The 57,671-nt window shown below is 65.4% G+C and carries 49 protein-coding genes and 3 tRNA genes (1 of these 52 running past the window's edge); 35 read left to right on the forward strand and 17 right to left on the reverse strand.

Annotation, left to right across the window (positions count from 1 at the left end; translation table 11 throughout):
• Positions 1 to 90: 90 nt before the first annotated feature.
• The gene (locus tag M2432_RS21985; protein ID WP_280829056.1) at positions 91 to 882 is read right to left on the reverse strand and encodes an enoyl-CoA hydratase/isomerase family protein; all 792 of its coding nucleotides are present in this window, start codon (positions 880 to 882) and stop codon (positions 91 to 93) included.
• A 54-nt stretch (positions 883 to 936) separates the two neighbouring features.
• Here M2432_RS21985 and M2432_RS21990 point away from each other — a divergent pair, with 54 nt between their 5' ends.
• From M2432_RS21990 to M2432_RS22015, 6 genes are all read left to right on the forward strand, one after another.
• Positions 937 to 2,559, forward strand: coding sequence for an AMP-binding protein (locus M2432_RS21990; RefSeq protein WP_280828963.1), 1,623 nt, complete (start codon positions 937 to 939; stop codon positions 2,557 to 2,559).
• A gap of 125 nt (positions 2,560 to 2,684) precedes the next feature.
• Positions 2,685 to 3,875, forward strand: coding sequence for an amidohydrolase family protein (locus tag M2432_RS21995; RefSeq protein ID WP_280828964.1), 1,191 nt, complete (start codon positions 2,685 to 2,687; stop codon positions 3,873 to 3,875).
• 2 nt (positions 3,876 to 3,877) lie between these two features.
• Positions 3,878 to 5,329 carry a FadD3 family acyl-CoA ligase gene (locus M2432_RS22000; protein ID WP_280828965.1) on the forward strand — a complete coding sequence of 484 codons (1,452 nt, stop codon included), beginning with the start codon at positions 3,878 to 3,880 and terminating at the stop codon, positions 5,327 to 5,329.
• Positions 5,330 to 5,494: 165 nt separating this feature from the next.
• Entirely contained in the window at positions 5,495 to 6,367 is an 873-nt protein-coding gene (locus M2432_RS22005) for a hypothetical protein (RefSeq protein ID WP_280828966.1), read from the forward strand.
• The gene (locus tag M2432_RS22010) at positions 6,364 to 7,044 is read left to right on the forward strand and encodes a twin-arginine translocation pathway signal (protein WP_280828967.1); all 681 of its coding nucleotides are present in this window, start codon (positions 6,364 to 6,366) and stop codon (positions 7,042 to 7,044) included. The genes M2432_RS22005 and M2432_RS22010 overlap by 4 nt, the downstream gene beginning before the upstream one ends.
• Positions 7,045 to 7,096: 52 nt before the next feature.
• A complete protein-coding gene (locus M2432_RS22015; protein ID WP_280828968.1) occupies positions 7,097 to 7,735 on the forward strand; it encodes a 2-C-methyl-D-erythritol 4-phosphate cytidylyltransferase in 639 nt (212 codons plus the stop codon).
• A 6-nt stretch (positions 7,736 to 7,741) separates the two neighbouring features.
• On the opposite strand, the gene M2432_RS22020 is transcribed toward M2432_RS22015, so the two are convergent.
• Positions 7,742 to 8,452 carry an IspD/TarI family cytidylyltransferase gene (locus M2432_RS22020; RefSeq protein WP_280828969.1) on the reverse strand — a complete coding sequence of 237 codons (711 nt, stop codon included), beginning with the start codon at positions 8,450 to 8,452 and terminating at the stop codon, positions 7,742 to 7,744.
• An 89-nt stretch (positions 8,453 to 8,541) separates the two neighbouring features.
• On the opposite strand from M2432_RS22020, the gene M2432_RS22025 reads away from it, so the two are divergent.
• The 5 genes from M2432_RS22025 (at position 8,542) to M2432_RS22045 (ending at position 22,261) form a co-directional block, all read left to right on the forward strand.
• The gene (locus M2432_RS22025) at positions 8,542 to 9,801 is read left to right on the forward strand and encodes a low temperature requirement protein A (RefSeq protein WP_280828970.1); all 1,260 of its coding nucleotides are present in this window, start codon (positions 8,542 to 8,544) and stop codon (positions 9,799 to 9,801) included.
• Between the two features lie 83 nt (positions 9,802 to 9,884).
• Entirely contained in the window at positions 9,885 to 10,610 is a 726-nt protein-coding gene (locus M2432_RS22030; protein WP_280828971.1) for a DUF1906 domain-containing protein, read from the forward strand.
• A 534-nt stretch (positions 10,611 to 11,144) separates the two neighbouring features.
• Positions 11,145 to 20,408, forward strand: coding sequence for a type I polyketide synthase (locus tag M2432_RS22035; protein WP_280828972.1), 9,264 nt, complete (start codon positions 11,145 to 11,147; stop codon positions 20,406 to 20,408).
• A 43-nt stretch (positions 20,409 to 20,451) separates the two neighbouring features.
• Positions 20,452 to 20,844: a holo-ACP synthase gene (locus tag M2432_RS22040; RefSeq protein ID WP_280828973.1), complete on the forward strand. Its 393-nt coding sequence runs from the start codon at positions 20,452 to 20,454 to the stop codon at positions 20,842 to 20,844.
• An 88-nt stretch (positions 20,845 to 20,932) separates the two neighbouring features.
• A complete protein-coding gene (locus M2432_RS22045; RefSeq protein ID WP_280828974.1) occupies positions 20,933 to 22,261 on the forward strand; it encodes a dipeptidase in 1,329 nt (442 codons plus the stop codon).
• 20 nt (positions 22,262 to 22,281) lie between these two features.
• Here the strand turns inward: M2432_RS22045 and M2432_RS22050 are convergent, their stop codons facing one another.
• Genes M2432_RS22050 through bcp form a run of 4 tightly spaced genes read right to left on the reverse strand, consistent with a single transcriptional unit; the run spans position 22,282 to position 26,425 of the window.
• The gene (locus M2432_RS22050) at positions 22,282 to 23,550 is read right to left on the reverse strand and encodes an amidohydrolase family protein (RefSeq protein ID WP_280828975.1); all 1,269 of its coding nucleotides are present in this window, start codon (positions 23,548 to 23,550) and stop codon (positions 22,282 to 22,284) included.
• 9 nt (positions 23,551 to 23,559) lie between these two features.
• The gene (locus M2432_RS22055; RefSeq protein ID WP_280828976.1) at positions 23,560 to 24,333 is read right to left on the reverse strand and encodes a class II aldolase/adducin family protein; all 774 of its coding nucleotides are present in this window, start codon (positions 24,331 to 24,333) and stop codon (positions 23,560 to 23,562) included.
• Positions 24,320 to 25,912, reverse strand: coding sequence for a class I adenylate-forming enzyme family protein (locus tag M2432_RS22060; RefSeq protein ID WP_280828977.1), 1,593 nt, complete (start codon positions 25,910 to 25,912; stop codon positions 24,320 to 24,322). Before M2432_RS22060 ends, M2432_RS22055 begins: the two co-directional genes overlap by 14 nt.
• A 39-nt stretch (positions 25,913 to 25,951) precedes the next feature.
• Complete coding sequence (gene bcp / locus M2432_RS22065; protein ID WP_280828978.1) at positions 25,952 to 26,425, reverse strand: thioredoxin-dependent thiol peroxidase; 474 nt, start codon at positions 26,423 to 26,425, stop codon at positions 25,952 to 25,954.
• Positions 26,426 to 26,517: 92 nt separating this feature from the next.
• Between bcp and M2432_RS22070 the strand changes: the two genes are divergently transcribed.
• Complete coding sequence (locus tag M2432_RS22070) at positions 26,518 to 26,742, forward strand: DUF3618 domain-containing protein (RefSeq protein WP_280828979.1); 225 nt, start codon at positions 26,518 to 26,520, stop codon at positions 26,740 to 26,742.
• 9 nt (positions 26,743 to 26,751) lie between these two features.
• Here M2432_RS22070 and M2432_RS22075 read toward each other — a convergent pair whose 3' ends face one another.
• Positions 26,752 to 26,907: a hypothetical protein gene (locus M2432_RS22075; RefSeq protein WP_280828980.1), complete on the reverse strand. Its 156-nt coding sequence runs from the start codon at positions 26,905 to 26,907 to the stop codon at positions 26,752 to 26,754.
• Between the two features lie 365 nt (positions 26,908 to 27,272).
• On the opposite strand from M2432_RS22075, the gene M2432_RS22080 reads away from it, so the two are divergent.
• From M2432_RS22080 to M2432_RS22100, 5 genes are all read left to right on the forward strand, one after another.
• A tRNA-Lys gene (locus tag M2432_RS22080) sits at positions 27,273 to 27,345 on the forward strand.
• 121 nt (positions 27,346 to 27,466) lie between these two features.
• On the forward strand, positions 27,467 to 27,694 hold the full coding sequence (locus tag M2432_RS22085) for a type II toxin-antitoxin system Phd/YefM family antitoxin (RefSeq protein WP_280828981.1): 228 nt from the start codon (positions 27,467 to 27,469) through the stop codon (positions 27,692 to 27,694).
• Complete coding sequence (locus M2432_RS22090; protein ID WP_280828982.1) at positions 27,682 to 28,086, forward strand: type II toxin-antitoxin system VapC family toxin; 405 nt, start codon at positions 27,682 to 27,684, stop codon at positions 28,084 to 28,086. The genes M2432_RS22085 and M2432_RS22090 overlap by 13 nt, the downstream gene beginning before the upstream one ends.
• Positions 28,087 to 28,130: 44 nt before the next feature.
• Positions 28,131 to 29,378, forward strand: coding sequence for an APC family permease (locus M2432_RS22095; RefSeq protein ID WP_280828983.1), 1,248 nt, complete (start codon positions 28,131 to 28,133; stop codon positions 29,376 to 29,378).
• A gap of 125 nt (positions 29,379 to 29,503) precedes the next feature.
• Positions 29,504 to 29,857, forward strand: coding sequence for a nuclear transport factor 2 family protein (locus M2432_RS22100; RefSeq protein WP_280828984.1), 354 nt, complete (start codon positions 29,504 to 29,506; stop codon positions 29,855 to 29,857).
• A gap of 227 nt (positions 29,858 to 30,084) precedes the next feature.
• On the opposite strand, the gene M2432_RS22105 is transcribed toward M2432_RS22100, so the two are convergent.
• A complete protein-coding gene (locus M2432_RS22105) occupies positions 30,085 to 30,771 on the reverse strand; it encodes a CHAP domain-containing protein (protein WP_280828985.1) in 687 nt (228 codons plus the stop codon).
• Positions 30,772 to 31,352: 581 nt separating this feature from the next.
• On the opposite strand from M2432_RS22105, the gene M2432_RS22110 reads away from it, so the two are divergent.
• Positions 31,353 to 31,616, forward strand: coding sequence for a hypothetical protein (locus M2432_RS22110; protein ID WP_280828986.1), 264 nt, complete (start codon positions 31,353 to 31,355; stop codon positions 31,614 to 31,616).
• A 619-nt stretch (positions 31,617 to 32,235) separates the two neighbouring features.
• On the opposite strand, the gene M2432_RS22115 is transcribed toward M2432_RS22110, so the two are convergent.
• Positions 32,236 to 32,308: transfer RNA gene (locus M2432_RS22115), tRNA-His, on the reverse strand.
• 46 nt (positions 32,309 to 32,354) lie between these two features.
• A complete protein-coding gene (gene orn, locus M2432_RS22120) occupies positions 32,355 to 32,984 on the reverse strand; it encodes an oligoribonuclease (protein ID WP_280828987.1) in 630 nt (209 codons plus the stop codon).
• 81 nt (positions 32,985 to 33,065) lie between these two features.
• On the opposite strand from orn, the gene M2432_RS22125 reads away from it, so the two are divergent.
• The gene (locus M2432_RS22125) at positions 33,066 to 34,664 is read left to right on the forward strand and encodes a helicase HerA-like domain-containing protein (protein ID WP_280828988.1); all 1,599 of its coding nucleotides are present in this window, start codon (positions 33,066 to 33,068) and stop codon (positions 34,662 to 34,664) included.
• Between the two features lie 155 nt (positions 34,665 to 34,819).
• On the opposite strand, the gene cmrA is transcribed toward M2432_RS22125, so the two are convergent.
• A complete protein-coding gene (gene cmrA, locus M2432_RS22130) occupies positions 34,820 to 35,626 on the reverse strand; it encodes a mycolate reductase (protein ID WP_280828989.1) in 807 nt (268 codons plus the stop codon).
• A gap of 33 nt (positions 35,627 to 35,659) precedes the next feature.
• Between cmrA and M2432_RS22135 the strand changes: the two genes are divergently transcribed.
• Entirely contained in the window at positions 35,660 to 36,991 is a 1,332-nt protein-coding gene (locus tag M2432_RS22135; protein WP_280828990.1) for an MFS transporter, read from the forward strand.
• Here M2432_RS22135 and M2432_RS22140 read toward each other — a convergent pair.
• Positions 36,985 to 37,659, reverse strand: a complete 675-nt coding sequence (locus M2432_RS22140; RefSeq protein WP_280828991.1) for an MmpS family transport accessory protein — start codon at positions 37,657 to 37,659, stop codon at positions 36,985 to 36,987. The genes M2432_RS22135 and M2432_RS22140 overlap by 7 nt on opposite strands.
• A 66-nt stretch (positions 37,660 to 37,725) precedes the next feature.
• A complete protein-coding gene (locus M2432_RS22145; protein WP_280829057.1) occupies positions 37,726 to 38,337 on the reverse strand; it encodes a TetR/AcrR family transcriptional regulator in 612 nt (203 codons plus the stop codon).
• A gap of 110 nt (positions 38,338 to 38,447) precedes the next feature.
• Here M2432_RS22145 and M2432_RS22150 point away from each other — a divergent pair, with 110 nt between their 5' ends.
• The 9 genes from M2432_RS22150 (at position 38,448) to M2432_RS22190 (ending at position 49,303) form a co-directional block, all read left to right on the forward strand.
• A complete protein-coding gene (locus M2432_RS22150; protein ID WP_280828992.1) occupies positions 38,448 to 40,010 on the forward strand; it encodes a carboxyl transferase domain-containing protein in 1,563 nt (520 codons plus the stop codon).
• A 1-nt stretch (position 40,011) separates the two neighbouring features.
• On the forward strand, positions 40,012 to 41,994 hold the full coding sequence (locus M2432_RS22155) for an acetyl/propionyl/methylcrotonyl-CoA carboxylase subunit alpha (protein ID WP_280828993.1): 1,983 nt from the start codon (positions 40,012 to 40,014) through the stop codon (positions 41,992 to 41,994).
• Positions 41,991 to 43,151, forward strand: a complete 1,161-nt coding sequence (locus M2432_RS22160) for an acyl-CoA dehydrogenase family protein (protein ID WP_280828994.1) — start codon at positions 41,991 to 41,993, stop codon at positions 43,149 to 43,151. Before M2432_RS22155 ends, M2432_RS22160 begins: the two co-directional genes overlap by 4 nt.
• On the forward strand, positions 43,148 to 43,657 hold the full coding sequence (locus M2432_RS22165; RefSeq protein ID WP_280828995.1) for a MaoC family dehydratase: 510 nt from the start codon (positions 43,148 to 43,150) through the stop codon (positions 43,655 to 43,657). The genes M2432_RS22160 and M2432_RS22165 overlap by 4 nt, the downstream gene beginning before the upstream one ends.
• Positions 43,657 to 44,463 carry a CoA ester lyase gene (locus tag M2432_RS22170; RefSeq protein WP_280828996.1) on the forward strand — a complete coding sequence of 269 codons (807 nt, stop codon included), beginning with the start codon at positions 43,657 to 43,659 and terminating at the stop codon, positions 44,461 to 44,463. Before M2432_RS22165 ends, M2432_RS22170 begins: the two co-directional genes overlap by 1 nt.
• A gap of 105 nt (positions 44,464 to 44,568) precedes the next feature.
• Entirely contained in the window at positions 44,569 to 45,768 is a 1,200-nt protein-coding gene (locus M2432_RS22175) for an MFS transporter (RefSeq protein WP_280828997.1), read from the forward strand.
• Positions 45,769 to 45,960: 192 nt separating this feature from the next.
• Complete coding sequence (gene pdhA, locus M2432_RS22180) at positions 45,961 to 47,064, forward strand: pyruvate dehydrogenase (acetyl-transferring) E1 component subunit alpha (protein ID WP_280828998.1); 1,104 nt, start codon at positions 45,961 to 45,963, stop codon at positions 47,062 to 47,064.
• Between the two features lie 23 nt (positions 47,065 to 47,087).
• Positions 47,088 to 48,113: an alpha-ketoacid dehydrogenase subunit beta gene (locus M2432_RS22185; RefSeq protein WP_280829058.1), complete on the forward strand. Its 1,026-nt coding sequence runs from the start codon at positions 47,088 to 47,090 to the stop codon at positions 48,111 to 48,113.
• Positions 48,110 to 49,303: a dihydrolipoamide acetyltransferase family protein gene (locus tag M2432_RS22190; protein WP_280828999.1), complete on the forward strand. Its 1,194-nt coding sequence runs from the start codon at positions 48,110 to 48,112 to the stop codon at positions 49,301 to 49,303. Before M2432_RS22185 ends, M2432_RS22190 begins: the two co-directional genes overlap by 4 nt.
• A gap of 8 nt (positions 49,304 to 49,311) precedes the next feature.
• Here M2432_RS22190 and M2432_RS22195 read toward each other — a convergent pair whose 3' ends face one another.
• A complete protein-coding gene (locus M2432_RS22195) occupies positions 49,312 to 50,064 on the reverse strand; it encodes an enoyl-CoA hydratase (protein WP_280829000.1) in 753 nt (250 codons plus the stop codon).
• A 294-nt stretch (positions 50,065 to 50,358) separates the two neighbouring features.
• On the opposite strand from M2432_RS22195, the gene M2432_RS22200 reads away from it, so the two are divergent.
• From M2432_RS22200 to M2432_RS22220, 5 genes are all read left to right on the forward strand, one after another.
• Positions 50,359 to 51,066 carry an MspA family porin gene (locus M2432_RS22200; RefSeq protein ID WP_280829001.1) on the forward strand — a complete coding sequence of 236 codons (708 nt, stop codon included), beginning with the start codon at positions 50,359 to 50,361 and terminating at the stop codon, positions 51,064 to 51,066.
• A 161-nt stretch (positions 51,067 to 51,227) separates the two neighbouring features.
• The gene (locus tag M2432_RS22205) at positions 51,228 to 51,902 is read left to right on the forward strand and encodes a response regulator transcription factor (RefSeq protein ID WP_280829002.1); all 675 of its coding nucleotides are present in this window, start codon (positions 51,228 to 51,230) and stop codon (positions 51,900 to 51,902) included.
• A gap of 2 nt (positions 51,903 to 51,904) precedes the next feature.
• Positions 51,905 to 52,336, forward strand: a complete 432-nt coding sequence (locus tag M2432_RS22210; RefSeq protein ID WP_280829003.1) for a response regulator transcription factor — start codon at positions 51,905 to 51,907, stop codon at positions 52,334 to 52,336.
• The gene (locus M2432_RS22215) at positions 52,318 to 53,616 is read left to right on the forward strand and encodes a histidine kinase (protein WP_280829004.1); all 1,299 of its coding nucleotides are present in this window, start codon (positions 52,318 to 52,320) and stop codon (positions 53,614 to 53,616) included. Before M2432_RS22210 ends, M2432_RS22215 begins: the two co-directional genes overlap by 19 nt.
• A gap of 298 nt (positions 53,617 to 53,914) precedes the next feature.
• Positions 53,915 to 54,286, forward strand: a complete 372-nt coding sequence (locus M2432_RS22220) for a hypothetical protein (RefSeq protein WP_280829005.1) — start codon at positions 53,915 to 53,917, stop codon at positions 54,284 to 54,286.
• 186 nt (positions 54,287 to 54,472) lie between these two features.
• Here M2432_RS22220 and M2432_RS22225 read toward each other — a convergent pair whose 3' ends face one another.
• The 3 genes from M2432_RS22225 to M2432_RS22235 all read right to left on the reverse strand — a co-directional run bounded on the left by M2432_RS22225 (position 54,473) and on the right by M2432_RS22235 (position 56,094).
• Complete coding sequence (locus M2432_RS22225) at positions 54,473 to 54,598, reverse strand: hypothetical protein (RefSeq protein ID WP_280829006.1); 126 nt, start codon at positions 54,596 to 54,598, stop codon at positions 54,473 to 54,475.
• A 51-nt stretch (positions 54,599 to 54,649) separates the two neighbouring features.
• On the reverse strand, positions 54,650 to 55,051 hold the full coding sequence (locus M2432_RS22230; protein WP_280829007.1) for a hypothetical protein: 402 nt from the start codon (positions 55,049 to 55,051) through the stop codon (positions 54,650 to 54,652).
• 967 nt (positions 55,052 to 56,018) lie between these two features.
• Positions 56,019 to 56,094 (reverse strand) — tRNA-Arg (locus tag M2432_RS22235).
• Between the two features lie 283 nt (positions 56,095 to 56,377).
• On the opposite strand from M2432_RS22235, the gene M2432_RS22240 reads away from it, so the two are divergent.
• A protein-coding gene (locus M2432_RS22240) for a wax ester/triacylglycerol synthase family O-acyltransferase (protein WP_280829008.1) crosses the window boundary here: on the forward strand, positions 56,378 to 57,671 show its 5' portion. The gene runs 179 nt beyond the window's last position; the window shows 1,294 of its 1,473 coding nt (coding positions 1-1,294); its start codon is at positions 56,378 to 56,380; its stop codon lies off the right edge, out of view.

Below are 57,671 nucleotides of genomic sequence, written 5' to 3' on the forward strand. Positions count from 1 at the left end.
TCGAGTACTACAACAATCAACGCCGCCACTCAGCCATCGGAGACCAACCTCCGATCAGCCGACTGTCACCAACCTGACCGCCGAGTACAGCTAGCCCTTGCTGACGCGGGCCATCACCTTGTCGGCGGCGGCCCAGTGGTCTTCGTGTACCCACAGCGTGGCGAATGCCGAGATGGCCTCCTCGGGTGTGACGCCCGCGATGACCCGCTTGATCTCGTCAGCGGCGTCGCTGGCGAGTTTGGTTGCCAGCGAACGCCATTCGGCTTCGAACGAGGCGCGTGGCACCACCATGTCGACCAAACCCACCTGTAGCGCCTCGGCGGCCCCCAGGATGGTCCCGCTGCCGGCCAGCATCAGGGCCCGGCCCCGGCCGACCAGTGCGGCCAGGCGCTCGGCACCGCCCCAGGCCGGCATGATCGCCAGCGTCACCTGGTTGAAGCCGATCCGGATGTCGTCGCAGGCCACCCGGATGTCCGCGGCCACCGCGAACTCAGCGCCACCGCCCAGGGCGTGGCCGTTCAGGGCGGCGACCACCGGTCCGGGGAAACCGGCGATGCGGTCGCAGATGCCGCGCATCCGGCGAGCCATGTCGGCGGCCTCGTCTGCGGTGCGCAGCGCGGCCAGTTCTTTGAGATCCCCGCCGGAAACAAAGGCCTTGTCACCGGCGCCGGTGACCACCAGGGCCTTGGCTCCCGATGCGAACACCGTGTCCAACGCGGTATTCAACTGATCCATGGTGCCCAGCGATATCGCGTTGCGAGCCTGCGGGCGGTCAATGGTGATGACGGCGAGCGCACCGTCGGCTTCGTGGGTCACCCGGACGTCGGACAAGGGTGGTTCTCCATCTTCGGTATTGGCATTCTCGCAGCCGGAGAATAGCATCATCGGTCGATAAGTCCGGCGGTCGTCGGCAAGCTCGGAGGTGGTCGGCAGTCCATGCAAAATCCTGGTCCAACCCCACATCTGATGGCACCGGGCGTCGTTGCACCGGTACGCCATGTTCCCGCTGAACTCACCGAACGGTACGTCGCCGAGGGCTGGTGGGTCCCCGAGACACTGGGTCAGTTGCTTGCGCGCGGTCTGGAGGCAGCGCCGGATACCGGATTCTGGGTGCATTCGGAGGTGCGCCCCTACGCGGGCACCTTCGCCGACGTCGAGCTGGTGGCTCGCCGACTGGCCGCCGGACTGCGGGCCCGCGGCGTCGGCGCCGGCGACGTGGTGGCCATGCAACTGCCCAACTGGATGGAGGCCGCGGCCACGTTCTGGGCGGCCGCGTTGCTGGGCGCCATCGTGGTGCCGATCGTGCATTTCTACGGCCGCAAGGAAGTCGGCCACATCCTGAAGGTGGCGGCACCGCGGGTGCTCGTGACCACCGAGCGCTTCGGCCGGATGGAATTCCACCGCGACCTATGTGCGGAGGTCCCGATCGTGGTCTTGGTCGGCGCCGCGGGGGAAGGTCCTGAACTGGACTTCACCGACGTGCTGGCCGATGAACCTATGGCCGGCACGCTGCCCGCCGACCCGGCCGGTCCGGCGCTGATCGCTTTCACTTCCGGTACGACGCGCGACCCCAAGGGCGTCATCCACAGTCACCAGACGCTGACGTTCGAAACCCGCCAGCTGCTGGCCAACTATCCGCCGGGCCGTGGTCGGCAGCTGACTGCCACACCGATCGGCCACTTCATCGGGATGATCGGCGCCTTCCTGATCCCGGTGCTCGAAGGGGCGCCCATCGATCTGGCCGACGTCTTCGACCCCGCCAAGGTGCTGGCGCTGATGGCCTCCGACGGTGTCTCGATCGGTGGCGGCCCGCCGTATTTCGTCACCAGCCTGCTGGACCATCCGGACTGCACCGACAGCCATCGCAAGCTGATCACCACTGCCGGCCTGGGTGGTTCGACGGTGCCCGTTGCTGTGACCCGCCGACTGAACGACATGGGCGTGTTCGTCTTCCGCTCGTACGGCAGCACCGAACACCCGTCGATCACCGGATCGGGACCCACCGCGCCCGAATCCAAACGGCTCTACACCGACGGCAATGCGCGTACGGGTGTGGAGATCAAACTGACCGAGGACGGCGAGATCCTGTCCCGAGGACCCGACTTGTGTCTCGGCTACACCGATCCGGCGTTGACGGCCAAGGCTTTTGACGACGAGGGCTGGTACCACACCGGCGATATCGGGGTGCTGGACGCCGACGGCTACCTGACCATTACCGACCGCACCACCGACCTGATCATCCGGGGCGGCGAGAACGTCAGCGCGCTGGAGGTCGAGGAAGTTCTACTGGCCATGCCCGAGGTGGCCGAGGCGGTGGTGGTGGCTGCACCCGACGACCGGCTCGGCGAGCGGGTGGCGGCGGTGCTTCGGGTGAGGGCGGGGGAGACGATGCCGACGTTGCAGCGGGTGCGCGAGCATTTCGAGCAGGTCGGGGCGGCGCGGCAGAAGTGGCCGGAGGAACTTCGCGAGGTTCCGGAGGGCCAGGACTACCCGCGCACCGCCAGCGGCAAAGTGCAGAAATTCAAAGTACGACAGGAATTCGCCGCAAATCCGGCCTGAACCTGCGGTAATGCTCGTACCAACTGGGTGAAAACACGGTCGAAATAGCCGTAAAACGGGACCCGGCGTGTTGCCACTACACCCGAATGAGAATATGATTCTCACGAACCGAAAAGGAGCATCTCATGGGTCAACTGTCACACCGGGTCGACATTCCATTCCCGCTGTTCGACGCGGACAACCACCTGTACGAGCCGCCGGAGGCGCTGCTGACCTACCTGCCCAAGGAGTACAAGGACGTCGTCCAGTACGTCGAGGTCAACGGCCGCACCAAGATCGCCATCCGCGGTCAGATCAGCAACTACATCCCGAACCCCACCTTCTCGGTTGTCGCCAAGCCTGGCGCCTGGGAGGAGTACTTCAAGTTCGGTAACCCCGACGGCAAGAGCAAGCGTGAGCTGTTCGGTGAGCCCATGAAGTCCATCCCCGCCTTCTTCGAGCCCGGCCCGCGCCTGGAGCTGATGAACGAGCTGGGCATCGACCGCACCCTGATGTTCCCGACCCTGGCCAGCCTCATCGAGGAGCGGCTGCGCGACGATCCGGTCACCATCCACGTCCTGATCCACTCGCTGAACCAGTGGCTGGACGACGTCTGGGGCTTCAACTACCAGAACCGCATCTTCACCACCCCGGTCATCACCCTGCCGATCGTCGACAAGGCCATCGAAGAACTGGAGTGGGCCGTCAAGCGTGGCGCCCGCGCCATCCTGGTCCGTCCGGCACCGGTGCCCGGCTTCCGCGGCCCGCGCTCGTTCGCGCTGCCCGAGTTCGACCCCTTCTGGGAGCGCTGCGTACATCACGACGTCTTTGTCGGCATGCACTCCTCGGACAGCGGCTACTCCCGTTACACGTCGGAGTGGGACGGCTCGGTGGAAGAGATGCTGCCGTTCCAGACCAACGCCATGGGCATCCTCAACGAGTGGCGCCCCATCCAGGACGCAGTGGCCTCGTGGGTCATCCACGGTGCGCTGTTCCGGCACCCGAAGCTGAAGGTCGGTGTCGTCGAGGCCGGTTCCAAGTGGATGTTCCCGCTGCTGGACTCCATGTCCGAGGTCTACAAGAAGGCGCCCGAGGCGTTCTTGGGCAACCCGATGGAGGAGATCAAGAACCGCATCTACGTCAGCCCGTTCTACGAGGAGGGCATCGACGACCTGATCAATCTGATCGGCGTCGACCAGGTGCTGTACGGCTCTGACTGGCCGCACCCGGAGGGCTTGGCCGAGCCGACCCACTACATCACCGCGCTTGAGCACCTCGCCATCGAGGACCAGGCCAAGATCATGGGTGGCAACCTGGGCCGCCTGGTCACCGTCTAAGGGTGTCGTTGCAACAAACCTGGCAGACCATCCCTGAGATGGTCTTGAGCGCGGCGGATCGGTTCGGTGACGCTGAAGCTGTAGTCGACGGTCCGCTGCGCTTGTCTTTCAATCAACTCGCCGAACGCGTCCGCCTCGCAGCGGGCGCGTTCGCCGGGTTGGGCATCGAGAAGGGCGACCGGGTCGCGCTATGGGCGCCCAACTCGGCTGAATGGATCATTGCCGCGTTCGGCATCATGACCGCAGGCGGCGTGCTGGTGCCGGTGAACACCCGATTCAAGGCCGACGAGGCCGCTGATGTGGTGTCTCGCAGCGGCGCGAAAGCACTCCTGGTGCAAAAGGGCTTCCTGGGTACCGATTACGAGCTTCCGGGCGTGCCCACCATCGACCTGAAGTCGGGCTTCCTGACCAGTGCGGCACCCTTCGACCAGGAGCCCGCGGAGTGGTTGAGCACCGACGACATCTCGGATGTCATCTACACCTCGGGTACCACCGGCCGCCCCAAGGGCGCCATGATGAACCACGGCCAGACCCTGCGGATGTATGAGGAATGGGCGACGCTGGCGGACCTGCGCCAGGGTGACCGGTACCTGATGATCAATCCGTACTTCCACACCTTCGGGCTGAAGGCGGGTTTGGTGGCTTCGCTGCTACGCGGTGCCACGATGCTGCCGGTCGCGGTTTTCGACATCGATCAGGTCGTGAATCTCATTGAGGCCGAACGTATTACGATGCTTCCCGGCCCGCCGACGCTGTATCACTCGCTGCTGACGGTGGCTGACAAGTCCCGACTGGCCTCCTTGCGGGCGGGCGTCACCGGTGCCGCCGATATTCCGGTGGAACTGGTCCGCCGGATCCACGATGAGCTGCCGTTCCAGACTTTGATGACCGGATACGGGCTGACCGAGGCCGGCAATGTCACGTTGTCGCTGCGCGGCGACTCCTTCGAGGACGTGGCCACCACGGCCGGCGTGCCGTGCGAGGGCGTCGAGGTCCGTGTTGCCGACGACGGAGAGGTGCTGGCCCGCGGCTACAGCATTATGCAGGGCTACCTGGACGACCCGGACGCCACTGCCGCTGCCATCGACGCCGACGGTTGGTTGCACACGGGCGATCTGGGTGAGTTCACTGCGTCGGGGCGGCTCAAGATCGTGGGGCGCAAGAAGGACATGTTCATCGTCGGCGGGTTCAACGCGTACCCGGCCGAGATCGAGGGATTCCTCCTGGAGCATCCGGCGGTCGCGCAGGCCGCGGTCATCGGGGTGCCTGACGAGCGGATGGGCCAGGTCGGCAAGGCGTTCGTAGTCTGCAAGAACGGCGGCATCGGTGCTGATGAGCTCATCGACTGGAGCCGCGAGCGAATGGCTGGCTATAAGGTGCCGAGGTTTGTAGAGTTCCGGAGCGAGTTGCCGCTTAATGCGACCGGCAAGGTGATGAAGGACCTGCTGCGTTAGCCGCTGGGAGACCACTGGCTGAGCGTTCGAACAGCATGTAAACATCATTTCCGCTGGACAGCTGACCTTTTGTGGTCCAGTAACATGGAGTATGTTCGGCCGCATATCGCAAAAGTGATAATGTCATTCTCACTAAGCGCCTTGCTGAACGGATAGGAGGTTTCGATGCCGTCCCGCGATAAGGCGACGCCCACATTGGATGTAGAAGACGTGGATTTGCAGAACGAGCGAACGCTGGCACCGGATTCGGCCGATGCGCTGGTCTTCGCCGCCGATGAGGCAGAGGCGGAGGCCGCCGAAGCCGAGGCGATGGCTGCCGCCGCGCGTGCCCGGGCCAAGGCCATCCGGCTACGACGGGCCGCCGCTGAAGCGGTTGCTGAGCCGACGGTCGAACCCGCCCCGACGGAGTCCGAAGCGACTGCCGCTGAGTCCGAGTCCCAATCGACGACTGAACCCGACGACAGTACCGAAGCAGTCGATGAGACCGCGGCTGTAGACGAAGTCGAGGCTCCCGAGAACTGGGCTACCGACCGGCCGGGACAGTCTCGGTTGCGTGGCATTCTGCCCGTCATCGGCGCCACGCTTGTCGTCGTGCTGTCCCTGGGGCTGATCAGTGCCGGCGGTTGGATGATGTGGCAGCATCAGAAGACTGCCGCCGACAAGCAGCACCGGGCCGAGTTCGCGGCGGCCGCCGCGCAGGGCGTCGTGAACCTGATGTCGCTGGACTTCAACCACGCCAAGCGAGACGTGCAGCGGATCATCGACGACACCACTGGAGACTTCAAGAAGGACTTCGAGTCGCAGGCCGGCGATTTCATCAAGGTCGCCGAATCGTCGAAGTCCATCACCGAGGCCACTGTGAATGCCACGGCAGTTCAGTCGATGACGCAGGACACCGCGAATGTGCTGGTGGCGGTGACGACGAAGGTGTCCAATGCGGCCAGTAAGGATCAGCAGCCGCGGTCCTGGCGCCTGAGCGTCGACGTGGCGCGTGACGGCGGCCAGATCAAGCTAGCGAAAGTCGAGTTCGTGCCGTGACCTCCGAGAAAGACGCCGTGGTTGTCGATGAGGAATCGACCGCGCAAGAACTGACCGATTCATCGGGCGGCGAGGATTCGACCGCGCTCGTTGAGGGCGAGGATTCCGGCACGGCCGCCGACGGTGAAGATTCAGACACGGCCGCCAGTGACGAGGATTCGGCCATCGCCGGCGATCAGTCGGGTGGCAGGCTGCCACGCTGGTTGGTCCCAGTCTTGATGGCTGTGTTGCTGGTGGCTTCGGCCGGTTTTGCGGCGTGGGTGTACTTCGCCCAGTACCGACCGGACCAGCAGACTGACGCCGCGGTGTCCAGCACTGTGGTCAAGGCCGCGTCCGACGGCGCGGTGGCGATGCTCTCGTACGCTCCGCAAACCATGGACAAGGACTTCGCCACCGCGAAGTCTCATCTGACCGGCGATTTCCTGAACTATTACACGAAGTTCACCAACGATGTGGTGACCCGGGCAGTGAAGGAAAAGTCGGTCAAGACACAGGCCACCGTCGCAAAGGCAGCGGTGTCGGACCTGCATCCCGATTCGGCGCTGGTGCTCGCGTTCATCAACCAGACCACCGTCAGCAAGGAAAACCCGGACGGATCCTTCGCGCAGAGCGCGGTGAAAATCACCATGACGAAGGTCGACGGGAACTGGCTGATCTCGGCGTTCGATCCGGTGTAGGTCGATGCGCGGCAGGCACTTGTCGCGCTCTGCGTCCCGATAGGGTGACGTGGTGACATCTTCGGCGATCGTCGCGCTGCCGGCAGACCTCGACGCAGCCGACTTCAGCGCCCCCATCGCCGGTGCAGCGGCTTTGGTGCGCGTCGTGCGAGCCGTCGGCGACATCGCCCCTGTCGTTGTTGCGGCTGCGGAATTACTGGTTGCCGCGGCCCGGGACTGTCTTGCGGCCAATGGCCTCGGCAACGTCACAGTGCTGGCCGTCCCCGTGGGTACCCTTCGCGATTGTCTGGCCGCCGCTGTGGAATATGTTGCGCGGGAACCGATTTGCGCCGACGAAATACTGATTCACGATGTCCGGTATCCGTTGGCTCCGGCCGCGGTGGCGGGCCGGGTGGTGGGCGGACTCCAGCAGTGGGATGTCGTGCTGCCGACGCTGCCGATGACCGACAGCGTGAAAACCGTTGCCGCACACGGTGTTGTGTTGGGCAATGTGGATCGTTCCGAGCTGGCCGTGGTGCAGTACCCACGCGGCTACACGGTAGCGGCGCTTAGCAAGATGCTCGCCGCCCCGACGGTCGAGGTGGTGCCGACGGATCTGCGGGTGGGCACGGTCGACGGCGATCCGAATGCGTTCGTCGTCGATCTGGCGCACGACCGGGGGCTCATCGAAGCGATTGTGACCGCCGGCTGAGCCGGCTTATGGGCCGCGCCGGCTGAGCAACTGCTCGGCCACCTGCACGTCGTGGGCGAAGGTCACCTTGAAGTTCTGTGCAGAGCCGGCGATCGCGTGGACCCGGACGTCGGTGAAACGCTCCACGCACGACGAGGTGTCGGTGCCATCGAACCCAACAGCTTCCGCAGCGCGATAGGCCTGCAGCAGCGGCGCAGCCCGAAATGCCTGGGGCGTCTGCACGCGGACCAGAGATTCGCTGATCGGAGTTAATCGACCGTCGGGCGCTGTGCGCACCACGTCGCCGGATTGCAGTACCGGAATCGCTCCGCCGTGGGTCCGGGCAGCGGCGACGGCAGCGGTCATCAGCGCCGGGTCGGCCAGCGGTCGTGCGGCATCGTGGATCAGCACCACATCGACCGATCCGGATTCGATATCTTCGGCAAGGTGGTCCAGCACATTCAGCTCGGAGCCGTGCCGGGTGTCGCCGCCTTCGACGAATTCGACTGCAGCGAAAGGAAGTTCGTCGGCCAGCAGAAGCTCAACTTGCTGTTGTTCGCCGCGGCGGAAAACCAGGACTGTGCGGGCGATCTCCGGCGTCGCGGACACCGCTGCCACCGACCAGCTGACCATGCTGCGCCCTGCCAACTTCAGATACGCCTTGTTGCCGTCGGCGCCCACCCGTGAGCCGATTCCGGCAGCAAGCACCACGCCCACGGCAGTCGGGATGTCGGACACGCGTTCACGGTAGTGGGCGGTCGGGTCTCGGGTGCGGGAGGCTTACCGTTGAGCCGCCGGACACGTGGTACCCGAAGGGACACAACAACATGAGTGCGCCTGATCCTCGCCCGACGGTGGCGGCCCATCGGCTGCGGCCGATGAGTGGCCGTGATCCGCATGAGAAGCACCGGGTGTCGACACCGCTGGAGCTGCTGTTCGACCTGACCTTCACCGTCGCCTTCGGTGTCGCGGCATCGGAACTGGCCCACATGCTGGCGGCCGGCCACGTCGGTGCCGGCATCACCGCTTTCCTGTTCGCGACCTTTGCGGTCTGTTGGGCATGGATCAACTTCACCTGGTTCGCCTCGGCGTATGACACCGACGACTGGGTGTTCCGGGTGATGACCATGGTCGAGATGGTCGGCGTGCTGATCCTGGCCTTGAGTCTGCCGGCGTTCTACGACTCGGTCGAAGCCGGTCGGCACGTCGACAATGCGGTGCTGGTGGCGGGCTACGTGGTAATGCGAATTGCCTTGGTAGCTCAGTGGTTACGGGCGGCGCGGCAGGACCCCACCCGTCGGTCGGCGGCACTGACCTACGTCACGATTGTGTCCCTGGTGCAACTTGGCTGGATCGGCACGGTGTTCCTGCCGACGTCGGTACCGGTGACGCTGGCCATCTGGGTCGTGTTGATTGCTATCGAACTCACCGGGCCCTGGCTGGCCGAGGCCCGTTGCGGCGGCACGCCCTGGCACGCGCACCACATCGCCGAACGGTACAGCCTTTTGGCGATCATCGCGCTCGGCGAAGGCGTGGTCGGCACGGTCGCCACGCTGTCTGCCGTGATCGGCGAGCACGGGTGGTCCGCTGATGCGGTGCTGCTCGCGGTCGCTGGCACGCTGCTGACCTTCGGCATGTGGTGGGTGTATTTCATGGTGCCGGCCGCCGACGTCCTACACGCCCACCGCGAGCGCTCGTTCTGGTTCGGCTACCTGCAGATGCCGGTCTACGGGGCGATCGTGGCGACGGGTGCCGGTCTGCACACCGCCGCCTACTTCATCCAGCACCACTCGGCGCTTGGTTCGGTAGCGAGCGTGGTGACCGTGGTGATTCCGGTCGGCATTTACATCGTGTTGGTCTACCTGCTGTACCGGTTGATGCTGAGGTCGGCTGACCAGCTCCACCTGCTACTTCTCACGCTGACCGCGGCGGTGCTGGTGGCGGCGGTGGCGCTGGCGTCAGCCGGAGTGCCGATGGCGGTCTGTCTGCTGGTGGCGAGCTTGGCTCCGCTGGTGAGCGTGGCGGGGTTCGAGTTGATCGGGCACCGGCATGCCGCGGCTGCCGTGGCACATGAGCGGGAGGCCTGAGTCCCAGCAGCTGGGGGAGTTGTGGCCCATGTGACCAGTGGCGCTAACGGTTTGTAAGGGGCAATTGTCATATTCTGAGGTACGTGTCGATTTCCCGGCGTGATGTGCTGAAATATGCCGCTGCCGCGCCCGCAGCTCTGGGGCTGGGTGCCGGATTGCAATCGATCATCGACGCGGCGACTGCCTCTGCAGTGCCATACGGAGTGTTGCTGGACTACGCCGCCGGTGTCATCAAGGCCGCTGATCTGCGAGCCGCGGGTGCTGTGGGTGCCATCCGGTACGTCTCGGACCGCCGACCGGGCGGTGAGTGGATGCTCGGTAAGCCGATTCAGCTGCCCGAGGCGCGCGACCTGTACCAGAACGGCATGAAGATCGTCTCGTGCTACCAGTTCGGCAAGGCGTCCAGCGCCGACTGGCTCGGTGGCCAGGCCGCGGGGGTGCAGCACGCCCAACGGGGGTTCCAGTTGCACACGGCTGCAGGTGGCCCGGTGGGTGCGCCGATCTACGCCTCCATCGATGACGATCCGACCCCTGAGCAGTACAAAGCCCAGGTCGCGCCGTATCTGCAGGGTTGGGAATCGGTGCTGGGGCACCAGCGAGTCGGGGTGTACGCTAACTCCAAGACCATTGAGTGGGCCTTGCAGGACGGTTTGGGCTCGTTCTTCTGGCAGCACAACTGGGGGTCTCCTGGCGGGGTTCCACATCAGGCCGCGGCGCTGTACCAGGTGGAGATTGACAAGCAACACGTGGGTGGCGTGGGTGTGGACCTCAACAACATCCTCAAACCACAGTTCGGTCAGTGGGACTGACCGCGCATCTAGTTAGCTGGCGGTCGGATACGGGCGGACGGTGGCCGTTGGTTCGGCAAACATTTGTATACCGAACTTACCGGCCGTATAGACACTTTCTGCGGCCCTGTCGCCGTTCGACGTCGATTTATTTATTACCCGCAAGTAGGGTCGCTCCGGCGCCACATCGATGATAACGATTTGATAACAATACCGCTTTGATCTGCGAGGTTGTTGCTACTCGACCGTAACCACCTGCATGCAGGACATTTGTTCTGCATGCCGGAGACCGATTTGTGATGCCGTGTTACCCAACGTGGTGGTTACCAGTCCGTAGAACCCACCAGTAACCGAATCCGGGCTCAAGGAGAGGTCGAATCTTATGACACTCTTATTGCAGTCGGCCCGGCCTGCCGGGTGCCTCTGCGATGACGCGGCGCACCGAGCGGCACGGGCCTGACGCGATTCGACGCCGCATCGCGTGGCCCGGGGCCGACTACCCAGACACAGCTAGTACAGGCGAGCGGTTCGCGCGGTAGCGAGGGAGAAGATGACGTGACGATCAACGAACACCACCGGGTGACCAGCGGCCGAACCAACGCACAGGGGGCTCCCAGCGCCGCCCTGAGCGGCTCCCGCGCCCTCGTCGACCAACTCAACGCAGGAGAGCCCTACGCGATCGCATTCGGGGGCCAGGGCGCCTCGTGGCTGGAGAACCTCGAAGAGCTCGTCAGCTCGGCCGGCATCGAATCCGAACTCAACGAAATCGCCGGCGAGGCGGCTCTGCTGCTGGAGCCCGTCGCCCGGGAGTTGGTGGTGGTGCGGCCGATCGGCTTCGAGCCGATGCAGTGGGTGCGCTCGCTGGCCGCTGACGAGCCGCTGCCGTCGGCCAAGCAACTGACCACCGCCGCGATCTCCGGACCGGGCATCCTGCTGGCCCAGATGGCCGCCATCCGCGCCGTGCAGCGCCAGGGCCTGGACCTGACCGGCACCCCGCCGGTTGCCGTCGCCGGACATTCCCAGGGCATCATCGCCGCCGAGTCGCTGAAGGCGGGCGGTACCCGCGACGCCGAGCTGCTGGCGCTGCTGCAGCTGATCGGCGCAGCCGGTTCTCTGGTGTCGCGCCGCCGTGGGATGGTCGGCCGGGGCGACAAGTCACCGATGGTGTCGGTCACCAACGCCGATCCGGAACGCATCGCCGAACTGCTGGAGGAGTTCTCCCAGGACGTGCGGACCGTCCTGCCGCCGGTCCTGTCCATCCGTAACGGCCGCCGCAGCGTCGTCATCACCGGAACCCCCGAACAGCTCGCCCGGTTCGAGCTGTACTGCAACAAGATCACCGAGAAGGACGAAGCCGAGCGCAAGAACAAGCTGCGCGGCGGCAGCGTGTTCGAGCCGGTGTTCAACCAGGTTCAGGTGGAGGTGGGCTTCCACACCCCGCGGCTGATCGACGGCATCGAGGTCGTCGACCGCTGGGCAGCCAAGATCGGTATCGACACCGAGCTGGCGCACCACATGACCGAGTCCATCTTCATCAAGCCCATCGACTGGGTCTCCGAGATCGAGCGGCTGCACGAGGCCGGCGCCCGCTGGATCATCGATCTGGGTCCCAGTGACACCGTCACCAGGCTCACCTCGCCGATCATCCGCGGCCTCGGCGTCGGCATCGTGCCCGCGGCCACCCGCGCCGGTCAGCGCTCGCTGTTCACCGTCGGCGCGGCGCCCGAGGTGGCGCCCGCGTGGTCCAGCTACGTGCCGTCCGCGGTCAAGTTGCCCGACGGCTCCGTCAAGCTGTCCACCAAGTTCACCCGCCTGACCGGCCGCTCGCCGATCCTGCTGGCGGGCATGACCCCGACCACCGTCGACGCCAAGATCGTCGCCGCCGCCGCCAACGCCGGACACTGGGCCGAGCTGGCCGGTGGCGGTCAGGTCACCGAGCAGGTCTTCGACGACCGCATCGCCGAGCTCACCCAGCTGCTCGAGCCGGGCCGGGCCATCCAGTTCAACTCGCTGTTCCTCGACCCGTACCTGTGGAAGCTGCAGGTGGGCGGAAAGCGCTTGGTGCAGAAGGCCCGTCAGTCCGGCGCGCCGATCGATGGTGTCGTCGTCACCGCCGGCATCCCGGAGCTCGAAGAAGCCGTCGCGCTGATCGAAGAGCTGCACGAGATCGGCATCACCAACGTGGTGTTCAAGCCGGGCACCGTGGACCAGATCAAGTCGGTCATCAAGATCGCCGCCGAGGTCCCGGGCAAGGAGATCATCGTCCACGTCGAGGGTGGCCGCGCCGGCGGTCACCACTCGTGGGAGGACCTCGACGACCTGTTGGTCAGCACCTACTCGGACCTGCGCAAGCAGTCCAACCTGACCATCTGCGTCGGTGGCGGTATCGGTACCCCGGAGCGGGCAGCCGAATACCTTTCCGGCCGTTGGGCCTTGGCTTACGGCTTCCCTCTGATGCCGGTGGACGGCATCCTTGTCGGCACCGCCGCCATGGCCACCCTGGAGGCCACCACCTCCCCGGCGGTCAAGCAGCTGCTGGTTGAGACCAAGGGCACCGATCAGTGGGTCGGCGCCGGAAAAGCCCAGGGCGGCATGGCTTCTGGCCGTAGCCAGTTGGGTGCCGACATTCACGAGATCGACAACACCGCATCGCGGTGCGGCCGGTTGCTGGACGAGGTTGCCGGTGACGCCGATGCCGTCGCGGAGCGCCGTGACGAGATCATCGCCGCGATGGCCAACACCGCCAAGCCGTACTTCGGCGACGTGGCCGACATGACCTACCTGCAGTGGCTGCAGCGTTATGTGGAACTGGCCATCGGCGACGGTGATTCGACCGCCGACACCAAGAAGGACCACTCGCCGTGGGTGGACATCACCTGGCGGGACCGCTTCCAGGAGATGCTGCAGCGTGCCGAGTCCCGGCTGAATGCCGCCGACACCGGCCCCATCGACACCCTGTTCGGCGCCAACGCGGAAGGCGAAGCGCTGCTTGAGGATCCGCAGCGCTCCATCGCCGAACTGCTGGCCCGTTACCCGGAGGCCGAGACGCTGCGGCTGCACCCGGCCGACGCCCCGTTCTTCGTCACGCTGTGCAAGACCCTGGGCAAGCCGGTCAACTTCGTCCCGGTGATCGACAAGGACGTGCGCCGCTGGTGGCGCAGCGACTCGCTGTGGCAGGCCCACGATGCCCGCTACACCGCGGACCAGGTGTGCATCATCCCGGGTACCCAGGCCGTTGCCGGTATCACCCGGGTCGATGAGCCGGTCGGTGAACTGCTGGACCGCTTCGAGCAGGCCTGCATCGAAGAGGTCGTAGCTGCTCTGGTGGCGAAGGGTGAGGCGCCGGTCTCCGTGGTTTCCCGCCGTCAGGCTCGTGCCGGCGGCACCGGTCCGCTAGCCGTGGTGCTGGACTCACCCGACGTGCTGTGGGCCGGCCGCACCGCCATCAACCCGGTCCACCGCATCGGCGCGCCGTCGGAGTGGCAGGTCAACGAAAACCGTTCGGCCACACACCCTTCCACGGGTGCGCGCCTTGAGCTCGACGGTGCTGACGTGGTGCTGAACGTTCCACTGTCGGACATCTGGATCACCATCCGCTTCACCCTGCCGTCGGCCACCGTCGACGGCGGTATGCCGGTGGTGACCACCGAGGACGCCACCGCCGCGATGCGTGCCGTGCTGGCCATCGCCGCGGGTGCCGACAGCGTGGATGCGCTGCCGCAGGTTGTCGACAACACCTCGACGCTGACGGTCGACTGGGACCCCGAGGAGGTCGCCGACCACACCGGCGTCACCGCGACGTTCGGTGCGCCGCTGGCTCCGGGCCTGACCCTGGTGCCCGATGCATTGGTCGGCCGCTGCTGGCCGGCGGTGTTCTCGGTCATCGGATCGGCTGTCACCGAAGACGGCTTCCCGGTCGTGGAAGGCCTGCTGAGCCTGGTCCACCTGGACCACGCCGCACATCTGCTGGCGCCGATGCCCGCCGAGCGTGCTGAATTGACCGTCACCGCAACGGCTTCGGCCGCGGTGGATACCGAGGTGGGCCGGGTCGTCCCGGTCTCGGTCACCATCAGCTCCGGTGATCCCGGCGACGGCACGATTCTGGCCACGCTCGAAGAGCGCTTCGCCATCCGCGGTCGTACCGGGGCTGTTGAGCTGACCGACCCGGTGCGGGCCGGCGGCGCTATCACCGACAACGCCACCGACACCCCGCGCCGTCGCCGTCGCGACGTCACCATCGCCGCGCCGACCGACATGAGTGCTTTCGCCGTCGTGTCCGGTGATCACAACCCGATCCACACCGACCGGGCTGCCGCACTGCTGGCCGGGCTGAAATCGCCCATCGTGCACGGCATGTGGCTCTCGGCCGCGGCCCAGCACGTGGTCACCGCGACCGACGGCAGGGCCACCCCGCCTGCGCGCCTGATCGGCTGGACCGCGCGCTTCCTGGGCATGGTGCTGCCGGGCGACGAGATCGACTTCCGGGTGGACCGCGTCGGTATCGACCGCGGCGCCGAGATCATCGAGGTCACCGCCAAGGTCGGCGGCGAGCTGGTGATGGCGGCGACCGCCCAATTGGCGGCTCCCAAAACGGTTTACGCGTTCCCGGGCCAAGGCATCCAGCACAAGGGCATGGGCATGGAGGTCCGTGCCCGCTCCAAGGCCGCCCGCAAGGTGTGGGACACCGCCGACAAGTTCACCCGCGACACCCTGGGCTTCTCGGTGCTGCATGTGGTCCGGGACAACCCGACCAGCATCATCGCCAGCGGCGTGCACTACCACCACCCGGACGGCGTGCTGTTCCTGACCCAGTTCACCCAGGTCGCCATGGCCACTGTGGCCGCGGCCCAGGTCGCCGAGATGCGCGAGCAGGGCGCGTTCGTCGAGGACGCAATCGCTTGCGGTCACTCGGTCGGCGAATACACCGCACTGGCCTGCGTGTCCGGCGTGTACGAACTGGATGCGTTGCTGGAGGTGGTGTTCCACCGCGGCAGCAAGATGCACGACATCGTGCCGCGTGACGAGCGCGGCCGGTCCGACTACCGACTGGCGGCAATCCGGCCGTCGCAGATCGACCTCGACGACGCCGATGTCACCGACTTCGTCGCCGCCATCGCCGAGCAGACCGGCGAGTTCCTGCAGATCGTGAACTTCAACCTGCGCGGCTCGCAGTACGCGATCGCCGGCACGGTGCGCGGCCTGGAGGCGCTGGAGGAAGAGATCGAGCGCCGTCGCGAGATCAGTGGCGGCAAGCGGTCGTTCATCATGGTCCCCGGCATCGACGTGCCGTTCCACTCCGAGGTGCTGCGGGTCGGTGTCGCCGACTTCCGGCGCTCGCTGGAGCGCGTCATGCCGCGCGGTCAGGACCCGGCGCTGATCGTCGGCAAGTACATCCCGAACCTGGTGCCGAGGCTGTTCACCTTGGACCGGGACTTCATCCAGGAGATCCGCGACCTGGTGCCGGCCGAGCCGCTCGACGAGATCCTGGCCGACTACGACACCTGGATCAACGAGAAGCCGAGCGACCTGTGCCGCACGGTCGTCATTGAGCTGCTGGCCTGGCAGTTCGCCAGCCCGGTGCGCTGGATCGAGACCCAGGACCTGCTGTTCATCGAAGAGGCCGCCGGTGGTCTGGGTGTCGAGCGGTTCGTCGAGATCGGTGTGAAGGCCGCCCCGACGGTTGCCGGCCTGGCCACCAACACCCTCAAGCTGCCCGAGTACTCGCACAGCACCACCGAGGTGCTCAATGCCGAGCGGGACGCCGCCGTGCTGTTCGCCACGGACACCGACCCGGAACCTGAGGACGACATCGCTTCTGCCGCTCCGGAAGCCGACACGACTCCGGTGGAAGCCGTTGCCTCAGCACCGGTTCCGGCCGCCGCGCCGGCCGCTCCTTCTGGCGGACCCCGGCCGGAGGACATCGGCTACGACGCTTCGGACGCCACCATGGCGCTGATCGCGCTGTCGGCCAAGATGCGTCTCGACCAGATCGAGCCGCTGGATTCCATCGAGTCGATCACCGACGGTGCGTCGTCGCGGCGTAACCAGCTGCTGGTGGACCTGGGTTCGGAGCTGAACCTGGGTGCCATCGACGGTGCCGCCGAAGCCGACCTGGCCGGCCTCAAGGGGCAGGTCACCAAGCTGGCTCGCACCTACAAGCCTTTCGGCCCAGTGCTTTCCGACGCGATCAACGACCAGCTGCGCAGCGTGCTCGGCCCGTCGGGCAAGCGTCCGGCCTACATCACCGAGCGGGTCACCAAGACCTGGGAGCTGGGTGAGGGTTGGGCCAAGCACGCCACCGTCGAACTGGCCCTGGGTACCCGCGAGGGCTCCAGTGTCCGTGGCGGCGATCTCGGCGGGCTGCATGACGGCGCGCTCGGCGACGCGGCTTCGGTCGATCGGGTCATCGACGCTGCGGTCTCGGCTGTCGCCGCACGCCGCGGTATCGCGGTGTCGCTGCCGTCGGCCGGCGGTGCCGGTGGCGGTGTCGTGGACTCGGCGGCGCTGAACGAATTCGCCGAGCAGGTCACCGGACCTGACGGTGTGCTGGCCTCGGCTGCCCGCCTGATCCTGGGCGAGCTGGGTCTCAACGCCCCGGTCAGCCTGCCGGAGGCGACCGATTCGGAGCTGGTCGATCTGGTCACCGCCGAATTGGGTTCGGACTGGCAGCGGGTCGTCGCACCGGTCTTCGACGGCCGCAAGGCGGTCCTGTTCGACGACCGGTGGGCAAGTGCCCGTGAGGATCTCGCGCGCATCTGGTTGCTCGGCGAGGACGAGATCGATGGCGACTGGGCACGCTTGTCCGCAAGCTTCGAGGGTGCCGGACACATCGTTGCGACCCAGGCGAATTGGTGGCAGGGCAAGGCCCTGGCCGCGGGCCGCACCATCCATGCGGCGCTGTACGGGCGGGCCGCCGCCGGTGCGGAGAACCCGGAGCCGGGTCGTTACTCCAACGAGGTGGCTGTTGTCACCGGTGCCTCCAAGGGCTCGATCGCTGCATCGGTGGTCGGTCAGCTGCTGCGCGGCGGTGGGTCGGTCATCGCGACCACCTCCAAGCTGGACGACGATCGGCTGGCGTTCTACCGGACGCTGTACCGCGACCATGCCCGCTTCGGCGCGCAGCTGTGGGTGATCCCGGCCAACATGGCCTCCTACAGCGACATCGATGCGCTGGTCGAGTGGGTCGGCAATGAGCAGTCCGAAAGCCTTGGGCCGCAATCGATTCACCTGAAGGACGCGCAGACCCCGACGCTGCTGTTCCCGTTCGCTGCACCGCGCGTGGCCGGCGACCTGTCGGAGGCCGGTGCGCGTGCCGAGATGGAGATGAAGGTGCTGCTGTGGGCCGTGCAACGGCTCATCGGCGGGCTGTCGCATCTCGGTTCCGAGCGCGACATCGCCTCGCGACTGCACGTCGTGCTGCCGGGTTCGCCCAACCGCGGCATGTTCGGCGGTGACGGCGCCTACGGCGAGGCGAAGGCGGCGCTGGACGCGGTGGTCGCTCGCTGGAAGGCCGAAACCTCTTGGTCGCAACGGGTTTCGCTGGCACACGCACTGATCGGCTGGACCAAGGGCACCGGCCTGATGGGCCACAACGATGCGATCGTGGCAGCCGTTGAGGAAGCCGGCGTCACCACCTACAGCACCGACGAGATGGCGGCCATGCTGCTGGATCTGTGCAACATCGAATCGAAGGTGGCCGCCGCCCGCGAGCCGATCCAGGTCGACCTGACCGGTGGGCTGGGCGACATCGAACTGGACATGGCCGAGCTGGCTGCCAATGCTCGCAAAGACATGGTGGCCGAGTCGGCTTCGGCGGTCGAAGACGATGTCGAAGGGACCATCTCGGCGCTGCCGTCACCGCCGCGTGGCTACCAGGCCGCACCGGCGCCGGAGTGGGCCGATCTGGACATCGACCCGGCCGACATGGTGGTGCTGGTCTCCGGTGCCGAGCTCGGCCCGTACGGCTCGTCGCGCACTCGCTTCGAGATGGAGGTCTCCGGTGAGCTGTCGGCCGCGGGCGTCCTGGAGCTGGCCTGGACCACCGGGCTGGTGAAGTGGGAGGACGACCCGAAGCCGGGCTGGTACGACACCGCGACCGGTGACATGGTCGACGAGTCCGAGTTGGTCGAGCGCTACCAGGACACGCTGCTGGAGCGAATCGGCATCCGCGAGTTCGTCGATGACGGCGCGATCGATCCCGATCATGCGTCGCCACTGATGGTTTCGGTGTTCCTGGACAAGGACTTCACCTTCGTAGTGTCGTCCGAGGCCGACGCCCGAGCCTTCGTTCAGTTCGACCCCGAGCACACCGTCATTGCGTCGGTACCAAACAGCGCCGACTGGCAGGTCACCCGTCAGGCCGGCACCGAGATCCGGGTTCCGCGCAAGGTGAAGCTGTCGCGGACCGTCGGTGCGCAGGTGCCGACCGGGTTCGACCCCAAGGTCTATGGCGTCACGCAGGACATGGTCAGCAGCATCGACCGACTGGCGTTGTGGAACCTGGTCACCACCGTCGATGCGTTCCTGTCGGCGGGCTTCAGCCCGGACGAACTGATGCGCTGGGTGCACCCGAGCATGGTGGCCTGCACGCAGGGCACTGGCATGGGTGGCATGACCTCGATGCAGACCATGTACCACGGCAACCTGCTGGGCAAGAACAAGCCGAACGACATCCTGCAGGAAGTCCTGCCGAACGTCATCGCCGGTCACGTGGTGCAGTCCTACATCGGCAGCTACGGCGCCATGATCCACCCGGTGGGCGCCTGCGCCACGGCCGCGGTGTCGGTCGAAGAAGGCGTCGACAAGATCCGTTTGGGCAAGGCCGATTTCGTGGTCGCCGGTGGCTACGACGACCTGACGCTGGAGGCCATCATCGGCTTCGGTGACATGGCGGCCACCGCCGACACCGAGATGATGCGCGCCAAGGGCATCAGCGACTCGAAGTTCTCCCGGGCCAACGACCGCCGTCGCCTGGGGTTCGTCGAAGGCCAGGGCGGTGGCACGGTTCTGTTGGCGCGCGGCGACCTCGCGGTGCAGATGGGTCTGCCGATTCAGGCTGTGGTGGGCTATGTTTCGTCGTTCGGTGACGGTGTGCACACCTCGATCCCGGCCCCCGGCCTTGGTGCGTTGAGTGCCGGCCGCGGCGGCCGCGAGTCGCAGTTGGTGCGCGATCTGGCCAAGCTGGGTGTGACGCCGGATGACATCGCGGTGATCTCCAAGCACGACACCTCGACGTTGGCCAACGACCCGAACGAGACCGAGCTGCACGAGCGCTTGGCCGCGGCGATGGGCCGGTCGGCGGGCAACCCGCTGTTCATCGTCAGCCAGAAGAGCCTGACCGGGCACAGCAAGGGTGGCGCGGCCGCGTTCCAGATGCTGGGCCTGTGCCAGGTGCTGCGCGACGGCATCATCCCGCCGAACCGCAGCCTGGATTGCGTCGACGACGAACTGGCACATGCGTCCCACTTCGTCTGGGTGCGTGAGCCGCTGCGCTTCGGTGAGAAGCTGCCGCTCAAGGCCGGTCTGGTGACCAGCCTCGGGTTCGGTCACGTGTCGGGCATGATCGCGCTGGTGCACCCGCAGGCGCTGGTGGCCGCACTCGATCCGGCCGAGCGGGACGACTACCTGCGGCGGGCGGGCGAGCGCGTACTGGCCGGTCAGCACCGGTTGGCATCGGCGATCGCCGGCGGTCGTCCGCTGTACGAGCGGCCCGCCGACCGGCGCTTCAACCACGATTCGCCGGAGAAGCGTCAAGAGGCTGACATGCTGCTCGATCCGCAGTCGCGCCTCGGCGAGGACGGCTGGTACCGCCGACCGTGAGCCCTTGCGGAGTACCGGAATTCGGTCGACTAGGTTGGTGCCCATGGGCATCTTAGGTGTGGGCATCGACCTGGTCTCGATTCCGGACTTCGCCGAGCAGGTCGACCAACCCGGCACCGTCTTTGCCGAGACGTTCACCCCGGGTGAGCGCCGCGACGCCGCGGACAAGAGTTCGTCGGCGGCGCGGCACCTGGCGGCGAGGTGGGCGGCCAAGGAGGCCGTGATCAAGGCGTGGTCCGGGTCGCGGTTCTCCAAGAAGCCCGTGCTGCCCGAGGGCATTCACCGCGACATCGAGGTGGTGACCGACATGTGGGGCCGTCCGCGCGTGCGGCTGTCCGGCGAGATCGCTGAGCATCTCAAGGGCGTGGCCATTCACGTGTCGCTGACCCATGAGGGCGATACCGCCGCGGCCGTGGCGATTCTCGAAGAGGCCTAGTTGTCACTGCGCAGAGATGGCCGTTTATGACGGATTTCGACTGGCATTCATCAGAAACCGCAACCTCGGCGCCAGGTAACCTGCCTGCGTGAGTGATCTCATCGGTGCCGTTCGTGATGTGCTGCCCTCGGTGCGAGCCGATCTGGAGGACCTGGTTCGCATTCAGTCGGTGTGGGCCGACCCGGCCCGTCGGCCCGAGGTGCAGCGCAGCGCCGAACTGACCGCGAAGCTGTTGTCGGATGCGGGTTTCGGCGACGTGCGGATCGTTCAAGAAGGCGGTGCGCCGGCGGTCATTGCGCATCACCCAGCCCCGCCAGGCGCGCCGACTGTGCTGCTCTACGCCCATCACGACGTGCAACCCGAAGGTAATCAGTCGCAGTGGGCTTCAGAGCCTTTCGAACCCACCGAACGGGACGGGCGCCTGTATGGCCGCGGCAGCGCCGACGACAAGGCCGGTATCGCAACACATTTGGCGGCCTTCCGGGCGCACGGTGGCAATCCGCCGGTCGGGGTGACGGTCTTCGTCGAGGGTGAAGAGGAGTCCGGTTCACCCTCGCTGGGCGCGTTGTTGGCCGCGCACAAGGACGCACTGGCGGCCGATGTCATCGTGATCGCCGACTCGGATAACTGGAGCACCGAGATTCCGGCGTTGACGGTGTCTCTGCGTGGTTTGGCTGACTGCGTGGTGGAGGTGGCCACTCTCGAGCACGGCCTGCACTCGGGTATCTGGGGTGGGGTGGTGCCCGACGCGCTGAGCGTTCTGGTGCGACTGCTGGCCAGCCTGCACGACGACGACGGCAATGTCGCAGTTGCGGGGTTGCACGAGGGGACCGCCGCTGACGTGGACCGCGGGCCGGACTGGGTCGCTGCCGAGGCCGGCACGCTCGACGGTGTGCAGCAGATCGGTTCCGGTTCAGTGGCACAGCGACTTTGGGCCAAGCCGGCGATCACTGTCATCGGGATCGACACCACGCCGATCGACAAAGCGTCCAACACGCTGATCCCCAGTGCCCGCGCCAAGATCAGCCTGCGGGTTGCGCCGGGCTGCGATGCGGCCGCGCATCTGCAAGCACTGACCCGGCACCTGGAAAGCCATGCACCGTGGGGTGCCAAGGTCACGGTGACCCCGGGTGAGGTCGGACAGCCCTATGCCCTCGATGCCAGCGGTCCGGTGTACGACGCGGCGCGGGCGGCATTCACCCAGGCCTGGGGAGTGGCCCCGGTCGACATGGGGATGGGCGGGTCTATCCCGTTCATCGCCGAATTCGCCGCAGCGTTCCCGCAGGCCACCATCCTGGTGACCGGCGTCGAGGATCCGGGCACCCAGGCGCACAGCATCAACGAGAGCCTGCATCTCGGCGTGTTCGAGAAAGCGGCGACGGCTGAGGCGTTGCTCTTAGACGCGCTCGCGCGCTAGGGGCTACTCGGGGCCCTGGGTCAGAACGCCTCCGGGTCTTCCCGAACTGCCGCGGGAACCGGGTGCTGATACAGCCGGGAAGCGTTCTCCCAGGTGATCTTTCGGATCGCGTCGGACGGTAGGTCACCGATCTCGTCGTGAATGGTCTGCTGGGTATGTGGCCACGTCGAGTCGCAGTGCGGGTAGTCGGCTTCCAACATGATGTTGTCCAGCCCGATCCGATCCCGCTGGACGAACGACGACTGATCCTCTACCGCACAGAACCAGAAGTTGCGCACGAAAACTTCTGCCGGGGTGAGCTTCTCGCCGAGACGTTCCCAGGTGCCGTACATGGCGTGATAGCTGAGCATGTGATCGAGGCGGTCGAGAAGCCCGGCCACCCAGCCGATGCCGCCTTCGGACAGGCAGATTTTCAGGTCCGGAAACCGGCTCGGCAGACCGGAATACAACCAGTCCACTGCTGCTGAAATCGCATAGGCGAAGAACAACACACCTTGGACGTCTGGGGGAGCGTCCGGGGTGGTGGACGGCGACGACCCCGACGAACCGATGTGCAGATTCACCACCGTTCCGGTGTCGGCGCAGGCAGCCATCATCGGATCCCAATACCCGGAATGGATGCTCGGTAGTCCCAGCATGGCCGGGTTCTCACTGAAAGTCATTGCGTGGAAGCCGCGTTCGGCGTTCTCGTAGATCATCTTGGCGCCGAGCTGCGGGTCCAGCAGCCATGGCAGTTGGCAGGGGATGATCCGGTCCGGGTAGGAGCCGGCCCACACTTCCAGATGCCAGTCGTTCCATGCCCGCACCGATGCCAGGGCCAGGTCGCGATCAGTGGTGACCTGCTGCAGTCGCTGACCGGCGAACCCGGGAAGAAATGACGGGAAGTTCAGTGACGCGTAGACCCCGTTGAGGTCCATGTCCCGCACCCGGGCGTGGATATCCCAAGCGCCCCTGCGCATTTCGTCGAACCGCACCGGCTCGAAGCCATATTCGGACACCGGCCGGCCGACCACCGCGTTGAACCCGACATTCGGCAGCTCTTTGCCGTCGTATACCCAGGTCTGCCCGCCGGTGTCAGTGTCGACGACCCGCGGCGCCCGGTCCGCGAATTTGGCCGGCAACCGCCCGATGAATGTGTCTGGCGGCTCGACGATGTGGTCGTCCACCGAAATCACTGTGTACCGACGCTTGGCGCGCGGTGGGTCCGGCAGTAGTGTGACGGTCCGGTCCGCGCCCGTTTTGGCCGTCGTAAAATCGAGGTTGGTGGCCAGCTCGTCAATAGATTTCATTGCAGTGCCTTACTGAAGAACGGCCGGGTCGGCCTTGATGGTCATCCGCGCTGCGCCGGCCCAGTACACGTCGGCCGCCCGCTCGATCAGCGAGGACTTCATGCCCACCATGTCCGACCACTTCATCTCGGTGGGTTTGAGGCCGGTGAGCAGTACGTCGTAGGCCAGCTTGCACACACGCTCGATGGAGGCCGCCCGGTACACCGCTTCAGCCAGGTTGCGACCGGTGGCGATGACGCCGTGGTTGGCCAGGATTGTCACGTTGGCCGAGCCGATCCGCGCAGCCAATTCTGCTGCGCGCGAGCGGCTGTCGACCTCACCGTCGTACTCGTCGACCAGGCAGAGGTCATCGAGGAACAATGAACCGGTCTGGTGCACGAACTCGGGTAGCCGTCCGAGCGCCGCCACCACGCACACGTAATACGGGTGATTGTGGATGACCACTCGCGCATCGGGCCGGGCTCGGTGCAGCTCGGTGTGAATATGGATGGCCGGAGTGACGTCCCACTTGCCGCGCACCACGCTGGCGTCCTCGTCGACCACGCAGACGTCGGAGGCGCTGACCTCCTGCCACCACAAACCCCATGGGTTGACGTACATCTCGGTGCGGCCGTCAGGCTGCCAGGTGATGTGGCCTGCCAGGTTTTCGGCGAAACCGATTGTGGCAAGGTGCCGGAACGCGATGGCCATGGCCTGTTCGTCGGACAGGTCGACGCCGATGGGCGGGGTCACCGACGGAGCCCACACTTCTAATCCGCCACGGCGCGGTTCAGCAGCGGTCATTTCCGTCTCCCATCCGGGCTCTAATATCCTCGCGGAGTTCGCCTTTGGCGACCTTTCCTCCCGACGACCGGGGCAGCTCGTCGAGCACGATGAGCCGCTCCGGCAAAAGCTCCTTTGAAACCCCTTGTGCCAGCAGATGTGCGCACAGCTCCACCAGATCCAGCGTGGTCGACCCGACGAGTTCGGCATAGACACAGACCTTTTCGCCGAACACCGGATCAGGCATGGCGACCGCGGCCACCACCGCAACTGCGGGATGGGTGGTGACGTAGTCCTCGACCTGATTGGCGCTGATGTTCTTGCCGCCGCGCACAATGAAGTCGGACGTCCGGCCGGTGACCCGCAGATAGCCTTCGGAATCGATCTCGCAGATGTCGCCCATCCGCATCCACCCGTCCTGGGTGAACAGCTTGTCGTGATCGGTGCCGCCGAGGTAGCCCAGGCTGGTGGCCGGGCCACGGCAGGCCGGCTGACCCCGCCCCATGGAGGTGACGTCGTCGTCGCCCTCGAACAGTCGGACCGCCATGTCAGGAACGATGCGGCCACCGGTGCGCAGCCGGTGTTCCAGCGAATCCTCCACCGTGGTGCCACTGAGCAGACCGGTCTCGTTGGACCCGTAGAACTGCAAAATCTTTGCACCGGTGAGCTTTTCGAACTCATCGGCTGGGCGGTAGGGCAGGGCCTCGCCGCCGGTGAACACCACGCGCAGTGAGCTCAGGTCATACTCTCGGGCTGCCGGGTCGGCCATGATCATGGTTAATTGAGTACTGACACAACACAACACGGTGACTCGGTGCTTCTCGATTGCCGCACAGGCCGCGGCCGCGCTGAAGCGCTCCAACAGTATTGCGGTGGTGCCCAGGAAGATCGGGGTGGTGTGGCTGGTCCACAGGCCGAAACCGAACGGGGTGGGAATGACCGGGAGGAATACGTCGTCGGAGGTCAACAACCCATTGGCGACCGCCTGCTGATGGAAGTAGTACCAACGGTTTTGGGTGTGCACAACGCATTTGGGCAGACCGGTGGTGCCGGAGGTCGAGTTGATCAGGAAGACGTCGTCGGGGCCGAGTTGCGATTGCGCGGGTACCGCCCGGTGCCCAGCGCCCAGTGACAGCTGCGACAAAGTCAGCGACGGGCAACCGAGCTCGATCGCTACCAACCGTGTGGCCTCAGCGCGTTGCGGGTCGCTGATCACCAGCTGCGGCTCGGCGCCGCGCAGGATGGCCGTCACTTCGCGGGTCCCGGCGCGGGCGCCGATGCCGACGACTACGGCGCCGCACCGTTCGATGGCCACGAACAGCACGTGGATGGCGGCGGTGTCACCGTGCCACACCGCGACCCGGTCGCCGCGGGTGACGCCAACGCCGGTCAATTCCTGCGCCAAAGTATCTGCGGCAGCATCGAATTCACGCCAGGTCAGCGGCGAGGCGGGGTGGTCGCAATACGCAACACGATCCGGAGTGCCGGCGGCATTCGCCCGAACCGCGTCGGACAACGTCGTATCTGACCACCAGCCCACGGCGCGGTAGTGCGCCGCTTCATCGGCGGTGAAAGCGGGTGAACCCGCGATCGCAACCACGGGTCGAGTGTGCCAGACCCGGCTGCGATGTATAGGCGGTTAGACCGACAGGTCTCGGCGCAGCTTGGCGACGTGTCCGGTGGCCCGCACGTTGTACTGTGCCACAGCGATCTTGCCGTTCTCATCGACTAGGAACGTCGAGCGGATGACGCCCTGAACGGTCTTGCCGTACATGGTCTTTTCGCCGAAGGCGCCCCATTCGGTGAGCACCTTGCGCTCTGGGTCGGACAGCAGCGGGAAGGCCAGCCCCTCGGCATCGCGGAACTTGGCCAGCTTCGCCGGCTTGTCGGGGGAGATGCCGATGACGTCCAGTCCGGCGTCGTTGAGTTCGGCGAGGCTGTCGCGGAAATCGCAGGCCTGTTTGGTGCAGCCCGGGGTGGATGCGGCTGGGTAGAAGTACACGATCACCTTGCGGCCCGCGTAGTCGGACAGTTTGACGGTGTTGCCGTCGGCGTCGGGCAGGCTGAACGCGGGAGCCTTGGCGCCCACTTCGAGTCGGGGGGTCGGTGCCACCGTCGTGTCCCTTCTGTTGGCCAGCGCGCAGATTATCGATCCGGCTGAACTAGGGTAGTGCGCCAAGGAGCAACGCGAGTTGGAGGGCTGAAGTGGCGGACCGGAATCCTGACGACATCAAGCAGGACATCGATCGGGCGCGGGATCAGTTGGCGTCCACGGTGGATGCACTCGCTGAGCGGGCGAACCCCCAGAAGCTGGCAGATGACCTAAAAGCCCGTGTGCTGGCATTTGTGTCCAAGCCTGCGGTGATCGTGTCGGCCGCCGGGCTGGGCACGGTTGTGCTTGTGCTGGTGGTTCGCAGAATCCGGAACTGAACCCGGGTTTCAATTACCGCGGCGCGGGGTCAGCCAGCCCGGCAACCAACTGCGCGGCGGGGAGGCTTGCAGGCCGATGCGGCTGCAGTTGTGAACTGCGACGATTTCTTCGTCGATGGTGCCGGCGTCTGAGGCTTCGTGCGGGGAGCCTGCTCCGCTTGACATCAGCTAACCCATCCTCGTCGTCGACAACATTCACAAAGCGGACCTTCACAACTTCGCAGCTAACTATAGCTTACTGTGCTTTCCCTGATTTTCGCAGCTAGTCGCTGTGTTCGCTCAGTCACGGGCGACCAACATTTGACATTTGCGTGGAGGCTACCCGGTGTTGTATACGGTGTCGCCAGCACATTCGGAATTTTTGCTGGGTGTTCTGGATGTCGTGCAGGTCGGGACTTCGGGATGGCCAAAGACGGGCCATAGACGACGGACCGCGGAGCGGGGATTGCGATGGCGTTCGGATCATCGGCCGGCGCCTCTGACCTCACGATTTCACCTTGCGGCCATGGGGCTGTTAGGGTCTTTCACGCGCGCCGTTAGCTCAGTTGGTAGAGCAGCTGACTCTTAATCAGCGGGTCCGGGGTTCGAAACCCTGACGGCGCACAACACAGAGGCCCTCACTTCGGTGAGGGCCTCTTCTGTTTCTCAGTGCTAAGTGTCGAGGTGCTCCTTTGTGCTCGCCAAAGTGGTTGACCAACCAGGTTGGTCAACCTAGTCTGATTGGGTGGCGACGATCGTGAAAGTTCAGGAGGCCAAGACGCGGCTGTCCGCCCTGCTCGCAGAGGTCGAGGCCGGCGCGGACATCGTGATCGCCCGCGGCGACGTTCCCGTGGCGCGTTTGGTGCCAGTGAACAAGCCAGGTCCGCGCGTGATGGGATTCCTTGGGTATCGCGTCCCGGAGAGCTTCTTCGACCAGTTGCCAGACGAGGAACTCGGGGCGTGGGAGAGCTGAAAGAGGGCTACCTCCTGGACACCCACGTCCTGTTGTGGCTGCTGACCGAACCTGCCCGATTGTCCGACCCAGCAAGGCAGTTGCTTGAAGATCCGTCGAACCGGCTCTACGTCTCTGCGGCCTCCGCATGGGAGATCGCAACCAAGACCCGGCTGGGCAAGCTGCCCTTGGCGGACAGCGTCACCATGGGCTACGCACAGCACCTGCGTCGGGCCGACGTTGAAACCATCGATGTGTCATCGGAGCATGCGATCCTTGGCGGGGCGATCGGTTGGGGACATCGCGATCCTTTTGACCGGGTGATTGCGGCGACGGCAATGGTTGAGGGACTGGCGCTGGTGTCGTCTGACGCATTGTTCGGCCGACTCAATGGTTTACGCGTCATCTGGTGACGCGGCGATTGCTCTAACGTAGGCGCCGTGCGGAGGCTTCGGGCATGACCGTGAACGGCTCATCCGACGAACTTCGGCGCAGCTTAGGGGTTTTCGACGCGGTCGTCGTCGGCCTCGGGTCGATGATCGGCGCCGGCATATTCGCAGTTCTCGGCCCGGCTGCCCGCGCCGCGGGATCGGGGCTGTTGCTGGGGTTGGCGATTGCGGCGGCGGTGGCCTATTGCAACGCGACATCGTCGGCGCGATTGGCTGCGCTGTACCCCGAGTCCGGCGGTACCTACATCTACGGTCAGCGGCGCCTGGGCGAGTTCTGGGGTTATCTTGCGGGATGGGGCTTCGTCGTCGGCAAGACGGCCTCCTGTGCTGCCATTGCGTTGACCGTGGGTTTCTACGTGTGGCCGGCGTACGCCCACGAAATCGCCGTTGCGGCTGTCGTGGCGCTGACGGCGGTGAACTACTTCGGTGTGCAGAAATCGGCGTGGCTGACGCGGATGATCGTTGTCGTCGTGCTGTCGGTCTTGGCGGCTGTGGTCGTGGCGGTATTCACCTCAGGGGGCGCCGCGGCAGATCGGTTGGCCATCGATTCGTCGGCGTCCGCCCGCGGCGTTCTGGAAGCAGCTGGATTGCTGTTCTTCGCCTTCGCGGGATACGCCCGGATCGCCACGCTCGGTGAGGAAGTCAAGGACCCGGAACGCACTATCCCTCGGGCCATTCTGCTGGCATTGGGCATCGCGCTGGTCGTGTATCTGGTGGTCGCCGTAGCGGTGATTGCTGTCCTCGGCCCGGACAGGCTTGCGGCTTCTTCGGCACCGTTGGTCGACGCAGTACGCGTCGTCGGGGTGGGGTGGCTTGTTCCGGTGGTGCGTGTGGGTGCTGCTGTCGCCGCTCTGGGATCGCTACTGGCGCTGATCCTCGGGGTGTCGCGCACGTCGCTGGCCATGGCGCGCGACGGGCACCTGCCGCATCAACTCGGTGCCGTGCATCAGCGATACCGAGTCCCGCACCGAGCAGAGATTGTGGTGGGCGTCATCGTGGCGGTGTTGGCGGCGACGACCGATGTTCGTGGTGCCATTGGCTTTTCATCGTTTGCGGTGTTGGTCTACTACGCCGTCGCCAATGCTTCGGCGTTCACCTTGACCACCGACGAGGGCAGGCCGCCGCGCTGGACGCCTGTTGTCGGCATCGTCGGGTGTCTGAGCTTGGCGGTCTCGTTGCCATGGGCGTCGGTCGTCGTCGGAGCCGGCGTGATCGCGTTGGGCGTCGTGATCTACGCAGTCCGTCGGCGTCTGTGACGGACTTTCGCGTCATCGAGAACGAAAACCCAAGCGGCAGAGCATCTTTACCTCTGACGTAATCGACGTGCTGCGCTTCGACCGGCAAGCTTTGAGCTGACCACCCGATACGAAAGAAGGTCAGCATGAACGACATCGTCACGGCATATCTGCAGACGTGGAATGCCACCGATCCGGAGCAGGTGCGCGCACTCCTCGGCGAGCATTGGGCGCCCGGGGCCACCTATACCGATCCCACGGCCGACGTGAGCGGTCATGGCGCCATCTCCGAGATGATCGGCGCGGTGCACACCCAGTTCCCCGGATTCGTCTTCTCGCTCGTCAGCGGTCCGGACAGTCACCACAACCAGGCCCGCTTTCAGTGGGGGCTGGGACCGAAGGGGGAGCAGCCGCCGGTCGTCGGGTTCGATGTGCTGGCAACCGACGCCGACGGTCGCATCCGGACGGTGCACGGATTCTTGGACCAGGTGCCGAGCTGACGGGGCGCGGGCAAGCGGTACGGAGCCGAGCGACATAGGTAAACAAAAAGGTCAGGGGGCGAAATCGCCCCCTGACCTGTCAGGGGTGGCTGACGGTGTTCGGCTGGATACCACCTGACTTCTCTTTTGCGGAGCGGTGTCAATAACGATGTCAGTGTTCACTGACATCACCATGTCTCCTCATTGAGGTGCCGTATGTCACAATCGTCCTGGTCGTCGAACAGACATCAGGGAACGAGGATGTAGCTCAGACCCGGGCCGCTTTTTATGTGTCGGGTGTCAAACTGGCGGAAGCCGACGGTGTGATATCCGTTGTCTTTGGTGCCGCCTCGGCCGTAGTTCATTTCGGTGATAGTGAGATCGTTGCCGTTAACAGCATCGACCCAGGCGACGTGTCCATATGGGTTGCCTGCGGCCGCGGCGTCAAACACGACGAGTGCACGGGGCTGAGGGTCGGAGACGACCGTCCAGCCGGCGCCTCTGGCTTGCCCGGCCCAGTCCGCTGCGGGGCCGGTAAGAGCCGAGATGTAGTAGCCGGCGTGACCGTGCACCTGCTCCTGGGCGCCGTAGGTGCAATAACCGATCAGATCGGGCGTGTCGAACGGATTGTGTTCGGTGGTAGCCCCCTTGGTCCGGCCTGCAGGTGACGCAGGTGCCGCCTCGGCGGCCGGTGCCGACACGTCCCCTCCGCCGTCGCAGTCCTTAGTGACGTCCTTGAGCGTGCCGGTCTCAATGTCGACGTCGGCAACGAAGTTGTTGTCAGACGTCTTGTACCAGAGGGTGTCCCAGCCACCCGGGATGTTGAAGCTGAAAAAGCCTTTGACCGCCTGGCCCCGTTTCGAACAGAGCAGGGTCAGCTTCTCACCGGGGTTGTACCAGCCGCTCTGATGGGAGTTCAGGTTCGGTTCGGACATGCGTTGTGTCCTGGCCTTGACTGTGGCGACAGGATCAGCCGATGCGGTGCCAGCGAGCGCAACACAGGCTGCGGCACCGGTCAGCAAAGCCATCGCCGTCGTGGCGAGCCGTCGTGACAGGCTGTCGGCTGCACGACCTGACGTCGTTGTGGTGAACTCACTAGGGGACATGACCACCCTTTCATCGGTCGGCGGCGGGTTTTCACGACGTCGGCTTCTGTCTGACCGTTGAGAGCATTACAGGACCACCACGCCTTGAGAATCGACCGTTCGACCGACAACTGACCGGGCGAGGCTGCGGTCTAACGCAACCGCGACAGCCTGAGGTCGCTGGGCCTGGCCCCACCGCCGATGTTACGTATCACGAGCAAGATGTTGTCGACCAAATTCGCTCGCAAGACTGAGTCGCGCTAGCGGTGGGTCTTGGTCTATCTCCCCGTGGCAGCCGCAGCGAAAATGCTCTGTGGCACAACACATTCGCTCGATCAATTGCAGTTGCACGCAAAGACTTTCGGTGCCAGGCCGAACGGATACAACGGCAAACGCCCCGCCGATGCGATCTCTGGGCTTAACTGGGCCACGTGAATCTCTATGACCGAGATGGCCGGAAGATTCCGATCGAGTACCAGTTCAACCTAAGCCAGTACCCGAATGACCGGATGGCCTGTGACCAGCGGGTGGCCCGCCACGAAGTCGGCGCCCACGTCGTCTCGACGGTCTGGCTGCTGGGCATTGACCACAGGGGATTGCAGGGCGGTGGCCCGGTCAACCTTCCGGGGAGCGGCCCGATGATCTTCGAGACCGTGGTGTCCGGCCCGCGCTGGAACGAGGAGCGGCGCCGGTAACTTGACCGAAGAGCAGGCCATGCGGGGCCACCTGGAAGTTCTGGACGCCCTGCGGGATGGTTTCCCGCCGTTCCCGTGGCTGACTGACGACGGCGCCCAGGCACCCTGAACGGTTGAAGCAGTACGCAGTCGGGGATGGTGGTGCCAGCTATAGAGGTGGTAGCGGCGCTTCATGAGTCAGGTGCGGAGCGTCACTGGCCATGGACGATTGTGCCTGTAATGGACGGCCAGGCTGCGAAGATGTCGGTCGGACCCAAACGTCTGTCGGCACCGAAGGTGTGTAAGGGTCGGCTGGATTCATACCCACCGGAACGGGCAAGGGGCGCAAGGTCGCTCAGGGTGTGGTAAGCGCTCATGCCATCACCTGGGCGGTTACGTCAGGCCACTCCAGCGCTTGCGTGGCGAGTTGTTCACGGGCAATCCGGCCCGCTGCGACGAGCGCCCCGAAATTCCCGTCAACTCGCGGACGCGTTTCCCGGTGATGTGCAACTACGATGCACCTTGATAGCCCGGGGGTGCGACTGTCCACTACGGAGCGGACCTTATGTTGCGCTAAGGGTGCAAGGGTCTCTGAGAATGAAAAAGGTCAGGGGGCGAAATCGCCCCCTGACCTGTCAGGGGTGGCTGACGGGACTCGAACCCGCGACACCCAGGATCACAACCTGGTGCTCTACCAGCTGAACTACAGCCACCATTGCCGCGCGAAGCGGCGTCGTAGATATTAGCGGCTCCGGCGCGCTAAGCCGAATCGGTTTCCGTCGCGTCGTCCGTCGGAGGCCGCAGTTCACCGGCTACCGCAGCAATTTCGCTGGTAGAAGGGCCGGGGGCGGGCACGAACGCGGTGCCGCGGTAGTACTGCAATTCTCGGATGGATTCGTGAATGTCGGCCAGCGCGCGGTGCGCCAGCCCCTTGTCGGGCTGACCGAAGTAGATGCGCGGGTACCAGCGGCGGCACAGCTCCTTGATCGAGCTGACGTCGATCATCCGGTAATGCAGGTAGTCATCGAGCGTCGGCATGTCGCGGGCGATGAAGCCGCGGTCGGTGGCGATCGAATTGCCGCATAGCGGTGCCGTTTTGGCCGCTTTCACATGCGTGGTGATGTAGTCGAGCACCATCTGCTCGGCCTGGGCCATGGTGGTGGTCGAGGTGCGAACCTCCTCGATCAGCCCGGAGCGGGTGTGCATTTTCATCACCACGTCGACCATTCCGCTCAGTGCATCGTCGTCGGCGTGGATCACCACGTCGACGCCGTCGCCGAGCACGTTCAAGTCGCTGTCGGTGACCAATGCTGCGATCTCGATCAGCTTGTCGGACTTGAGGTCAAGGCCGGTCATCTCGCAGTCGATCCATACCAGTTCGTCACGCACAGCGTTCAACAGTATTCGCAGGTCGAATCGCGGGTGTTTACACCCGCCGATGAGGCGATTGAACAAGTACTGTCAGGCTTCATGACCACAGACTCAAATGCCGCCGCGGCCCAGCAGATCGCCGCCGGTTACGCGGCCACGGGCCAGGCGTTGAATTTGGGCTCCATTGTTGTGGACGGCACCGTCGATTCGTCGGCCGAGGTGCGGATTCCGCTGGCGACCGTCAACCGGCACGGTTTGATCGCGGGCGCTACCGGCACCGGTAAGACCAAGACTCTGCAGGTCATTGCGGAGCAGCTTTCGACAGCCGGGGTTCCGGTGGTGATGGCCGACGTCAAAGGCGATCTGTCCGGCCTGTCCCGCCCAGGGGAAAGCAACGACAAGGTGACCCAGCGGGCCACCGACACCGGCGATGACTGGACGCCGACGGCGTTCCCGGTTGAGTTTCTTTCGCTGGGGACCAGCGGCGTGGGTGTCCCGGTACGTGCAACGGTAACCAGCTTCGGGCCGATCTTGCTGTCAAAGGTGTTGGGGCTCAACCAGACTCAGGAGTCGACACTCGGGTTGATCTTTCACTGGGCTGACCAGAAGGGCCTGCCGCTGCTGGATCTGAAGGACCTTCGGTCGGTGATCCAGTACCTGGTCGGCGACGAAGGCAAAGCTGAGCTCAAGACGCTCGGGGCCGTGTCGCCGGCCACGGCCGGGGTAATCCTGCGCGCGCTGATCAACCTGGAAGCCGATGGCGCCGACACCTTCTTCGGCGAGCCCGAGCTCAAGCCCTCGGACCTGATGCGCCTCGACAGCCAGGACCACGGGATCATCACACTGCTGGAACTGGGCGATCAGGCTGCCCGCCCGGTGATGTTCTCGACGTTCCTGATGTGGGTATTGGCTGACTTGTTCACCGAGCTGCCCGAGATCGGTGACGTCGACAAGCCCAAGCTGGTGTTCTTCTTCGACGAGGCGCACCTGCTGTTCACGGATGCGTCGAAGGCGTTCCTGGAGCAGGTCGAGCAGACCGTCAAGTTGATCCGCTCCAAAGGCGTCGGCGTGTTCTTCTGCACCCAGCTGCCCACCGATGTGCCCAACAACGTGCTCAGTCAGTTGGGTGCGCGCATCCAGCACGCCATCCGGGCATTTACCGCCGACGATCAGAAGGCCCTGACCAAGACCGCCAAGACGTACCCCAAATCCACGGTCTACGACCTGGAGACCGCTCTGACGTCGTTGGGCATCGGCGAGGCCATCGTGACGGTGCTCTCGGAGGTAGGCGCTCCCACTCCGGTCGCGTGGACCCGGTTGCGTCCGCCGCGCTCGCTGATGAGCGCCATAGGTGACGACGCCATCAAGGCTGCTGCGCAGGCCAGTCCGCTGCAGGCCGAGTACGGCCAGACCATCGATCCGGACTCGGCGTACGAGCGACTGGCAGCCAAGCTCGGTCTGCCGCCGGTCGGTGCGGCGCCCGCTGATGCGTCGACCGGCGCGCCTGCCGACGCGCCGCCTGCCGAGCCCGAGGAAATTCACGCCTCCGGTACGGCCGAGGTGGCGACCGAAGGCCCAGGTGTGGTCCAGGAGGTGTTGGCGAGCTCGGCGTTCAAGAGCTTCCTGCGGTCGGCGGCGACCGTGGCCGGGCGGGAGATCACCCGCAGCATCCTGGGCACCGCCAACAAGCGGCGGTAGGCGCCGGGCGGGTGGTTGCACCACCGGCCCCTGGGAAACACAAACCGTCGGTGTGTCCGCGTCTGCTCGACAACAACTCTGTCGCACAGACGCGGGCAAACAGTCGCACCTCTAGATGCGGCGCCGCGCGCGGGAAGTGGGGCGTGCGCGGCCGCTTACTGCCCGCCGAGCTTCTTGTAGACCGCACCCACGATGGGCGCCACGATTGCCCGAGGGCCATACCCACTGGCCACCGACATGGCCTTGGACGTCAGACCCGGCACCACGCGCATCTTGTTCTGCGCCAGGCCATCCAGGGAGATCTTGGCCGTGTACTCGGTGTCAATCCACAGGAAGTCCGGGATCAGCCGTTCCACCAGCGACTGCTCGGACGGGTCCGGCAGCTCGGTGCGCACCGGCCCGGGCGCCAGCAGGGTGACATGGACACCGTGCGGCTTCAGCTCGCCGCGTAGCGACTCGCTGAAGGTATTGGCGAACGCTTTGGAGGCCGCGTACGTCGCGTTGTTCGGAATCGGCGAGTTGCCGGCCACCGAGCCGGAGATCAGGATGCCACCCGCGCCGCGCGAGACCATGCCGGGCAACACCGCGAGCACCAGGTCGTGTACGCCTTGCACGTTCAGCTGAACCTGGGCCTTCTCACCCTCGGCCGACAGGCTGGCGACGGTACCGAAAGTGGCGGTGCCGGCATTGGCGCACAGGATCGAGATGTTGCTTTGCGCCAACTCGGCACACAGCTTGTCGCGGTCGGCGGGGTCGGTCAAGTCGCACGCGCGGACCTCAACCGTCACGCCGTACTGCTGTGACAACCGTTCAGCCAGTGAGCTCAACACGTCGGCGCGGCGCGCGGTGACAATGAGGTGGTGTCCCCGCGCCGCGAGTTCGGTGGCCAGTGCCTCGCCGATGTTCTGGGAGGCGCCGGTGACGACGGCGCGGGCATCGGGGCTGGGAGCGGGTAACGGCATGACCCCAATCGTAGGGACCAATAGAGTGGCCGCATGAGCAGCCCCGAGGCGGAGACGCCGCTCACTGATCGGGACCGAACCGTCACCGCACCCAGGAGCCAGGTTGTCGCCTGGGCACTTTGGGATACCGGCGCGACGGGTGTGAACGCGATTGTCACGACATTCGTGTTCTCGGTCTATCTGACCTCGACCGTCGGGGCGGGTCTGCCCGGGCCGACCACGCCGGCGAGCTGGCTGGGCCGGGTGCTGACCGCGGCGGGACTGGTGGTCGCGGTGCTGGCCCCGGCAACCGGCGTACTGGTGGATGGTGCTCATCGCAGGCGTGCAGCGCTGACCATGCTCACCGGTGCGGTGGTGGCGCTGACCGCGTCGATGAGCCTGATCCATGCCGATTACCGCTACCTGTGGGCGGGTCTGGCGCTGCTGGCGTGCACCGCGGCGTGCAGCGACCTGGCCACCGTCCCGTACAACGCGATGCTGCGCGACCTGTCCTCTCCGTCCACCTCCGGACGCATTTCCGGATTTGGTTTGGCCGCAGGCTATTTCGGAAGTGTCGTGCTGCTGCTGGCGGTGTACGTCGGGTTCATCGCCGGCACCGGCGACACTCGCGGTGCGCTCGGTATCTCGGCCACTGACGGCCAACCGGTCCGATACGCCGTGCTGCTCGCCGCGGCGTGGTTCGCCGTTTTCGCGACGCCTCTGCTCACCGTGAAGTCACCACCGCAGGCCATGTCAGAACCACCGGCGACGGTCGGCTTCATCGGTGCCTACCGGCGACTGTGGTCCGAGATCGTCGAACAGTGGCGCCGAGACCACAACGTCGTCTACTTCCTGCTTGCCAGCGCGATCTTCCGTGACGGGCTGACCGGCATCTTCACGTTCGGTGCGGTGCTCGGGGTCAATGTGTACGGGGTGTCGCAGTCCGATGTGCTGCTGTTCGGGGTGTGCGCGTGCATCGTCGCGGCAGTGGGTGCCATCGCCGGTGGCCTGCTCGACGACCGGGTCGGCTCCAAGCCGGTCATCATCGGGTCGCTGGCGGCGCTGGTGGCCATCGGTCTCATCATGCTGGCGTTGTCCGGGCCGGCGGCGTTCTGGGTCTGCGGCCTACTGTTGTGCCTGTTCATCGGGCCCACCCAGTCGGCCGCGCGCAACGTGATGCTCCAGATTTCGGCCGAGGGCAAAGAAGGCGTGGCCTTCGGTCTCTACACGACGACCGGCCGGGCGGCATCGTTCCTGGCGCCCTGGTTGTTCTTCACCTTCATCGATGTGTTCGGCTCCAACCGCGCCGGCCTCGGTGGGTTGTGCGTGGTGCTGGCCGTCGGTTTGGCCGGCATGCTGGCAGTGCGGGTACCAGCTCGTCAGTAGGGATGCCCGCGCTTGACGGTCCGGCAGATCGTCAGCCCGATGCCCTGGTGTTGCTGAATCTGGTTGCCGTCGACCGATATTGCGCACGCGACCGGATGTCCGGCGTTGACGATGCTGACGCTGGCCGAGCGCTTGGCCGGACGGTTCAGCTGGACCTCCCTGGTCCATGGCAGAGGCACGTTGAATTCGGTCTGGAGCACATTGCCGGTGTCGACAAAGGTGATGCTCATGGCCCGGCCGGTGCCGATGACGCTGTACTGCACGGTCTCGGTATCGCCGGGCATGGTGGCTTCGGCATCGGCGGACGGCGTTGGCGGGGCGGCGGGCGCACCTGAGGGAGCGGTTGTCGGGGCGTTCGCCACCGCCGTGTCGGTGGTGTCCGGCAGCGGTGGCAGCGGCGGCGCGACCATGGTCTGTTGCTCGGAGCTGTCGACGATCACCAGCGCGATGAGCATGCACGCGACCAGAATGCCGACGGCACCGGCCACGGGCCAGACCCAGCGGTGGCGGCGAGTCCAGGGTTGCGCGGGCGGTCCGTAAGGGGAGGAGTAGCGGGCGGTGAACGGATCGGTTGTTGCGCCCGTCAGATGTGTGTAGGGCTCCCCATCTGGAGTGACTGCGGGCAGTTTCTTGGTGGGGTCCAACCCGTCGCGATGCGATCCGGTCATGCCCACCTCATGACTGCAGGGTACCCGCGGCTCTGCGCGGGCCTGTCTGGCGAGGTAACACGCTGGTCAGGACCCGTTCGACGGTCCGAGCGCGGCAAAGGTCATGGTTCGCAGCACTGCGCGTGAGGCGTTGTCAGGCTTGCGTGCGCCCGCCTTCACACTGTGCGGGGTCGAGTTCAACAATCCGAACGCGGCGTGGGCCATGATGCGGGCGTCGGGCTCGGTGCGGGCTGGGTCCATCCGGCGCAGCGTCTCGACCCAGATTTCGACGTACTGCCGCTGAGCCCTGCGGACCTGGCGCTTGGCGGGATCGGGCAGGTTGTTCAGGTCCCGGTCCTGGATTCGGATCAGGTCTGACTCGTTCAGTGCGAAGTCCAGGTGAAAGTCGATCAGGCCGTCCAGCGCTTCGGTCGGGGTTTGGGTGTCCGCGACCACGGCGCGCGCCCCGGCCAACAACCGGGTGCTGATGCCGACCAGCAACTCGACCAGCAGGGCCTCTTTGTTGGGGAAGTGGCGGTAGATGGCCGGGCCGCTGATCCCGGCGGCCGCGCCGATGTCCTCCAACCGCACGGCCAAGTAGCCGCGTTCGGCGACAAGGCGTTCGGCGGCCGCGATCAGCTGCGAGCGGCGGTCGGATTTTGCCCTGCTCCGCGATGTTTCGGCATCGGGCTGCGACATGGGTGTGGGCGCCGGCATCTGCACCTCCAACCGGGTCTGGACATCTCAGTTAATCGAGACTAACATCGCGTCCGGTTATTCGCCATTAACTCAACTGAAACGGAGCGATGATGGCGCCCAGCGTTACCCATCGGGTTTCTCATCGCGAACAGCACCTGGTGCTGGTGGATCAATTGCGGGAAAAACTGGCGACCGCCGCGCTCGGCGGGTCGGAGAAGTCCCGGGAACGGCACGTCAGCCGCGGCAAGCTACTGCCGCGCGACCGGGTGGACGGCCTGCTCGATCCGGGCAGTCCGTTCTTGGAGATCGCACCACTGGCTGCCAACGGCATGTACGACGACGAGTGCCCGGGCGCCGGGATGATTGCCGGCATCGGCCGGGTGTCTGGTCGCGAGTGCATGATCGTCGCCAACGACGCCACTGTGAAAGGTGGCACGTACTACCCGATCACGGTCAAGAAGCACCTGCGGGCCCAGGAGATCGCCGGCCAGAATCGGCTGCCCTGCATCTACCTGGTGGACTCCGGGGGAGCGTTCCTGCCGCGCCAGGACGAGGTGTTCCCGGACCGCGAGCACTTCGGCCGGATCTTCTTCAACCAGGCCAACCTGTCCGCCCAGGGCATCCCGCAGATCGCCGCGGTGCTCGGTTCCTGCACCGCGGGCGGCGCCTACGTCCCCGCGATGAGCGATGAAGCGGTGATCGTCCGGAACCAGGGCACCATCTTCCTGGGCGGCCCGCCGCTGGTGAAGGCCGCTACCGGTGAGGTGGTCACGGCCGAGGAGCTCGGCGGTGGCGATCTGCATTCCAAGGTCTCCGGCGTCACCGACCACCTGGCCCACGACGACCGCGACGCGCTGCGCATCGTCCGCCGGATCGTCTCGACGTTCGGTCCGCGCACACCCATTCCGTGGGACGTGGCTCCGACGGTCGATGCGATCTGCGACCAGACCGAGTTGTACGACGTCGTACCTATCGACTCGAAGGTGCCCTACGACGTACACGAGGTGGTCAGCCGCATCGTCGACGGTGGCGAATTCACTGAATTCAAAGCGGAATACGGCACCACCCTGGTCACCGGGTTCGCCCGCATCCACGGCCACCCGGTGGGCATCATCGCCAACAACGGCGTGCTGTTCGGCGAATCCGCCCAGAAGGGTGCGCATTTCATCGAGCTCTGTGACAAGCGGTCGACACCGCTGCTGTTCTTGCAGAACATCTCCGGCTTCATGGTGGGCCGTGACTACGAGGCGGGCGGTATCGCCAAGCACGGCGCCAAGATGGTGACGGCGGTGGCGTGTGCCCGGGTGCCGAAACTGACTGTGGTGATCGGCGGATCGTACGGCGCGGGCAACTATTCGATGTGCGGCCGCGCGTATTCGCCGCGGTTCCTCTGGATGTGGCCCAACGCTCGCATCTCTGTGATGGGTGGCGAGCAGGCTGCATCGGTGCTGGCCACGGTGCGCGGCGATCTGACTCCCGAGGAAGAAGAGGCGCTCAAGGCCCCGATCCGGCAGCAGTACGAAGACCAGGGCAATCCCTATTATTCGACCGCGCGCCTCTGGGACGACGGCGTCATCGACCCCGCTGACACCAGAACCGTTGTCGGGCTGGCCCTTTCGGTTGTCGCACAGGCTCCGCTGGAGCCTGTCTCCTACGGCGTTTTCAGGATGTGAGATGAGCACATTCCATACAGTCTTGGTGGCCAACCGCGGCGAGATCGCGGTCCGAGTCATCCGCACGTTGCGCGCCAGGGGTGTTCGCTCGGTGGCGGTGTTCAGCGATGCCGATGCCGGCGCCCGGCACGTCTTGGAAGCTGATACTGCTGTCAGACTGGGCCCGGCCCCGGCGCGGCAGAGCTACCTGAACATCGAGGCGATTGTCGACGCTGCCCGCCGCACCGGCGCGCAGGCGGTACACCCGGGCTACGGATTCCTTTCCGAGAACGCCGAATTCGCCGCCGCGCTGCAGGATGCCGGAATCGTGTTCGTCGGTCCCGGTGCCAAGGCCATCGCCACCATGGGAGACAAGATCACCGCGAAGGCCGCGGTGTCTGCATTCGGTGTTCCGGTGGTACCTGGCATCTCACGTCCCGGGCTGACTGATGACGATCTGATCGCCGGCGCCCCTGAAGTCGGCTTCCCGGTCCTGGTGAAGCCGTCTGCCGGTGGCGGCGGCAAGGGTATGCGGGTGGTGCATGCTGCCAGTGAGCTGCCGGCCGCGCTGGCCTCAGCGCGCCGCGAGGCTGCTGCTGCGTTCGGCGACGACACCCTGTTCCTGGAACGGTTCGTGTTGAACCCCAGGCACATCGAGGTGCAGATCGTCGCCGACGGCCACGGCAATGTCGTCCATCTGGGTGAGCGCGAATGCAGCCTGCAGAGGCGCCATCAGAAGGTCATCGAAGAGGCGCCGTCGCCACTACTAGACCAGGCGACCCGAGCCAGGATCGGTGCTGCGGCCTGCGACACCGCCCGTAGCGTCGACTACCGCGGCGCGGGTACGGTGGAATTCATCGTCTCGGCCGACAAGCCCGATGAGTTCTTCTTCATGGAGATGAATACCCGTCTGCAGGTGGAACATCCGGTGACTGAGATGGTCACCGGAGTGGACCTGGTCGAGTGGCAGCTCCGAGTGGCCGCGGGCGAGGCGCTGCCGGTGGCCCAGGACGACATGACCCTGACCGGCCATGCCATCGAGGCCCGCGTGTACGCCGAGGATCCGGCCAACGGTTTCCTGCCGACCGGCGGGACCGTGCTGGCGTTGGCCGAACCGGCAGGGGCGCGAGTGGATTCCGGTATCCGGGCGGGGTCGGTGATCGGCAGCGATTACGACCCGATGCTCTCGAAAATCATTGCCTATGGCCCAGATCGAGCTTCGGCGCTGAGCGGGCTGGATCGCGCGCTGGCAGACACCGCGGTGCTGGGCGTCGGCACCAACATCGAATTCCTGCGCTTCTTACTCGCCGATGAGGATGTGCAAGCGGGTCGACTGGACACCGGACTGCTGGACCGCCGCACCGGCGACTATGCCGCAGCCCGCGCCGGGGACGATCAACTGATCGCCGCGGCGGCCTATCGCTGGCTGCACAGTTGGCCTGCCGACGGCGACCTTTGGGCCACCCCGTCCGGTTGGCGGGTGGGGGAGCACGCTGCCGTCACCGCACGATTGCGCGCCGGCGACCGTACCGATCACGTGCATTTCACCGGCTGTCCGGACCACGCGACCGCACGTGTCGAAGATGGTCAATCACACTGTGTCACAGCAGAGTTGGACGGCGTTCGGTTGACAGTCACCGTCGATGGGCTGCGCACCGAGTACCTGACCGCCGTCGAAGACCACAGGCTCTGGCTGGCCGGCGCCGGCCGGACGATCGTCGTCGAGGAGGTCCGTGAGGCGCCGGTGCGCCCCGACGACGAGCACAGCGGTGACGCCGAGATCGTCAGCCCGATGCCCGGATCGGTTGTCGCCGTTGGCATCGAAGATGGGTCGACGGTGAGGAGTGGTGACGTCGTTGTCACCGTCGAGGCCATGAAGATGGAGCACGCGCTGTCCACGCCAGTGGACGGCACGGTGGAATTGCTTGTCGCCGTTGGCGATCAGGTCAAGGTGGGTCAGCCGCTGGCTCGGATCACCGCTGCAATCAAGGAGACTCAGGAATGAGCGACTTTATGTCTACCGGCAACCTGCCGGATCATTACGCCGAATTGGCCAAGACGGTGCGCGACTTCGCGCAGACGGTCGTTGCGCCTGTTGCCGCCAAGCACGACAAGGAACATTCGTTCCCCTATGAGGTCATCGACGGTATGGCCGACATGGGCCTGTTCGGTCTGCCGTTCCCCGAGGAGCACGGCGGCATGGGCGGCGACTACTTCGCGCTGTGTCTGGCGCTGGAGGAGCTCGGCAAGGTCGACCAGAGCGTCGCAATCACCCTGGAAGCCGGAGTGTCGCTGGGCGCAATGCCCGTATACCGCTTCGGCACCGAAGAGCAGAAGCAGCAGTGGCTGCCGCTGTTGGCGAGCGGAAAAGCGTTGGGCGCCTTCGGTTTGACCGAGGCCGGCGGCGGTAGCGACGCCGGTGCCACCAAGACGACGGCAAAGTTGGACGGCGACACCTGGGTGATCAACGGCTCCAAGCAGTTCATCACCAACTCCGGTACTGACATCACCAAGCTGGTGACAGTTACCGCGGTGACCGGGGAAACCGATGGCCGCAAAGAGATTTCGTCGATCCTGGTGCCGGTCCCCACCCCGGGCTTCACCGCTGAGCCTGCATACGACAAGGTCGGCTGGAATGCCTCTGACACGCACCCGTTGAGCTTCGACGACGTGCGGGTGCCCGCAGAGAATCTGCTCGGTGAGCGCGGCCGTGGCTACGCCAACTTCCTGCGCATCCTGGACGAGGGCCGCATCGCTATTGCCGCGTTGTCGGTCGGTGCGGCGCAGGGCTGCGCCGACGAATGCGTCAAGTACTCCAAGGAGCGGGAAGCCTTCGGTCGCAAGATCGGTGGCTACCAGGCCATCGCATTCAAGATCGCCCGGATGGAAGCCCGGGCCCACGCCGCGCGGACCGCGTACTACGATGCCGCGGCACTGATGTTGGCCGGCAAGCCGTTCAAGAAGGCGGCGTGCGTGGCCAAGCTGGTGGCCAGCGAGGCCGCCATGGACAACGCCCGCGACGCCACTCAGATCTTCGGCGGCTACGGGTTCATGAACGAGTACCCGGTTGCGCGCCATTACCGGGACAGCAAGATCCTCGAAATCGGCGAAGGGACAACGGAAGTGCAGCTGATGCTGATCGCACGGGAGGCCGGGCTGTGACGGGAGAAGATGCGCCCAAAAAGGTCGTCGAGCAGCGCGGGCTCTGGTTCGAGGAGTTCGAGACCGGGGTGTTGTATCTGCACCGGCCGGGCCGCACCATCACCGAGGCCGACAACGTGCTGTTCACCACGTTGACCATGAACACCCAGGCGCTTCATCTGGATGCGGCATTCTCGGATGCGCTGCCGCCGTTCAATGCACGCCTGGTGAACTCGATGTTCACGCTGTCCACGCTGGTCGGCCTGTCCGTCGCCCAACTGACTCAGGGCACCATTGTGGGCAACCTCGGCTTCTCTGACATCGCCTTCCCCAAGCCGATGTTCCACGGCGACACCCTGTACGCCGAGTCCGAGGTGATCGAGAAGCGTGAGTCCAAGAGCCGTCCGGGCGAGGGCATCGTCACCTTCGCCCACACCGGCCGCAACCAGCACGGCGTCATCGTGGCGACCGCGACGCGCAAGACCATGGTGCGGATGCGTCCCTCGGAATCGGCGGGGGAGGCCTGATGGCGCTGCACAATCCCGGTCCCGGCTGGCTGTTCTGCCCGGCCGACCGTCCCGAACGGTTCGAAAAAGCCGCGGCAGCAGCCGATGTCGTCATTCTTGACCTGGAGGATGGCTGCGCGGCAAAGGACCGTCCGGCTGCCCGGCAGGCGCTGGTCGACACCCCGCTGGACCCGGCCCGCACAGTCGTGCGGGTGAATCCGACCGATACGGCCGACCACAAGTTGGACTTGGAGGCGCTGGCCCGCACGCCGTACACCACGGTGATGCTGGCCAAAACCGAATCTGCCGAGCAGGTTCGGGCATTGGCGCCACTGGATGTGGTGGTGCTGGTGGAAACCCCGCTGGGAGCACTGGCAGTCACCGAGACCGCCCGCGTCGAAAATGCGTTCGCCGTCATGTGGGGCGCTGAGGACCTGTTTGCGGTTCTGGGCGGCACCGCCAACCGCTGGCCCGATGACAGCTACCGTGATGTCGCCAAGCACGTGCGGTCGCAATCGCTGTTGGCCGCCAAGGCTTTTGGCAAGCTCGCGCTGGATTCGGTGTACCTGGACATCAAGAACCTCGACGGGCTGCGCACCGAGGTCGATGATGCGGTGGCGGTCGGATTCGACGCCAAGGTGGCCATCCACCCGACCCAGGTTGCGGTGATCCGAGCTGGCTACACGCCGACCGAGAAGGAAATCACTTGGGCGCGTGCGGTACTCGATGCGGCGACCCGCGAGCGCGGGGTGTTCCAGTACGACGGCCTAATGGTGGACATGCCGGTGCTGCGCCGGGCTGAGCGGATCGTCGCGCTGGCTCCCTAGTTGTTTTTCTCTGGCCGAAACGGTGTTCCGGCAGGGAAAGTTCGACAACAGGCCTGCTGGAATGCCGTTTCGCCGCCGGGGTAGTCAGGGGGTATCGTCGCCGAAGTGGTTTCAGGCCAGCTTGATCCGGCCGCACTGCAGCGGGCCCGCGTCGCTGTCGCAACACTGTTCCTGACCAACGGGGCGATCTTCGCCAATCTGGTGCCGCACTATCCGGAGATCAAGGACGACCTGCACCTGAGCAACGCCGTCTACGGTGCGACCGTCGCGGCCTTCTCCGCTGGCGCACTGGTGGCCGGTGTGGCCGCAGGTGTGCTGATCCGGCGTTACCGGTCAGCGCGGGTTGCGGTGATTGCCACGGTCGGGCTGGCGGTATTCGTGGTCATCGCCGCCGTGGCGCGCGGCGCCATAGTGCTGGCCGCAGCGCTGTTTCTGGCCGGGGCTTGTGACGCGATGGCCGATGTGGCCCAAAATGCCCACGGACTGCGCGTGCAGCGCGACTACGGGCGGTCCATTATCAACTCGTTCCATGCGGTTTGGGCGGTCGGCGCAATCTTCGGCGGACTGACCGGTGCGGCCGTGATCGCCCTGGACATACCGCGTGGTGTCCATCTGACTGTGGTCGCGCTGGTGGCGTGCGCGTTGGCGCTGACGGCAGACCGCTTCCTACTGGGTGGGCCGGAGCACGAGGACCATCCGGCCGCGCGCAGAGCGGTCAGCGCCGGGCCTGGCCGTGGCGTCTGGTTGACGCTGCTCGCTCTGGTGGTGATCGGCATCGCGGGTGCGACCGTCGAGGATTCCGGCAGTTCCTGGGCCACGCTCTACCTGCAGGACACCCTGCACGCGCCCCCGGCGATTGCGGTGTTCGGCTATATCGCGTTGGTCGGATTCATGTTTGTGGGGCGGCTGTTCGGCGACCGACTGGTCGATCGGTTTGGCGAGCGGTCGGTGGTGAAGGCCGGCGGTCTGCTCACAGCTGCAGGAATGGGCGCTGCGCTGGCGTTTCCGACCGTCGCTGGAACCATCGCCGGTTTCGCGGCCGCGGGTTTGGGGGTGGCGACGCTGATCCCGGCCGCGATGCACACCGCTGACCAATTGCCGGGACTGCGGCCAGGTACCGGTCTGACGGTGGTCACGTGGTTGATGCGGGTGGGGTTTCTCGGTGCCCCGCTGCTGGTGGGCTTCATTGCCGACGCGGCGGGGTTACGCGTTGGTCTGCTGATCGTGCCGGTGGCTGGGGTGCTGGCGAGCTTGCTCGCCGGTGCGTCGGCTCGCGACACGAACCCATTCCATGACTGGCGATGAACGCGGCTGTGTCCGATTCCGGCGCATAATGGCAGTGATGCCCCAGCACTGCGGCGAGTAGAGCGGATCATCGGGCGGCGCCACACCCCGGCACCGGCCCAGCGGCCCCTAACCAGGGTTTGCTCTGACCGCCACCGCGCTGAGCACCTCGCGGACTGGCGGCCGAACATGCCGTCACCGATAGGAGGCGGTATGGCTGAGACAGTGGCCGCGCAACGTGCTGCGGAACTGGCCCTGGCACCAGTGCAACTCATCGCGCCCGACGGAACGCCCACTCTCGACGAGCGATATCGCCGCGACCTACCGCCGGAAACCCTCGCCTGGCTCTACGAACTGATGGTCGTGACCCGGGATGTGGACGGCGAGTTCATCAACCTGCAGCGGCAGGGAGAACTGGCACTGTTCGCGTCGTGCCGCGGCCAGGAGGCTGCCCAGATCGGCGCGACAGCCTGCCTGCGCAAGGCCGACTGGGTTTTCCCGCAGTACCGCGAACTCGGTGTCTTCCTGACCCGTGGGATCACGGCAGCACAGGTGAGCGCGGTATGGCGCGGCCGCTGGCACGGCGGTCTCGGATTCACCGAAAAGCATTGTGCCCCAATCTCTATTCCGATCGGTACGCACGGCCTGCACGCTGTCGGGGCTGCCATGGCCGCGCAGCGACTGGGAGAGGACTCGGTCACGGTGGCGTTTCTGGGCGACGGTGCCACCTCCGAGGGCGATGCCCATGAGGCGTTCAACATCGCGGCGGTGACCGCGGCACCGTGCGTGTTCTTCATCCAGAACAACCAGTGGGCCATCTCGGTGCCGGTGAGTCATCAGCAGGCGGGGCCGTCGATTGCGCACCGCGCCATCGGTTACGGCATGCCGGGGGTCCGGGTCGACGGCAACGATGTGCTGGCCTGTTATGCGGTGATGGACCAGGCAGTACAGCGTGCCCGAGACGGCGGCGGGCCGACGCTGATCGAGGCCGTGACCTACCGGATGGGCCCACACACCACCTCAGATGACCCGACCCGGTACCGCTCGGAGGAGGAGCTGAAGTATTGGGAAGCCCGCGATCCCATCGCCCGCTACCGCACCTATCTGTGGAGCATCGGGATACTGACCCCGCGCCTGGACGAACGAGTGCAGGCGCGGTCGCATCGCCTGCGCGACGAGTTGCGCGAGGCGGTACTGACCACACCGGATATCGGCATCGCGGAGGTTTTCGACACCGTGTACGCCGAGATCACCCCGGAGCTGGCTCGCCAACGCGAAGAGCTGATCGCCGAACTGGAGTGGGAGGGCCCGAGATGACTCAGATCGTCGAACGACCGCCGATGTCCGGTGACTCCGGCGATGAGCTACCTGAGCAGGGCGGCCCGGTGGCGCCGTCCACGGTCACCATGGCCCAGGCGATCAACCGAGCGTTGCACGATGCCATGGCCGTCGACGACCGGGTACTGGTCTTCGGCGAGGACGTCGGCAAACTGGGCGGGGTCTTCCGCGTCACCGAAGGACTGCAGGAAACCTACGGTGCGGCAAGGTGTTTCGACACCCCGGTGGCCGAATCAGCGATCATCGGCATCGCGATCGGCATGGCCATCCGCGGGCTTGTGCCGGTTCCGGAAATCCAGTTCGACGGCTTCGCCGCACCGGCGTTCGACCAGATCGTCAGTCACCTGGCCAAATACCGCATGCGCACCCGTGGTGACATCGACATGGCGGTGACCATCCGGATCCCGTCGTTCGGTGGAATCGGTGCGGTGGAACATCATTCGGAATCCACCGAGTCGTACTGGCTGCACACCGCCGGCCTCAAGGTGGTGGTGCCGTCCACTCCGTCGGATGCCTATTGGTTGCTGCGGCATGCGATTTCGGCTCGTGACCCGGTGGTGTACCTGGAGCCTAAACGCCGGTACTGGACGCGGGGGACGCTGGACACCGATACCCCGGCGCTCCCGATCGGCCGTGCGGCGGTGCGCCGCACCGGCGGCGACGTCACGGTGATCACCTATGGCTCGCTGGTCGACACCGCCCTGGCCGCAGCCGATTTGGTGGCCGATACCCACCGATTGGAAGTCATTGACCTCAGATCGCTCAACCCACTGGACTTCGACACCATTGCCGCATCGGTACGCAAGACCGGCCGCGCGGTGATCATGCACGAAGGCCCGCGGACCCTCGGCTTCGGCGCCGAGTTGGCGGCGCGGATTTCTGAGGAGTTGTTCTACGACTTGGAGTCACCGGTGTTGCGTGCCACCGGATTCGACACCCCAAACCCGCCGGCGCGGATGGAGAAGCTGTGGCTGCCGGGTGTAGATCGGCTGCTGGATTGCGTGCACAAAGCAATGAGCCGGCCGTGAGCACGGTCCGCGAGTTCCTGGTACCCGATCTCGGTGAGGGCTTGGAGGACGCCACCATTACCGCGTGGGCGGTGGCCGTCGGCGATACCGTCGATCTCAACCAGGTGATCTGCACTGTCGAAACCAACAAGGCCGCTGTCGAAATTCCCAGCCCGTACTCCGGCACGGTCACCGAACTCGGTGGGGCAGAAGGGCAGACGTTGGCGGTGGGGGCGGTCCTGATCCGCATCGCGACCGACATTTCAGCTGAGGCCACGGTCGATGCCAATAACGGCGCGGCCGTGCCAGCCCCGCCGACGCAGCCGACGCCACCCAAACGCAACCCGGTACTGGTCGGGTACGGCACCGATGACGAGATGGATTCCAGCCGCCGGCGCGCCCGGGCCAAACCACCGGTGCGCAAGCTGGCCTCCGAGCTGCACGTGGATCTGACTGGCGTGACGCCATCAGGTCCCGAGGGCATCGTTACCCGTGAGGACGTGCTCGCCGCAGCGCCACGTGCCGACACCGTCGCAGTGCACGGCGTGCAAGCGGAGATGGCGCGTCGGATGGCCGTGTCGCGCAACGAGATTCCCGACGCCCATGCTTCCGTTCAGGTTGACTGCACCGAACTGCTTCGGGTGCAGGGCATGTTGTCCGGCGTGGACGAGGCGGTCACACCGTTCGCGCTCATCCTGCGGCTGCTGGCCGTTACGCTCCGGCACCATCGGGTATTCAATTCGACCTGGGTGTCGACTGACCACGGGCCCAGCGTGCACCTGCATGAATCGGTCCACCTCGGCGTCGGCGTAGCCACACCCCGCGGCCTACTGGTGCCGGTTGTGCGTGATGCCGAACGGCTACCCACCCGGCAGTTGGCTCAGGAGGTATCCCGGCTGGTGCAGTCCGCCCGGGCTGGCACCGTGAAACCTATTGAGCTGCAAGGTTCGACATTCACGGTGTCGAACTTCGGTGCGTTGGGTTTGGACGAGGGCGTGCCAGTCATCAACTACCCCGAGGCGGCGATCCTGGGGATCGGCTCACTCAAACCACGTGCGGTGGTGGTCGAAGGTGCGATCGTGGCCCGGCCGACCATGACGTTGACCTGCGCGTTCGACCACCGGATTGCCGACGGGGCCGCCGTCGCGGCGTTCCTCGGCGAGTTGCGGGCACTGATCGAAGCGCCCGAACTCGCCCTGCTCGACGCCTGACCGGCCGGCTACCGCCGCTTCGCGGCAGCCAAACGTGCTGCGAATTCGGGTGATTCGATGGACGCGGCCTGCGGCACGATCTCGATATCCACAGCCAGCCGATGCTGCTCGTTGTCCAACACACCGGGATGATCAGTGGCTCGCATCGATGCCTTCGTGGCCAGGACCACCTCACGGGGTGCGCCGGCCGGGCCCGCTGCGAGCGCCAGTGCAGCGGCCACCGGTTCGTCGGCGACGTCCAGCGCCAGGCCGTGCCGCACCGCAGCTTCGGCGTCGAACTTCATGCCGAACAACAACGCCGCCCGCGCCGCCTGCGGCCCGATGGCCCGCTGCAGCATCCACGTTGCGCCGCCGCCGGGGTGTATCCCGAGCTTCTGGAACCGTGGATCGAACACCGCGCCCGGGCCGGCGATGCGGACATCGGCAGCCAGCGCAAGGTTCAGCCCGGCCCCGACAGCGGGACCGTTGACCGCCGCGATGGTCGGCAGCGTGCAATCGGCGACCGCCAGGAATCCGTCGTAGATGACCCGCAGCCCTTCTTCGGTTGCTTCGCCGAGGGCAGTCAGATCAGCGCCGGCACAGAACGCCTTTCCGGCCCCGGTGACCACGACCGCATGCACATCGGGATTGGACTGGGCGGACTCGACCGCGGCGCGCAGGCCCGCGGACATCTCCGCAGTCACCGCATTGCGGCGATCGGGATCGTTGACGGTGATGAGTGCGATGCGGTCGACCACCTGCATCAGTACAAGATCGGTCACGAGGGTCAGCCTAGAACGGCGGGTCGGACCACCGAACCGGATGGCCTGACCGACCGCGGCTCGAGCAAGTTCGGTTCGCCGTGATTCGATCTCGGAGAGCTGCCCTTGCGGGTCTGCTGACACGACCTTCGAGGTCATCGCACGTCCGCGGCCGCAAGGCTGTGACGTCGGCGATGCGCAGAATTCCGGCCCAAATCGGCTCGTCGCGGGCACCCGACTGGCGAGCTTCGACATTCTGCAACGCCGCTGCACCGTGGCTGCGAGAAACCTGTGTGTGTGCTTGTGTAACCGCCCATGCGAGGAGTTGGAACGAGGGTCTTGAACCGTCTCGCGGCGCTGGCCGCCGCGTCCTTAGTGCTGCCCGGCAGCGTGCTGGCTTGCGGTGTCGCGCAGGCAGATCCGGCCCCGGTCGAGCCCGCGCCGGCCGGTGAGCAAGGGCCGCCGCCGGACACCGGAGCTGTGGCATCAGCCGAACCGAGCACCGTGACGACCCCCGACGGCTGGACACTCACCGTTGTCGCGACCAACGAAACCGAATTACCGGTTGCTCCGCTGACCACCGCGGTCAGCTCACGCGAGTACCTCGTCGGCGGCACCTTCGCCGGCACGGTCACAGGCAAGGGCAAGACCACATTGGCCGGCGGCACCTTGGAGGCCGGGTACCAGATCGGTTGCGGAATCGAACTGGGCCAGATCCGCCTGGTTGGATCGGTCGGCATCGCTACTTCAGCCTCTACCGTGACCGCGCCGATCCCCACCGGCCTCACCATGCCGATCCAAGGATCGATCGAGACTCACCCCAAACCAGGTCAGGTGATCCAGGTCCCAGTGGACAAGAAGTCGTTCAAATCCGCCCCCGTGCGCGTGACGCTCAAGGACGTACACGTCAAGATCGACGGCTGCGTCGGCCAGTCGTTCCTGCGGTCCTACGCAACGTTGACCAGTTCGACCAGCGACACCGACGACATCGTCGCCTACTACGGCGTCACCAAGAGCGTCTGAGTGGAGCCGGCCAGGATTACTTAGCCGGGCCGCACCTGCCCTCGGCAAGATTGCGTAGTGGATTACTCAGGCCCTCGTGGTGCCCGTCAGTAGATACTGCGAAATGTCAGCAAATCGACATTCAGCGGTGGTGGCGGACGGCGCCGGGGACGGAGTTCATCATGGAGACGGGTCGCGTTTCGGTCCTCGTCGCAGAGGATTGCCTGTTGGTGCGCGACAGCGTGTGCCGGGCATTGTCGGCCGACCGCGACGTGAGCGTCGTCGGGGTTGCCGAGGACTTCGACTCCACAGTCAGGCTGGTTGACCAGCACCGGCCGACCATGCTGGTGACCGATGTGCGGATGCCGCCGACGGCGACTGACGAGGGGATTCGCCTGGCGCAGTGGATGCGTGTGGCGCATCCAGACACGGGCGTGATCGTGTTGTCGCAGTATGCCGACCCGCACTATGCGGCGGGGCTGCTCGAGAGTGGCACCGGCGGCCGCGGCTATCTGTTGAAGGAGCGGGTGTCACACTTCGACGAACTCAGCGCCGCTGTTCATCAGGTTGCGGCAGGCGGCACCGTCCTCGATCCGTTGGTCGTGGAGGCACTGCTGAACCAGCCCCGTGGCGTGGCACCCAGCAATCGATTGACGGCACGCGAGCAGGAAGTGTTGGCGGAGTTGGCCACCGGCTTCAGCAACCGTGTGGTGGCTGAACGACTGGTGTTGTCTCAACGAGCGGTCGAGAAGCACATCAACTCGATTTTCGCCAAGCTGGAGCTGACCGCCGATGACTCCGTGGACCGGCGAGTCAAGGCCGTGTTGATGTTTCTCAACGACGCAGCTTCGGTCTGACGGTGGGGACCTTAGGGGTTCGCGATGATGGGTCCAGCTCCGAAATCACCGACGGTGAGCCGGATCCGGACTGGGTGCGGGTCTGGGTGGTTGATGATCAACCTGCGTTCCGCCTCGCGACTGCGGCGACGTTATCTGCCTCCGAGGGATTCGTGATGGCCGGGGAGTTCGAGACCGGTGAATCGGCGATCGAGCGGATTCCCGACTATGAGGCCGGCATTGTGCTGATGGACATTCACATGCCGGGGATAGGCGGTATCGAGGCCGCTCGCCGGCTCTGCGTGGGGCATCCGGGCCTGCTGGTGGTGCTGATGTCGACCTACCCGTTCGAAGACCTGCCTCCGACGGCCGCCAACTGTGGCGCCATCGCCTACCTACACAAGGAATACCTCAGCCCCGATCTGTTGGCCCGGCTATGGCAAGCAGTCGGCTGACCCAGGCCCCAGTCAAACCGCTCCCATTCTGGCGAGCGCCCACGGTGCTGCTGTCCGCGGCGTCGCGGTCGTCGTCGGTGCTCGGGCACGACCTCATCTACAGCCTGGCCACTGAACGATTCCAACTGTTTCTGTCCGGACACCTGGCCATGTACTTCGGCTCCGGCGTCGTACTGCCGGCTTGGGAGTACCTCACCTATTGGCGATCGCCGTGGCTGCTCGCGCTGATCGCGGTGTGCGCTGGTCAATGTGTCGTGCTCGTCGTCGCCTTACGGCTGGCCCGACGACAGCGGTACCAAACATCGATCATCCTGGTCTGCGTGGGCAACTGGGTCGCCGTCTCGTTGATCACGCCGATCGCTCCCAATCTGCTGCCCGTGATGGTGCTGGTTGCCCTGGTGCCGGTCGTCTTCGCTGAGCCGTACATCCGATTGCGACACGGCTTCGCCTTCGCACTGATCACCGCCAGCTGTGTACTGGTGCTGGTTGCGCTGGCCCGGTTTGTGAGTGTGACGAACGGAATGGGTCACGTACCTGCCTGGATCGAAACGGCTTTCATCATCTCGGCCGTGCCGGTCAACGCCCTGCACATTCTGGTGATCGTGTGGAACAACGCCGCCGCGCTGCGCACCTCGGAGGCGCAATTGGCCGAACGTGCCGAACAGCTGGAAGCGTCGCGGAATCGGGTTATCACCGCAGCCGACGAGGAGCGGCGCCGGTTCGAGCGCGACTTGCATGACGGAGCCCAGCAGCATCTTGTCGCGCTGGCGGTGCACATCCAACTCGCGCGCCGGGCCGAACCTGCGCATAGTCAGTCCCTGCTGGTCGAGGCGTCTGGGTTGATAGACGCCGCGATAGCGGAGATGCGCCGGCTGGCGCACGGTTTGTACCCACCGCTGCTGGTAAGCGGCGGGCTGGCCGGTGCACTGCCAGCGATCGCTTCACGCGCTCCGATTCCGGTGCAGGTGAATTTGGATGGCGTCGAGCGATACCCGGCGCCGGTGGAGGCAGCGCTGTACTTCTGCTGCAGTGAGGCTGTCCAGAACGCCGCCAAGCACGGTGGTCCGGAAACCGAGGTCACCGTTGACTGTCGTGCTGATGCCGGTGTGCTCACACTGACGGTTACTGACACCGGAGGTGGATTCGGTTCGGTGACATCGGGGATGGGCTTGACCAATATGAGCGATCGGCTGTCCGCCATCGGTGGGCAGCTGAGCATCGACTCCGCGCTCGGGCATGGCACTCGGGTGCATGCTGTGGTCGGTGCCGACGCCGGCTGACGCTGTCGGGTCGTAGCACTAGCAAATCTCGAATCATCAACCTGCAGGCCATGTTTCGTTCGCGCCGATGTCGTTTTCGGCGGCGTCTGTCTCGGTGGTTCGGCGCCTCTGTGGTGGCGGGGGTGCAGGCACTACCACGAACTGTGGTGTTCGCAGGCTGTCGACTGCTGGCCCGTTTTCAGAAGATTGTGGTGTCGGTTGATGGTTAACCGGAACAAGCCAGAGCAGATCGCCGGAATTTGTTGCAACACAACATATCTGATGGCAGTGATGCCCACTCAACTGGAAAGGAACGGTTATGAAAACTCTGAAGTTCGATTCGCCACAGGGCGAAACTCGTTACATCCCAGAAACTTCGACGTTATACACGCCGGACCCGGACGAATCGGACCGAGTGTATGCCGGGCCGCAAACCCCGTGGGTGCGGGTGGAGATTCCCGGGCTGGTGCCGCTGCGCAACCCGCGGACGGTCGTCCAGCCGGTTCCGGTGCCGTCGACTCCCGCCGAGCCCAGCGTCGCCGAGGTGCAGCCACACCACCGGTGGTTGCACGCAATGCACCTCGACATCGTTGGCCAATTCTTTGATGCAGTTGCCGGGTCACCCGGGCCGCGCCGTGAACACGGCTACCTGGAGGATGCGCGCATGGCGCGGGAGATGAGCCGACTGTGAGGCCACGTGCCTTGCCGCCGCCGCGGCATGACCGCCGCGATGTTCCCCCGACTGGATGACCCCGGACCTGAATACAGGTCCGGGGTCACTTCCTTTAAACGGCCTCGGCGTATTGGCAGCTCCGAATTATCGTGTTTCCGCGGAACAGTTGCTGCAAATTGCACCGTTCGCTTTCGGCGTGCAACCCTAATTCTTACCGCGATATTCGAACACTTTGAACGAGAACGAGCCGGCCTCGCGGGCCAGCTCGAGTGCTTCGAGGTGGAAGTCCGTCCCTTCAGCCACCTCAGGAGCTTCGGGCTTGTCAATCATATTCCGGACCTTAACTCGCAGTGGCGTTCGATCCTCAGATCAGCAAGTATTTCAGTTCGATTCGGGCGGTACCTTTGCATCTTCAGCCCGAGCGGGCTGAGTGTCCTCATTGCCATGGTGTGCCGGCGCCTGCGCTGATTCGGGGTGGGCGCCAGGGCTTTGATCTCGCCTTCGCCTACGGACCAACCAACCCACACCTGCGGCAGCGGCGGTAACGATCGCAGACCATGTCGCCCAGCTGTGGAAGATTTGCCCGACCGTGTAACCGAACGTCCGCTTCACATGAATCCGCAGCGGAATATCGGTGTTCAACGATCCACCGCCGTCGAGTGGAACCTGTACATGAGCGGTCAAGACAAGTTCATCGATCGGCCTCTTCGGGGTGATCTGCCAACTCCAGAGCAGAGCGATGTCGCGGTCGGTGGAGGCGTTGCGAGCGATATTGGGCGTCACGATGGCATCGTCAGAGCTTGCCGAGAGTTCTGCTGTCGTAGTCGGGCCGACGTGAATCGTTCCGGCAGGTGTCGTGATTGTGCCCGGCAGCACTGCGTTTACGCTCTGATTCAGTTCTGGGGTATCGCCAATCGTCAAACCGATGAGATCTGTTCGTTCTACGGCCAACTCATCAGGTCGATGCCACTCTGCCTTCGCGGCAATAAGACCCGCCTGTTGCTGCTGAATCCGGCCCCAGTTGACCGCATCCGCCGCGCCCGAATCCGCGGGCGCGCCAGGCCAGCCGCTTGAAGGTGGGCCACCAGGCCCTCTATCTGCCGGGACTGGAAGCCTGGCGTCTTTTGATGCCGGATGTTGACGGGTGATCACCGGCGCGTCGAGACGCCCGTCGGCAGTCGGACCAAGTGGCTGAACCGGTGCCGCGGGTGGGATTGGTTCAGCTGTGGTGGGGCTGGCCGAGGCCGTAACCGTTGATAGCGGAGACCTTGACGGCGCCGACGCATTGTCGGTTCCACACCCAGTTGCGAAAAACACGAGTCCGACACATACCGCTGCTCTGAGCATCCGAGTTCGCATTCGCCCAGCCGACGCCCCACCGCGACCGCGCCTGATACCGGTTGGCGCATCAGCACGCGCCTGGATCGACTTCACCATGCCTCAGAATGGCCACAAATCGGCTGTCAGGGCACGAGTAGCCGGGTACTCAATTCGCCGGTCGCGGCGCACGCTCGAACGACCGTCAACCAGCGAGTCTCAGGGACGTGGCCATCACCAAACGAGAAGCAGCAGCAGCAGTTATGACTGTCTGTGGGCTATTTCAATCCTCGCGGTGATAGTAGTCCGACCACCACAAACCCTCGGGATAGTCGTCGCGCATGAACGTGAGCATCACGAGACCTATCACAACAGCGGCCAGCAACACATCAATCAGGGTAGCGCCGCAGCCCGACAAACATTGCCGTCAACCTGGCGCCCCCGGCAGGGATCGAACCTGCGACCAACCGCTTAGAAGGCGGTTGCTCTATCCGCTGAGCTACGGGGGCAGCGCACTCACCCTAACTGAAGTCGTAACCGGACCCTCCGAGTCACTCCAGCAAGAACGGCCAGAGGTGGGGAGTGCTGGATGCCGCCGAATTCAGAATCCTGCCGCCCGAGATTCACCCCGACAGCAGAGATGGAACTTCGCCGTAAACGGGTGCACCTGCCGCCTCCCGGCGCAAACTCACAGTGGTCACGGCAACAGGTGTTTTGCGCCCCGTGGGCACGGTCTGCGGACTAGCGTGGGGAATCTGAACTTGGCGACCACGGTGAGGAGATCGACAGGCGATGAGCGATGTGCCGGACTTTGAGACATCCGGGTTGCCCGAGGAACTGAGTGCCTTCGATCAATTGATGCACCGGGGCGAAGCCAATCCGCGAACCCGGTCGGGCATCATGGGCATCGAGTTGCTGGACACCACCCCGGATTGGGAGCGGTTCCGCGCCCAGTTCGAACAGGCATCGCGCAAGGCAATCCGGCTGCGGCAGAAGGTCGTCATGCCCACCTTGCCGACGGCGGCGCCGCGCTGGGTGGTCGACCCCGACTTCAACCTCGACTTTCACGTCCGCCGGGTACGGGCACCCGGTGCCGGAACCCTGCGCGAGGTGCTCGATCTTGCCGAACTGGCACTGCAATCGCCGCTGGACATCTCCCGGCCGCTGTGGACCGCGACCCTGGTGGAAGGTCTGGCCGACGGCAAGGCGGCGACCATGTTGCACATGAGCCACGCCGTCACCGACGGCGTCGGCAGCATAGAGATGTTCGCCCATCTCTATGACTTGGAGCGGGATCCGGAACCGCGGGCCGAGGCGCCGCTGCCGATCCCCGAGGATCTCTCGCCGGATGAGCTTATGCGCCAAGGGATCAGTCGCCTGCCGCAAGGCATCGCAAACAATCTGCTCGGTGCCGCGGTCGGGGCTGCCGGGTTGGTCGGCCGTGCAGTGCGCGATCCGCTCAGCACGGTCAGCGGGGTTATCGACTACGCCTTGTCGAGCCGCCGGGTGATGACTCCGGCAGCGCCGGCCTCACCGGTGCTACGGCGGCGCAGCCTCGCATCGCGCAGCGAGGCGATCGACATCAAGTTCAGTGACCTGCACAAGGCGTCAAAGGCTGGCGAAGGCTCGATCAACGACGCCTATCTGGCAGCGGTCTGCGGGGCGTTGCGCCGCTACCACGAGGCCAAGGGCATTCCCGTGGCGACACTACCGATGGCGGTACCGGTCAATGTTCGTTCCGACTCAGATCCGGCCGGCGGCAACAGGTTTGCGGGGGTCAACATTGCCGCACCGATTGGAGTGGTCGACCCGGTCAAGCGGATGCACAGGGTGCGAGCCCAGATGACTCGTAAGCGTGAGGAACGCGCCATCGAGGTGGTCGGTGTCGTCGCTCCGTTGCTGACCCTGGTGCCTGACAATGTGCTGGAATCGATGGCCGGGTCGGTGGTGAACTCCGACGTCCAGGCCAGCAATGTTCCCGGTTACCCTGGTGACACGTATATCGCCGGAGCGAAAGTGTTGCGGCACTACGGAATCGGGCCGCTACCCGGGGTGGCGATGATGGCTGTGCTGATCTCCCGTGGTG

Source organism: Mycobacterium sp. OTB74 (assembly GCF_029892685.1).
Taxonomy (GTDB): domain Bacteria; phylum Actinomycetota; class Actinomycetes; order Mycobacteriales; family Mycobacteriaceae; genus Mycobacterium.

What these genes read in the sequence shown, in the direction of transcription:
- M2432_RS22095 (WP_280828983.1), top strand. Translation starts at nt 28,131, where the DNA reads ATGACCGTGAACGGCTCATCCGACGAACTTCGGCGCAGCTTAGGGGTT.
- M2432_RS22160 (WP_280828994.1), top strand. Translation starts at nt 41,991, where the DNA reads ATGAGCGACTTTATGTCTACCGGCAACCTGCCGGATCATTACGCCGAA.
- cmrA (WP_280828989.1), bottom strand. Translation starts at nt 35,626, where the DNA reads ATGCCGTTACCCGCTCCCAGCCCCGATGCCCGCGCCGTCGTCACCGGC.
- M2432_RS22150 (WP_280828992.1), top strand. Translation starts at nt 38,448, where the DNA reads ATGGCGCCCAGCGTTACCCATCGGGTTTCTCATCGCGAACAGCACCTG.
- M2432_RS22105 (WP_280828985.1), bottom strand. Translation starts at nt 30,771, where the DNA reads ATGTCCGAACCGAACCTGAACTCCCATCAGAGCGGCTGGTACAACCCC.
- M2432_RS22140 (WP_280828991.1), bottom strand. Translation starts at nt 37,659, where the DNA reads ATGACCGGATCGCATCGCGACGGGTTGGACCCCACCAAGAAACTGCCC.
- M2432_RS22040 (WP_280828973.1), top strand. Translation starts at nt 20,452, where the DNA reads ATGGGCATCTTAGGTGTGGGCATCGACCTGGTCTCGATTCCGGACTTC.
- M2432_RS22075 (WP_280828980.1), bottom strand. Translation starts at nt 26,907, where the DNA reads ATGTCAAGCGGAGCAGGCTCCCCGCACGAAGCCTCAGACGCCGGCACC.
- M2432_RS21990 (WP_280828963.1), top strand. Translation starts at nt 937, where the DNA reads ATGCAAAATCCTGGTCCAACCCCACATCTGATGGCACCGGGCGTCGTT.
- M2432_RS22200 (WP_280829001.1), top strand. Translation starts at nt 50,359, where the DNA reads ATGCGAGGAGTTGGAACGAGGGTCTTGAACCGTCTCGCGGCGCTGGCC.
- M2432_RS22170 (WP_280828996.1), top strand. Translation starts at nt 43,657, where the DNA reads ATGGCGCTGCACAATCCCGGTCCCGGCTGGCTGTTCTGCCCGGCCGAC.
- M2432_RS22050 (WP_280828975.1), bottom strand. Translation starts at nt 23,550, where the DNA reads ATGAAATCTATTGACGAGCTGGCCACCAACCTCGATTTTACGACGGCC.
- M2432_RS22220 (WP_280829005.1), top strand. Translation starts at nt 53,915, where the DNA reads ATGAAAACTCTGAAGTTCGATTCGCCACAGGGCGAAACTCGTTACATC.
- M2432_RS21985 (WP_280829056.1), bottom strand. Translation starts at nt 882, where the DNA reads ATGCTATTCTCCGGCTGCGAGAATGCCAATACCGAAGATGGAGAACCA.
- M2432_RS22215 (WP_280829004.1), top strand. Translation starts at nt 52,318, where the DNA reads ATGGCAAGCAGTCGGCTGACCCAGGCCCCAGTCAAACCGCTCCCATTC.
- M2432_RS22205 (WP_280829002.1), top strand. Translation starts at nt 51,228, where the DNA reads ATGGAGACGGGTCGCGTTTCGGTCCTCGTCGCAGAGGATTGCCTGTTG.
- M2432_RS22145 (WP_280829057.1), bottom strand. Translation starts at nt 38,337, where the DNA reads ATGTCGCAGCCCGATGCCGAAACATCGCGGAGCAGGGCAAAATCCGAC.
- M2432_RS22100 (WP_280828984.1), top strand. Translation starts at nt 29,504, where the DNA reads ATGAACGACATCGTCACGGCATATCTGCAGACGTGGAATGCCACCGAT.
- M2432_RS22005 (WP_280828966.1), top strand. Translation starts at nt 5,495, where the DNA reads ATGCCGTCCCGCGATAAGGCGACGCCCACATTGGATGTAGAAGACGTG.
- M2432_RS22025 (WP_280828970.1), top strand. Translation starts at nt 8,542, where the DNA reads ATGAGTGCGCCTGATCCTCGCCCGACGGTGGCGGCCCATCGGCTGCGG.
- M2432_RS22155 (WP_280828993.1), top strand. Translation starts at nt 40,012, where the DNA reads ATGAGCACATTCCATACAGTCTTGGTGGCCAACCGCGGCGAGATCGCG.
- M2432_RS22185 (WP_280829058.1), top strand. Translation starts at nt 47,088, where the DNA reads ATGTCCGGTGACTCCGGCGATGAGCTACCTGAGCAGGGCGGCCCGGTG.
- M2432_RS22135 (WP_280828990.1), top strand. Translation starts at nt 35,660, where the DNA reads ATGAGCAGCCCCGAGGCGGAGACGCCGCTCACTGATCGGGACCGAACC.
- M2432_RS22055 (WP_280828976.1), bottom strand. Translation starts at nt 24,333, where the DNA reads ATGACCGCTGCTGAACCGCGCCGTGGCGGATTAGAAGTGTGGGCTCCG.
- M2432_RS21995 (WP_280828964.1), top strand. Translation starts at nt 2,685, where the DNA reads ATGGGTCAACTGTCACACCGGGTCGACATTCCATTCCCGCTGTTCGAC.
- M2432_RS22225 (WP_280829006.1), bottom strand. Translation starts at nt 54,598, where the DNA reads ATGATTGACAAGCCCGAAGCTCCTGAGGTGGCTGAAGGGACGGACTTC.
- M2432_RS22125 (WP_280828988.1), top strand. Translation starts at nt 33,066, where the DNA reads ATGACCACAGACTCAAATGCCGCCGCGGCCCAGCAGATCGCCGCCGGT.
- pdhA (WP_280828998.1), top strand. Translation starts at nt 45,961, where the DNA reads ATGGCTGAGACAGTGGCCGCGCAACGTGCTGCGGAACTGGCCCTGGCA.